Origin of the sequence: Serratia sp. CY82433, assembly GCF_052166535.1 — a bacterium.
GTDB classification, from domain to species: Bacteria; Pseudomonadota; Gammaproteobacteria; order Enterobacterales; family Enterobacteriaceae; genus Serratia; species Serratia sarumanii.
The window spans coordinates 1-57,671 of record NZ_JBJNOR010000006.1; the positions used below are offsets into that span (position 1 = coordinate 1).

General features: G+C 61.3%; 47 protein-coding genes, 2 tRNA genes and 1 rRNA gene (1 of these 50 running past the window's edge). 26 read left to right on the forward strand and 24 right to left on the reverse strand.

The window, feature by feature from the left end; translation table 11 throughout:
- The 3 genes from rrf to ACJ8PI_RS20925 form a co-directional block, all read left to right on the forward strand.
- A 5S ribosomal RNA gene (gene rrf / locus ACJ8PI_RS20915) occupies positions 1-112 on the forward strand; the annotation flags it as partial.
- A gap of 94 nt (positions 113-206) precedes the next feature.
- Positions 207-283: transfer RNA gene (locus tag ACJ8PI_RS20920), tRNA-Asp, on the forward strand.
- Positions 284-334: 51 nt separating this feature from the next.
- A tRNA-Trp gene (locus ACJ8PI_RS20925) sits at positions 335-410 on the forward strand.
- 261 nt (positions 411-671) lie between these two features.
- Here the strand turns inward: ACJ8PI_RS20925 and hdfR are convergent.
- On the reverse strand, positions 672-1,499 hold the full coding sequence (gene hdfR, locus ACJ8PI_RS20930; protein WP_033636417.1) for an HTH-type transcriptional regulator HdfR: 828 nt from the start codon (positions 1,497-1,499) through the stop codon (positions 672-674).
- A 119-nt stretch (positions 1,500-1,618) separates the two neighbouring features.
- On the opposite strand from hdfR, the gene ACJ8PI_RS20935 reads away from it, so the two are divergent.
- Positions 1,619-1,957 carry a DUF413 domain-containing protein gene (locus ACJ8PI_RS20935; protein WP_004929946.1) on the forward strand — a complete coding sequence of 113 codons (339 nt, stop codon included), beginning with the start codon at positions 1,619-1,621 and terminating at the stop codon, positions 1,955-1,957.
- Between the two features lie 27 nt (positions 1,958-1,984).
- Here the strand turns inward: ACJ8PI_RS20935 and ACJ8PI_RS20940 are convergent, their stop codons facing one another.
- On the reverse strand, positions 1,985-3,508 hold the full coding sequence (locus tag ACJ8PI_RS20940; protein ID WP_164134905.1) for a YifB family Mg chelatase-like AAA ATPase: 1,524 nt from the start codon (positions 3,506-3,508) through the stop codon (positions 1,985-1,987).
- Between the two features lie 341 nt (positions 3,509-3,849).
- Here ACJ8PI_RS20940 and ACJ8PI_RS20945 point away from each other — a divergent pair, with 341 nt between their 5' ends.
- The 10 genes from ACJ8PI_RS20945 (at position 3,850) to ACJ8PI_RS20990 (ending at position 14,193) form a co-directional block, all read left to right on the forward strand.
- Positions 3,850-5,082 carry an MFS transporter gene (locus ACJ8PI_RS20945; RefSeq protein ID WP_049234772.1) on the forward strand — a complete coding sequence of 411 codons (1,233 nt, stop codon included), beginning with the start codon at positions 3,850-3,852 and terminating at the stop codon, positions 5,080-5,082.
- 133 nt (positions 5,083-5,215) lie between these two features.
- On the forward strand, positions 5,216-5,314 hold the full coding sequence (ilvL, locus tag ACJ8PI_RS20950) for an ilv operon leader peptide (protein WP_013814970.1): 99 nt from the start codon (positions 5,216-5,218) through the stop codon (positions 5,312-5,314).
- Positions 5,315-5,456: 142 nt separating this feature from the next.
- Entirely contained in the window at positions 5,457-7,103 is a 1,647-nt protein-coding gene (gene ilvG / locus ACJ8PI_RS20955; protein ID WP_164134906.1) for an acetolactate synthase 2 catalytic subunit, read from the forward strand.
- The gene (ilvM, locus tag ACJ8PI_RS20960) at positions 7,100-7,357 is read left to right on the forward strand and encodes an acetolactate synthase 2 small subunit (RefSeq protein ID WP_004929955.1); all 258 of its coding nucleotides are present in this window, start codon (positions 7,100-7,102) and stop codon (positions 7,355-7,357) included. The genes ilvG and ilvM overlap by 4 nt, the downstream gene beginning before the upstream one ends.
- A 23-nt stretch (positions 7,358-7,380) precedes the next feature.
- On the forward strand, positions 7,381-8,307 hold the full coding sequence (locus ACJ8PI_RS20965; protein ID WP_033636413.1) for a branched-chain amino acid transaminase: 927 nt from the start codon (positions 7,381-7,383) through the stop codon (positions 8,305-8,307).
- A gap of 76 nt (positions 8,308-8,383) precedes the next feature.
- Positions 8,384-10,234 (forward strand): dihydroxy-acid dehydratase, encoded by a 1,851-nt coding sequence (gene ilvD / locus ACJ8PI_RS20970; RefSeq protein WP_033649965.1) that lies wholly within the window; start codon positions 8,384-8,386, stop codon positions 10,232-10,234.
- Positions 10,235-10,239: 5 nt separating this feature from the next.
- Positions 10,240-11,784, forward strand: coding sequence for a threonine ammonia-lyase, biosynthetic (gene ilvA, locus ACJ8PI_RS20975; RefSeq protein WP_015379394.1), 1,545 nt, complete (start codon positions 10,240-10,242; stop codon positions 11,782-11,784).
- A gap of 112 nt (positions 11,785-11,896) precedes the next feature.
- The gene (locus ACJ8PI_RS20980; RefSeq protein WP_033654501.1) at positions 11,897-12,892 is read left to right on the forward strand and encodes a hypothetical protein; all 996 of its coding nucleotides are present in this window, start codon (positions 11,897-11,899) and stop codon (positions 12,890-12,892) included.
- Entirely contained in the window at positions 12,892-13,470 is a 579-nt protein-coding gene (locus tag ACJ8PI_RS20985) for a hypothetical protein (protein ID WP_049234775.1), read from the forward strand. The genes ACJ8PI_RS20980 and ACJ8PI_RS20985 overlap by 1 nt, the downstream gene beginning before the upstream one ends.
- 21 nt (positions 13,471-13,491) lie before the next feature.
- Positions 13,492-14,193: a DUF2461 domain-containing protein gene (locus tag ACJ8PI_RS20990; protein WP_060425248.1), complete on the forward strand. Its 702-nt coding sequence runs from the start codon at positions 13,492-13,494 to the stop codon at positions 14,191-14,193.
- A gap of 8 nt (positions 14,194-14,201) precedes the next feature.
- On the opposite strand, the gene ilvY is transcribed toward ACJ8PI_RS20990, so the two are convergent.
- A complete protein-coding gene (gene ilvY, locus ACJ8PI_RS20995; protein WP_033636409.1) occupies positions 14,202-15,092 on the reverse strand; it encodes an HTH-type transcriptional activator IlvY in 891 nt (296 codons plus the stop codon).
- Positions 15,093-15,260: 168 nt separating this feature from the next.
- Between ilvY and ilvC the strand changes: the two genes are divergently transcribed.
- Positions 15,261-16,736 (forward strand): ketol-acid reductoisomerase, encoded by a 1,476-nt coding sequence (gene ilvC / locus ACJ8PI_RS21000; RefSeq protein WP_004929973.1) that lies wholly within the window; start codon positions 15,261-15,263, stop codon positions 16,734-16,736.
- A gap of 53 nt (positions 16,737-16,789) precedes the next feature.
- Here the strand turns inward: ilvC and ACJ8PI_RS21005 are convergent, their stop codons facing one another.
- From ACJ8PI_RS21005 to ACJ8PI_RS21015, 3 genes are all read right to left on the reverse strand, one after another.
- Entirely contained in the window at positions 16,790-17,485 is a 696-nt protein-coding gene (locus ACJ8PI_RS21005; RefSeq protein WP_041037126.1) for a LuxR family transcriptional regulator, read from the reverse strand.
- Complete coding sequence (locus ACJ8PI_RS21010) at positions 17,482-17,661, reverse strand: hypothetical protein (protein ID WP_033649970.1); 180 nt, start codon at positions 17,659-17,661, stop codon at positions 17,482-17,484. Before ACJ8PI_RS21010 ends, ACJ8PI_RS21005 begins: the two co-directional genes overlap by 4 nt.
- 66 nt (positions 17,662-17,727) lie before the next feature.
- Positions 17,728-18,660, reverse strand: coding sequence for a sugar kinase (locus ACJ8PI_RS21015; RefSeq protein WP_319861577.1), 933 nt, complete (start codon positions 18,658-18,660; stop codon positions 17,728-17,730).
- 242 nt (positions 18,661-18,902) lie between these two features.
- On the opposite strand from ACJ8PI_RS21015, the gene pdeH reads away from it, so the two are divergent.
- Both pdeH and ACJ8PI_RS21025 read left to right on the forward strand, forming a co-directional pair.
- Positions 18,903-19,694, forward strand: a complete 792-nt coding sequence (gene pdeH, locus ACJ8PI_RS21020; RefSeq protein WP_319861576.1) for a cyclic-guanylate-specific phosphodiesterase — start codon at positions 18,903-18,905, stop codon at positions 19,692-19,694.
- 90 nt (positions 19,695-19,784) lie between these two features.
- Positions 19,785-21,824 carry an AsmA family protein gene (locus ACJ8PI_RS21025; RefSeq protein ID WP_164141690.1) on the forward strand — a complete coding sequence of 680 codons (2,040 nt, stop codon included), beginning with the start codon at positions 19,785-19,787 and terminating at the stop codon, positions 21,822-21,824.
- Here the strand turns inward: ACJ8PI_RS21025 and ACJ8PI_RS21030 are convergent, their stop codons facing one another.
- The 3 genes from ACJ8PI_RS21030 to yhjD all read right to left on the reverse strand — a co-directional run bounded on the left by ACJ8PI_RS21030 (position 21,825) and on the right by yhjD (position 25,363).
- Positions 21,825-22,592, reverse strand: a complete 768-nt coding sequence (locus tag ACJ8PI_RS21030; protein ID WP_399574305.1) for a CDP-diacylglycerol diphosphatase — start codon at positions 22,590-22,592, stop codon at positions 21,825-21,827.
- A 100-nt stretch (positions 22,593-22,692) separates the two neighbouring features.
- On the reverse strand, positions 22,693-24,015 hold the full coding sequence (locus ACJ8PI_RS21035) for an MFS transporter (protein ID WP_033636402.1): 1,323 nt from the start codon (positions 24,013-24,015) through the stop codon (positions 22,693-22,695).
- Positions 24,016-24,343: 328 nt separating this feature from the next.
- A complete protein-coding gene (yhjD, locus tag ACJ8PI_RS21040) occupies positions 24,344-25,363 on the reverse strand; it encodes an inner membrane protein YhjD (RefSeq protein WP_164134908.1) in 1,020 nt (339 codons plus the stop codon).
- Positions 25,364-25,704: 341 nt separating this feature from the next.
- Between yhjD and ACJ8PI_RS21045 the strand changes: the two genes are divergently transcribed.
- Positions 25,705-26,571, forward strand: coding sequence for a crotonase/enoyl-CoA hydratase family protein (locus ACJ8PI_RS21045; RefSeq protein WP_033636400.1), 867 nt, complete (start codon positions 25,705-25,707; stop codon positions 26,569-26,571).
- 16 nt (positions 26,572-26,587) lie between these two features.
- Here the strand turns inward: ACJ8PI_RS21045 and pdeR are convergent, their stop codons facing one another.
- Complete coding sequence (pdeR, locus tag ACJ8PI_RS21050; protein ID WP_039569730.1) at positions 26,588-28,582, reverse strand: cyclic di-GMP phosphodiesterase; 1,995 nt, start codon at positions 28,580-28,582, stop codon at positions 26,588-26,590.
- A gap of 535 nt (positions 28,583-29,117) precedes the next feature.
- Between pdeR and spy the strand changes: the two genes are divergently transcribed.
- Positions 29,118-29,606 (forward strand): ATP-independent periplasmic protein-refolding chaperone Spy, encoded by a 489-nt coding sequence (gene spy, locus ACJ8PI_RS21055; protein ID WP_103830365.1) that lies wholly within the window; start codon positions 29,118-29,120, stop codon positions 29,604-29,606.
- 94 nt (positions 29,607-29,700) lie between these two features.
- Here the strand turns inward: spy and ACJ8PI_RS21060 are convergent, their stop codons facing one another.
- Positions 29,701-30,918, reverse strand: a complete 1,218-nt coding sequence (locus tag ACJ8PI_RS21060) for a Tm-1-like ATP-binding domain-containing protein (protein WP_033654491.1) — start codon at positions 30,916-30,918, stop codon at positions 29,701-29,703.
- A 263-nt stretch (positions 30,919-31,181) separates the two neighbouring features.
- On the opposite strand from ACJ8PI_RS21060, the gene ACJ8PI_RS21065 reads away from it, so the two are divergent.
- From ACJ8PI_RS21065 to ACJ8PI_RS21080, 4 genes are all read left to right on the forward strand, one after another.
- Positions 31,182-31,820: a TetR/AcrR family transcriptional regulator gene (locus ACJ8PI_RS21065; RefSeq protein WP_033636396.1), complete on the forward strand. Its 639-nt coding sequence runs from the start codon at positions 31,182-31,184 to the stop codon at positions 31,818-31,820.
- A 478-nt stretch (positions 31,821-32,298) separates the two neighbouring features.
- Positions 32,299-35,319 (forward strand): autotransporter serine protease, encoded by a 3,021-nt coding sequence (locus ACJ8PI_RS21070; protein WP_197772238.1) that lies wholly within the window; start codon positions 32,299-32,301, stop codon positions 35,317-35,319.
- Between the two features lie 202 nt (positions 35,320-35,521).
- Positions 35,522-38,548: an autotransporter outer membrane beta-barrel domain-containing protein gene (locus ACJ8PI_RS21075; RefSeq protein ID WP_399574311.1), complete on the forward strand. Its 3,027-nt coding sequence runs from the start codon at positions 35,522-35,524 to the stop codon at positions 38,546-38,548.
- A 455-nt stretch (positions 38,549-39,003) separates the two neighbouring features.
- Positions 39,004-39,855: a helix-turn-helix domain-containing protein gene (locus ACJ8PI_RS21080; RefSeq protein WP_033636393.1), complete on the forward strand. Its 852-nt coding sequence runs from the start codon at positions 39,004-39,006 to the stop codon at positions 39,853-39,855.
- Here ACJ8PI_RS21080 and ACJ8PI_RS21085 read toward each other — a convergent pair.
- The 4 genes from ACJ8PI_RS21085 to ACJ8PI_RS21100 form a co-directional block, all read right to left on the reverse strand.
- Positions 39,845-41,629 carry an ATP-binding response regulator gene (locus ACJ8PI_RS21085; RefSeq protein WP_033636392.1) on the reverse strand — a complete coding sequence of 595 codons (1,785 nt, stop codon included), beginning with the start codon at positions 41,627-41,629 and terminating at the stop codon, positions 39,845-39,847. The two genes, ACJ8PI_RS21080 and ACJ8PI_RS21085, sit on opposite strands and share 11 nt — an antisense overlap.
- On the reverse strand, positions 41,626-42,120 hold the full coding sequence (locus ACJ8PI_RS21090; protein ID WP_442528161.1) for a molybdopterin-dependent oxidoreductase: 495 nt from the start codon (positions 42,118-42,120) through the stop codon (positions 41,626-41,628). Before ACJ8PI_RS21090 ends, ACJ8PI_RS21085 begins: the two co-directional genes overlap by 4 nt.
- 156 nt (positions 42,121-42,276) lie before the next feature.
- Positions 42,277-43,629, reverse strand: a complete 1,353-nt coding sequence (gene gorA / locus ACJ8PI_RS21095) for a glutathione-disulfide reductase (RefSeq protein WP_047570106.1) — start codon at positions 43,627-43,629, stop codon at positions 42,277-42,279.
- A 130-nt stretch (positions 43,630-43,759) separates the two neighbouring features.
- Positions 43,760-44,602, reverse strand: a complete 843-nt coding sequence (locus tag ACJ8PI_RS21100; RefSeq protein ID WP_004931012.1) for a 23S rRNA (adenine(2030)-N(6))-methyltransferase RlmJ — start codon at positions 44,600-44,602, stop codon at positions 43,760-43,762.
- 214 nt (positions 44,603-44,816) lie between these two features.
- Between ACJ8PI_RS21100 and ACJ8PI_RS21105 the strand changes: the two genes are divergently transcribed.
- The 3 genes from ACJ8PI_RS21105 (at position 44,817) to rsmJ (ending at position 48,193) form a co-directional block, all read left to right on the forward strand.
- On the forward strand, positions 44,817-45,278 hold the full coding sequence (locus tag ACJ8PI_RS21105; protein WP_033654482.1) for an HIT family protein: 462 nt from the start codon (positions 44,817-44,819) through the stop codon (positions 45,276-45,278).
- Between the two features lie 117 nt (positions 45,279-45,395).
- Positions 45,396-47,438: an oligopeptidase A gene (gene prlC, locus ACJ8PI_RS21110; protein ID WP_047570108.1), complete on the forward strand. Its 2,043-nt coding sequence runs from the start codon at positions 45,396-45,398 to the stop codon at positions 47,436-47,438.
- An 8-nt stretch (positions 47,439-47,446) separates the two neighbouring features.
- The gene (gene rsmJ / locus ACJ8PI_RS21115) at positions 47,447-48,193 is read left to right on the forward strand and encodes a 16S rRNA (guanine(1516)-N(2))-methyltransferase RsmJ (protein WP_033654480.1); all 747 of its coding nucleotides are present in this window, start codon (positions 47,447-47,449) and stop codon (positions 48,191-48,193) included.
- Positions 48,194-48,223: 30 nt separating this feature from the next.
- Here rsmJ and ACJ8PI_RS21120 read toward each other — a convergent pair whose 3' ends face one another.
- The 9 genes from ACJ8PI_RS21120 to ACJ8PI_RS21160 form a co-directional block, all read right to left on the reverse strand.
- Positions 48,224-48,823, reverse strand: coding sequence for a KpsF/GutQ family sugar-phosphate isomerase (locus tag ACJ8PI_RS21120; protein ID WP_033654479.1), 600 nt, complete (start codon positions 48,821-48,823; stop codon positions 48,224-48,226).
- Positions 48,823-50,460 carry an FGGY-family carbohydrate kinase gene (locus tag ACJ8PI_RS21125; protein WP_164134878.1) on the reverse strand — a complete coding sequence of 546 codons (1,638 nt, stop codon included), beginning with the start codon at positions 50,458-50,460 and terminating at the stop codon, positions 48,823-48,825. Before ACJ8PI_RS21125 ends, ACJ8PI_RS21120 begins: the two co-directional genes overlap by 1 nt.
- Positions 50,461-50,469: 9 nt before the next feature.
- The gene (locus ACJ8PI_RS21130; protein WP_060443818.1) at positions 50,470-51,423 is read right to left on the reverse strand and encodes an ABC transporter permease; all 954 of its coding nucleotides are present in this window, start codon (positions 51,421-51,423) and stop codon (positions 50,470-50,472) included.
- 1 nt (position 51,424) lies between these two features.
- Positions 51,425-52,414 (reverse strand): ABC transporter permease, encoded by a 990-nt coding sequence (locus ACJ8PI_RS21135; RefSeq protein WP_015379367.1) that lies wholly within the window; start codon positions 52,412-52,414, stop codon positions 51,425-51,427.
- Positions 52,407-53,906 (reverse strand): sugar ABC transporter ATP-binding protein, encoded by a 1,500-nt coding sequence (locus ACJ8PI_RS21140; protein ID WP_121535930.1) that lies wholly within the window; start codon positions 53,904-53,906, stop codon positions 52,407-52,409. The genes ACJ8PI_RS21135 and ACJ8PI_RS21140 overlap by 8 nt, the downstream gene beginning before the upstream one ends.
- A 104-nt stretch (positions 53,907-54,010) precedes the next feature.
- Complete coding sequence (locus ACJ8PI_RS21145; protein ID WP_033649381.1) at positions 54,011-54,997, reverse strand: autoinducer 2 ABC transporter substrate-binding protein; 987 nt, start codon at positions 54,995-54,997, stop codon at positions 54,011-54,013.
- Positions 54,998-55,326: 329 nt separating this feature from the next.
- The gene (gene gdhA, locus ACJ8PI_RS21150; protein WP_033649380.1) at positions 55,327-56,670 is read right to left on the reverse strand and encodes an NADP-specific glutamate dehydrogenase; all 1,344 of its coding nucleotides are present in this window, start codon (positions 56,668-56,670) and stop codon (positions 55,327-55,329) included.
- Between the two features lie 200 nt (positions 56,671-56,870).
- Positions 56,871-57,308 carry a universal stress protein UspA gene (gene uspA, locus ACJ8PI_RS21155; RefSeq protein ID WP_004930988.1) on the reverse strand — a complete coding sequence of 146 codons (438 nt, stop codon included), beginning with the start codon at positions 57,306-57,308 and terminating at the stop codon, positions 56,871-56,873.
- 266 nt (positions 57,309-57,574) lie between these two features.
- Positions 57,575-57,671, reverse strand: the 3' portion of a protein-coding gene (locus ACJ8PI_RS21160; RefSeq protein ID WP_060428716.1) for a LysR family transcriptional regulator. 812 nt of this gene lie beyond the right edge of the window; the window shows 97 of its 909 coding nt (coding positions 813-909); its start codon lies beyond the right edge, outside the window; it ends in the stop codon at positions 57,575-57,577.

Sequence of the window (57,671 nt, forward strand, 5' to 3'; positions counted from 1 at the left end):
GCGGCAATAGCGCGGTGGTCCCACCTGACCCCATGCCGAACTCAGAAGTGAAACGCCGTAGCGCCGATGGTAGTGTGGGGTCTCCCCATGCGAGAGTAGGACACTGCCAGGCATCAAATAAACGTTATCAGCGTGACGACTGGTAATGCGCAAATCGCAGAGCGCGATATTGCCAGCATCGAAAGATGCAACGTAAAAGAATCGGTGGAGCGGTAGTTCAGTTGGTTAGAATACCTGCCTGTCACGCAGGGGGTCGCGGGTTCGAGCCCCGTCCGTTCCGCCACTTATTTAATTATGCCTGCTTTATTAGCAGGCATAATGTTAAGCGAGATTTAGGGGCGTAGCTCAGTTGGTAGAGCACCGGTCTCCAAAACCGGGTGTCGCGAGTTCGAGTCTCTCCGCCCCTGCCATATTAAGAACCCTTTGCGAAAGCAAAGGGTTTTTTTTTGCCTATCATTTTTCTTCCTTACCGCTTTGGAATAGAACGCTTTTGACGCTATATGCCGATGTTTGCCCGATCCTGGTTGCTTCATGTTCCTCCGAACTCTATCCTGCCGGCCTCCTGATTCTTATCTCGTTTTGCATTATCTTCTCTCAGAAGGCGATGAGCGCGTTTTGGCGTGATAGACAGGCATGACCACGATGACGGCGTTTAAGGCCGCCATAACGCTTTAGGCTGCGGTATTTAAAGGTATTTTAAGTAATTGCCGAATCAAAGGCTGTTGATCGCTGTTTTGCAACCAGACGGCATACAGTGGGCGGATAATCGGCGGGATCTCGGTGGCGGCCACCAACTGTGGATACTCTTTTTCCCACTGGCTGGGCAGGAAAGCACATCCACCCGTGGTTTCCAACAGCTGACGCGTCAGGTGAGCGGAGGTGGTAGTAAGCACCGGCACGTTATCACCTTCCAGCATGCGGCTTTCCTGTTGGTGGAAGTCGGCTCCCCATTCCAGCTTGATGTAGGGCATGGGGGCCTGTTTGTCACGATGCGCGGATGAGAACAGGCGTAATGAGAAATTGCTCAGTTGCTGGCTGGCCAATTCATCCATCTTAGGCGGTTCAGTGGTGATCAGTAAATCGAGCTGCCTTTCATGCAGTTGTTTTACCAAAGAGTGCCTTAATGCCACCCTGGCTTCTAGCTGCAGCGCTTCGCGTTGTTGATAGAGCGCCTGTAGCCAAGGGGTCAGATAGGCTTCCCACAGCGAAGCGGTAGCGCCGATCGACAACTCGGTGTGTTGCAGCGAACGCACGACCTCCTTTTTCGCCAACTGCCAGGTGTTCATCAGGCTCTCGGCATAGGGCAGAAGCCGCTCGCCGGCAGGCGTCAGGCGGATATTATTGCGATGACGGGTAAATAAATTGGCGCCCAGCTGGTTTTCTAACTGACGGATGCGGAAACTGACCGCGGACTGCGTTAAGTACAAAGATTCTGCGGCTCTGCCAAAGTGACGCGTTCTACTGACCTCCAAAAAGGTTTTCAGTAATTCGGTATCCACACCTATCTCCAAAAAAATTTGTCGTTAAGATTTAAATGTTTTGTTTTACACGCTGTCAAGCCTATCTAATACTCCGCGCCATAAACAGCACGGCCATAAGAGAATTAGGAGCGTGTCAGATGGCGGATAGCTTCACCACGACCAATCGTTTTTTTGATAATAAACATTACCCTCGCGGGTTCTCCCGTCACGGCGATTTCACCATTAAAGAGGCGCAATTGCTAGAGCGCTTCGGCTACGCGTTTAACGAGCTGGACTCGGGCAAACGCCAGCCGGCCACTGAAGAAGAACAACTGTTCGTCGCAGTGTGCCGCGGTGAGCGCGAAGCGGCTACCGAGCAGGAAAAAGTATGGGCTAAATATCTGGCGCGCACACGTCGCCCGAAGAAATTCCATACTCTGTCCGGCGGTAAACCGCAGGCTGACGCAGTAGAAGATTACAGCGACAGCGAAGACTAAAGACGATGGGGCCTGCGGGCCCCATTTTCATTCCAGACTACGGTGCAGTTGTAACAGCAGGCGGTCCATGCTGCGATAGCCAAGCGCTTCGCTGAGGTGGCGCCTGTCGAGCTCAGCATCTCCCGCCAAATCCGCCAGCGTGCGCGCCACTTTCAAGATGCGCTGCCAGGCGCGAACCGATAACCCCAGCGCGTTTAGTGTCGCTTCCAAAAACTCGGCGTCTGCCGCCTGCAGAACGCAATCCCGTTCCACTTCGCGGTTGCTCAGCAGCGCGTTGACTTTACCGGCGCGTTCAAGTTGCCGGGCGCGTGCCAGCAGCACTCTTTTCCGCACTTGTTCGCTGCTTTCTCCGTGTGTTTTCCGATGACTGAGTGTTCCCGGCGGCAACAGCGGCACTTCGATAGACAGATCGAAACGGTCGAGAAAAGGCCCTGACAGCCGGGCCAGATAGCGCAACACCTGCTGCGGTGAGGCGCGATTGTGCAACCCCTGATAGTGCCCCGTCGGGCTGGGGTTCATTGCCGCGATCAGCTGCACTCTGGCGGGGAAACAGACCTTGGCGTTGGCGCGTGAAATCACGATCTCGCCGGATTCCAACGGCTCACGCAGCGCATCCAGTACCTTACGCTCGAATTCCGGCAGTTCATCCAGAAACAGCACGCCGTTATGCGCCATCGAGATCTCGCCCGGTCGCGGCAGTGAGCCGCCGCCGACCAATGCCGCCATCGAGGCGCTGTGGTGCGGTGCGCGAAACGGCCTCTGGCGCCATGGTAGGGCAGCGGGAATGTGATGCTGCAAGCTGGCGACCGCCAGACTTTCCAGCGCCTCAGGCTCCGTGAGCGGTGGCAGTAGGCCCGTGAGGCGGCTGGCCAGCATGGTTTTACCGGTGCCCGGCGGCCCAATCAGCAATAGGTTATGCCCGCCGGCGGCGGCGATCTCCAGTGCCCGCTTGGCCTGCTCCTGGCCGATGATATCGCGCAGATCGGCGCTGTCGCAGGCGGTGTCCGCAGCGGGAGGCGTGGCCGCCACCGGCAGTTCGCCCTGGCCGAGCAGAAAGGCGCAGACTTCCAACAGGTGCCGGGCGGTATGGGAGTGCGACTGCGCGATCAGGCCGACTTCGGCGGCGTTGTCCGTTGAGAGAATCAGTTGCCGCCCGGCATCAGTCGCCGCCAGCGCCGCCGGGATCGCGCCCCTGACCGCGCGCAGTGAGCCGGACAGCGCGAGCTCGCCAAGAAACTCGTAGCGCGCCAACGGTGCGAGGGGCAATTGCTCGGAGGCGGCGAGGATCGCCAGCGCTATCGGCAGATCGTAACGCCCGCCTTCTTTCGGCAGATCGGCGGGCGCCAAATTGACGGTGATGCGCCGGGCGGGAAAGGTGAAACCGTTATTGATCAGGGCGCTGCGCACCCGATCGCGCGCCTCTTTTACCGTGGTTTCCGGCAGGCCGACCAGCGTCAGGCCGGGCAGGCCATTGCTGATATGCACCTCCACCGTCACGGAAGGGGCCTGAACGCCGATGATGGCGCGGCTATAGATTACCGCCAGTGACATATCGCTCTCCTTGCTAAGGGCGACATGATGCGTGATTCATCCGGGCATTGCGCGGCGTTATTGGTGGTTTTTCGATGTATTTAGCAGAGTAATCGCTGATTTTCATCGAAATAAATGAGGTTGTGCGAGCCGCCTCGCAACCTGCGGCAATACCCATTAACAATTCGCTGAAGGCTGCAACATATTAGCGGCCCATACGCATTGCAACCATAGGGTTAACGGGTGTATTTAACAATTGATTAAAAGAAAAATCACTTATTTAACAAACCCCGACCGCCGCCGCATTCTGCCCGGCAGCCGCTAAACCTCCTGACTTCGTACTCTACGGTAGGGATAACACTATGTTTGGTTGGACCCCGCTGCAACGCAACGCGGCAATCGCCAGCTTTTCAAGCTGGACGCTCGACGCTTTCGATTTTTTCGTGCTGGTATTCTTACTCAGTGACATCGCGCAATCCTTTCACGTCGGTCTGGAACAGGTGACGTTGGCGATTCTGCTCACGCTGGCGGTGCGCCCGATTGGCGCGCTGATCTTCGGGCGTGCGGCGGAAAAATATGGCCGCAAGCCGATCCTGATGCTGAATATCGTCTTCTTCTCGGTGTTTGAGCTGCTCTCCGCCGCCGCGCCCTCGCTGACGGTCTTCTTGCTGTTGCGGGTGTTGTACGGCGTTGCGATGGGCGGCATCTGGGGCGTTGCGTCGTCGTTGGCGATGGAAACCATACCGGACCGCTCGCGCGGCCTGATGTCGGGCATTTTCCAGGCCGGCTATCCGTTCGGTTATCTGCTGGCGGCGGTGGTGTACGGCCTGTTGTTCGAAACGGTCGGCTGGCGCGGCATGTTTGTCATCGGCGCGGCGCCGATCCTGCTGCTGCCGTTTATTTATTATTGCGTGCAGGAGTCGCCGGTGTGGCTGGCGGCGCGTGAACGCAAGGAAAGCTCTGCCTTGCTGCCGGTGTTGAAGAGCCACTGGAAGCTGTGCTGCTATCTGGTGCTGCTGATGGCGGCGTTCAATTTCTTCTCCCACGGCACGCAGGATCTGTATCCGGTGTTTCTGAAAGTTCAGCATGGTTTCGATCCAAAAACCGTTAGTATCATCGCCATTAGCTACAATATCGCGTCAATTATCGGCGGCGTTTTCTTCGGTTCGTTGTCGGAAAAGATCGGCCGCAAAAAAGCGATCATCATCGCCGCGTTGCTGGCGCTGCCGGTGATCCCGCTGTGGGCATTTTCCAGCGGTTCGCTGATGTTGGGGATCGGCGCTTTCCTGATGCAGTTCATGGTGCAGGGCGCCTGGGGCGTGGTGCCGACCTACCTGACTGAGCTGGTGCCGGCCAACACCCGCGCGGTGCTGCCGGGGTTCGTGTACCAGTTGGGTAACCTGATCGCTTCGGTCAACGCCACGCTGCAAGCCACCATCGCCGAGCATCATGGGCATAATTACGGCCTGGCGATGGCGATCGTCGCCGGTACGGTGGCGGTGGCGATCGCCCTGTTGGTGTTCTTCGGTAAGGATACGCGCGGTAAGGCGATAACAGACGCGGTGAAAAATCCGGGCGTGCGCGCCAACGTGTGAAATCCGGGCGATTCGCGTGAGGTATGACCAGATTGCGCCGAATAATAACGCAAAAAAAGTGTTGTCATGCCGCGCGCGACTATGGTACCTCTGTAAGCATTAGTTCTGAATGAGCACAGTGAACAAACCCATTATGAAAGCCTTTGCCCAAGTGATTAGCCTAGTCGTGATTAGCGTGGTGGTGATTATTATCCCACCGTGCGGGGCTGCACTTGGACGAAGAAAGGCTTAGCAAACAAGCCGGAATCGCAAGAGAACCCCCGCACCGTCAGGTCCGGGGGTTTTTTATTGGCAAGAGAAAAGTGGAGCAAGGGGCAGAGCATGAAAAACAGAACAAAATCCTGCGGTTGTCGAAGTAAGGCGGGGAAATAACTATGAATGGCGCTCAGTGGGTAGTTCAAGCGTTGCGTGCGCAGGGTGTGGATACCGTATTCGGCTATCCGGGCGGGGCAATCATGCCGGTGTACGATGCGTTGTACGACGGCGGTGTGGAACACCTGCTGTGCCGCCATGAACAGGGCGCCGCGATGGCCGCCATCGGCTACGCCCGCGCCACCGGCAAAGTCGGCGTTTGCATCGCCACTTCCGGCCCTGGCGCCACCAACCTGATCACCGGCCTGGCTGATGCGCTGCTCGATTCCGTTCCCGTTGTCGCCATCACCGGTCAGGTGGGTTCCGCGCTGATCGGCACCGATGCCTTTCAGGAGATCGATGTTCTTGGCCTGTCTCTGGCCTGCACCAAGCACAGCTTCCTGGTGGAATCGCTGGACGCCTTGCCGGGCATCATGGCGGAAGCCTTCGCCATCGCCGCAGGCGGCCGTCCTGGCCCGGTGCTGATCGATATCCCGAAAGACATCCAGCTGGCGCAGGGCGATTTGCACCCGCATCTGATGCCGGTCGACGAAGCGCCGGCATTCCCGGCGGCGGCGTTGGCGGAGGCGGCCGAGCTGCTGGCGCAGGCGCACAAACCGATGCTGTACGTCGGCGGCGGCGTGGGCATGGCGCAGGCGGTGCCGGCGCTGCGCGAGTTCATCGCCGTGACCCGCATGCCGAACGTCGCCACCCTGAAGGGGCTGGGCGCGCCGGATGCGCAAGATCCGCTGTACCTCGGCATGTTGGGCATGCACGGCACCAAGGCTGCCAACCTGGCGGTGCAGGAGTGCGATCTGCTGATTGCCGTCGGCGCGCGTTTCGATGACCGCGTGACCGGCAAACTGAACGCCTTCGCACCGCACGCCAAAGTGATCCACATGGATATCGACCCGGCGGAAATGAGCAAGCTGCGCCAGGCGCATGTGGCCCTGCAGGGCGATCTGAAAGCGTTGCTGCCGGCGTTGCAGCGCCCGCTGAACATCGCCCCCTGGCAGCAGCAGGTGACGGCGCTGAAAGCCGACCACGCCTGCCGCTACGATCACCCCGGCCAGCCGATCTACGCGCCGCTGTTCTTGCGCCAGCTGTCCGCCCGCAAGCCGGCCAACAGCGTAGTGACCACCGACGTGGGCCAGCACCAGATGTGGAGCGCGCAGCACATGACGTTCGAACGCCCGGAGAATTTCATCACCTCCAGCGGCCTCGGCACCATGGGGTTCGGCGTGCCGGCGGCAGTAGGGGCCCAGATCGCGCGCCCGCAAGATACGGTGATCTGCGTCTCGGGCGATGGCTCCTTCATGATGAACGTGCAGGAACTGGGCACCATCAAGCGCAAACAGCTGCCGCTGAAGATCGTACTGCTGGACAACCAGCGCCTCGGAATGGTGCGTCAATGGCAGCAGTTGTTCTTCGACGGCCGCTACAGTGAAACCAACCTGTCCGATAACCCCGACTTCCTGATGCTGGCCGCCGCCTTCGGCATTCCCGGCCAGCGCATCAGCCGCAAGGATCAGGTGGAGGGCGCGCTCGAGGCGCTGTTCAACACCGCAGGCCCTTATCTGCTGCAGGTCTCTATCGACGAACTCGAAAACGTCTGGCCGCTGGTGCCGCCGGGCGCCGGCAACGAAACCATGTTGGAGGAAATATCATGATGCAGCATCAACTCTCGATCCAGGCGCGTTTTCGCCCCGAAATGTTAGAGCGCGTATTGCGGGTCGTGCGTCATCGCGGCTTTCAGGTTTGTGCTATGAATATGGTTTCCCCGGCCAACGCCGACAGCATCAATATCGAATTGACCGTTGCCAGCCCGCGTCCGGTTGCCCTGTTGTCATCTCAATTAAGCAAACTGATGGACGTCTCCTGCGTCGAGATCCAGCAGCCAACATCACAACAAATACGCGCCTGAGGCGCTGAGAAGGATAAATAACAATGACAAAGAAAGCCGATTACATTTGGTTCAATGGTGAGATGGTTCCCTGGGCCGAGGCCAAAGTGCACGTGATGTCGCACGCGCTGCATTACGGCACGTCGGTATTTGAGGGGGTGCGCTGCTACGACTCGCACTTGGGGCCGGTAGTGTTCCGTCATCGCGAGCATATGCAGCGCCTGCACGATTCGGCGAAAATCTACCGCATGCCGGTTTCGCAAAGCGTTGACGAACTGATGGAAGCCTGCCGCGCCACGTTGCGCAAGAACAACCTGGTCAGCGCGTACATCCGCCCGCTGGTGTTCGTCGGCGATGTCGGCATGGGCGTCAACCCGCCGGCCGGTTACAAAACGGACGTGATTATCGCGGCGTTTCCTTGGGGCGCTTATCTGGGTGAAGAAGCGCTGGATCAAGGCATCGACGCGATGGTCTCCTCCTGGCACCGCGTCGCACCAAACACCATCCCCACCGCGGCCAAGGCCGGCGGCAACTATCTTTCCTCCCTGCTGGTGGGCAGCGAAGCGCGTCGCCACGGCTATCAGGAAGGCATTGCGCTCGACGTGCACGGCTACATTTCCGAAGGGGCGGGCGAGAACCTGTTTGAAGTGAAAGACGGCGTGATTTACACCCCGCCGTTCACCTCTTCGGCGCTGCCGGGCATCACCCGCGACGCGATCATCAAGCTGGCGAAAGACATGGGCTTCGAAGTGCGTGAGCAGGTGCTGTCGCGCGAATCGCTGTACCTGGCCGACGAAGTGTTCATGTCCGGCACCGCGGCGGAAATCACGCCGGTGCGCAGCGTGGACGGCATTCAGGTCGGCATCGGCAAATGCGGCCCGGTGACCAAACAGATCCAACAGGCGTTCTTCGGCCTGTTCAGCGGCAAGACAGAAGACAAATACGGCTGGCTGGATCCGGTCAATCCGTAACGACAAGACAGACAGATAAGAATATCCAGGCGGTTCGTTCGCCGCCTGTCATAAATACATTTGGAGTGAAAAGAGCATGCCTAAGTACCGTTCCGCCACCACCACCCACGGCCGCAACATGGCGGGTGCCCGCGCATTGTGGCGCGCGACCGGGATGACCGACGCCGATTTCGGCAAGCCGATCATCGCCGTGGTCAACTCCTTTACCCAGTTCGTGCCGGGTCACGTGCATCTGCGCGATCTGGGCAAACTGGTCGCCGAACAGATCGAAGCCTCCGGCGGCGTGGCCAAAGAGTTCAACACCATCGCGGTGGATGACGGCATCGCCATGGGCCACGGCGGCATGCTCTATTCCCTGCCGTCGCGCGAACTGATCGCCGACTCGGTCGAATATATGGTGAACGCCCACTGCGCCGACGCGATGGTGTGCATCTCCAACTGCGACAAGATCACCCCGGGCATGTTGATGGCGGCGTTGCGCCTGAACATTCCGGTGATCTTCGTCTCCGGCGGCCCGATGGAAGCCGGCAAGACCAAACTCTCCAATCAGATCATCAAGCTGGATCTGGTGGACGCGATGATCCAGGGCGCGAACCCGAACGTCAGCGACGCCGACAGCGAGCAGATCGAGCGTTCCGCCTGCCCGACCTGCGGTTCCTGCTCCGGCATGTTCACCGCCAACTCGATGAACTGCCTGACCGAAGCGCTGGGCCTGTCGCAGCCGGGCAACGGCTCGCTGTTGGCGACTCACGCCGATCGCAAAGCGCTGTTCCTCAACGCCGGCAAGCGCATCGTCGAGTTGACCAAACGCTATTACGAGCAGGACGACGAAAGCGCGCTGCCGCGCAATATCGCCAACAAGGCGGCGTTTGAAAACGCCATGACGCTGGATATCGCCATGGGCGGCTCGACCAACACCGTGCTGCACCTGCTGGCTTCGGCGCAGGAAGGCGAGGTGGATTTCACCATGGAAGACATCGACCGCCTGTCGCGCAAAGTGCCGCACCTGTGCAAGGTGGCGCCGAGCACGCAGAAATACCATATGGAAGACGTGCACCGCGCCGGCGGCGTAATCGGCATCCTCGGCGAGCTGGATCGCGCCGGTTTGCTGAACCGCGAGGTGAACAACGTGCTGGGGCTGACCCTGCCGCAGACGCTGGAAGCCTACGACGTGATGCTGACCCGCGACGAAAGCGTCAAGAAAATGTACTCCGCCGGGCCGGCCGGTATCCGCACCACGCAGGCATTCTCTCAGGACTGCCGCTGGGATTCGCTGGACACCGACCGCAAGGAGGGCTGCATCCGCACCCGTGAGCACGCCTACAGTCAGGACGGCGGGCTGGCGGTGCTGTACGGCAACCTGGCGGAAAATGGCTGCATCGTCAAAACCGCCGGCGTAGACAAGGAAATCCTCACCTTCCGCGGCCCGGCCAAAGTCTATGAAAGCCAGGATGATGCGGTAGAAGCTATCCTCGGCGGCAAAGTGGTGGCGGGCGACGTGGTCGTTATCCGTTACGAAGGGCCGAAAGGCGGGCCGGGCATGCAGGAAATGCTTTACCCAACCACGTATCTGAAATCGATGGGGCTGGGCAAGGCGTGTGCGCTGATCACCGACGGACGTTTCTCCGGCGGCACCTCCGGGCTGTCCATCGGCCACGCCTCGCCGGAGGCGGCCAACGGCGGCCTGATCGCCCTGGTGCAGGACGGCGACATGATCGCGATCGACATTCCGCATCGCGGCATCCAGCTGGATGTCAGCGAGCAGGAGCTGGCGGCGCGGCATGAGGCGGAACTGGCGCGCGGCGATGCGGCCTGGACGCCGAAAAACCGTGAACGTCAGGTGTCCTTCGCGCTGCGCGCTTACGCCTCGTTGGCCACCAGCGCCGACAAAGGCGCGGTGCGCGACAAGAGCAAACTGGGGGGATAAGCAGCATGGCGGTCTCTCAACCCCTACCCAGCGCCCCCTGCGGCGCGGAATATCTGCGAGCGGTACTGCGCTCGCCGGTCTACGAGGTGGCGCAGGTCACCCCGTTGCAGGCCATGAGCAAAATCTCTTCGCGCCTCGGCAACACCATTTTGGTGAAGCGCGAAGATCGCCAGCCGGTGCACAGCTTCAAGCTGCGCGGGGCCTATGCGATGATCGCCGGGCTGGACGAAGAGCAGAAGGCGCGCGGCGTCGTAACGGCTTCGGCCGGCAACCACGCGCAGGGCGTCGCCTTCTCCGGTAAACGGCTGGGGATCAAAACGCTGATCGTGATGCCGGTGTCCACCGCGGACATCAAGGTGGATGCGGTGCGCGGTTTCGGCGGCGAAGTGCTGCTGCACGGCGCCAATTTCGACGAGGCCAAGGCGAAGGCGATCGAGCTTTCCCAGCAGCAGGGCATGACCTTCGTGCCGCCGTTCGATCACCCGACGGTGATCGCCGGGCAGGGCACGCTGGCGATGGAGCTGCTGCAGCAAGACGCGCATCTGGATCGGGTCTTCGTGCCGGTCGGCGGCGGCGGCCTGGCTGCCGGGGTGGCGGTGCTGATCAAGCAGCTGATGCCGCAGATCAAAGTGATTGGCGTCGAAGCGGAAGACTCCGCCTGCCTGCGCGCGGCCCTGGATGCCGGCCATCCGGTGGATCTGGCGCGCGTCGGGTTGTTCGCCGAAGGCGTGGCGGTGAAGCGCATCGGAGACGAAACGTTCCGCCTATGCCGTGAGTATCTGGACGACGTGATCACCGTGGACAGCGACGCCATCTGCGCGGCGGTCAAAGATCTGTTCGAGGACGTGCGCGCCATTGCCGAACCTTCCGGCGCGCTGGCGCTGGCGGGGCTGAAAAAGTACGTGCAGCAGCACAACATTCAGGGCGAGCGTCTGGCGCACGTGCTGTCCGGCGCCAACCTCAACTTCCACGGGCTGCGCTACGTTTCCGAACGTTGCGAACTGGGCGAACAGCGCGAAGCGCTATTGGCGGTAACCATTCCGGAACAGCAGGGCAGCTTCCTCAAGTTTTGCCAACTGCTGGGCGGCCGCTCGGTGACCGAATTCAACTACCGCTACGCCGATGCCGACAACGCCTGCATTTTCGTCGGCGTGCGTCTGACGCGCGGCCACGCCGAACGGCGGGAGATCATCGACGAACTCAACGCCGACGGTTATCAGGTGGTGGATCTGTCGGACGACGAGATGGCCAAGCTGCATGTGCGCTACATGGTGGGCGGGCGTCCGTCGAAGCCGCTGCGCGAACGGCTGTACAGCTTTGAGTTTCCGGAGTCGCCGGGCGCGCTGCTGAAGTTCCTGCAGACGCTGGGCACGCACTGGAACATTTCGCTGTTCCACTATCGCAGCCACGGCACCGACTTCGGCCGGGTGCTGGCGGCCTTCGAGCTGGCGCAAAGCGAGCCGGAATTCGAGCGTCACCTGCAGGCGCTGGGCTACGATTGCCACGACGAAACCGACAACCCAGCGTTCCGCTTCTTTTTGCAGGGGTGAGTCGGATTGATAAGCAACCGTGACGCGTTAGTCAGTTTATGGGTTGCATGGTTGTGATTTTGTCGTGCATTTTTATACTGCCAAGACTTCTGACGTATAGGGATGCACGACAATGAAAACCGCTTTTTCTACGCCGTTCGGTTCCCCCGAAGACGATTTGACCAACGCCGAGTTTGCCCGCCTGTTGGGCAATACCGGCGTACAAGAATTCTATCGCGATATTAATCTGCAAGCCTTGCAGGACTCGCTGGACTGCAGCCTCGCCTTTCATGGCGTGGGCATTATTTTTTCCGACGGGCAGAACTCATTTTTAGTCCGCCCGACGCAGCACACCGGTTACTCAAACGCTTCGCAGGTTACCCACGTGGTCATCAGCAAAACGGTGGCTCATACTTCACGCGTTGCCGCGACCAATACGCTGTCGGAAGCGTTGAGCAAACCCAGCGTCAGCAAAGAGTTGGCCTCGGCCGCGCTGTCGTGCGGAACGCTGCTGGTATCGGTATTTTTACTGGCGTCGGGCAGCGTCGCCGTGCCGTTTACCGGCGGCACCAGCTCGGCGGTGGCTTATCTGGGTTATGCCGGCATGGCTGCCAGCGCGTTGCAGTGCGGCAATGGGCTGTACCGCGTCAACAAGCTTTATGACGGGAAAGGCGATGAACTGGCTCAGCTCGACTCAGAACAGTGGTATATCGCTACCAGTACCGTGCTCGATGTGATCTCGCTGGCCAGTGCCGGGGCTGCCCTGAAGGAAGCGACGATGACCTACCGCGCCATGCGCCGCATTTCGGCGCGCAAGGCGACGGAATGGCTGAAAAGCATGCCCCGTAGCGAAAGGAAGCGGCTGACCGAAAACATCATTCGGGCGGAAAATCCGGGAATTTCCAATAACGTCTTGAAAGAGATGGTGAAGAACGGCTTATACCCGAAGCGCTACCCGACGGAAGCGATCCAAAACGGGCTGCGCCAGCAATTGCATTCGGCGCTCAATAACTCATTGACGTTCGTGGGCAGCGGCATCAGCGGCACCCTGTCTGCGCCGGTGAATGTGAAAACCACCGGGCAGTATTTTGTGGGCATTATGCAGAAATTGCCGCAGATGGTGAGGTAATGGCGGACTGGATGATTAAACGCCTGATCGCGCAGGGCCGGGAGATGGAACGCCAAATCGCGGCGCGCGATGGCGCGCTTTTCGCCGGTGTGGATGCGCAGCTCGAGCAGCATTTCCTGACGCCGGGCCAGCGGCTGTCGCCGCCGGGCGTCGGCAATGTCATGTTGCTGATGGTTTGCCTGACGCTGGGGCTGGCGGGCGTGATGGGCCTGGCCACGGACGTGGCGGCCGCCTGGAGCGGCAAGACTTCCGCCGCCGTTCTCATGGGCAGCGGCGCGATCGTGGCGGTGTGGATGACGTTGATCCTGTTCCAACTGGTGCAGGGTAAAAACAGCGGGGTGGTATTGCTGCAATATTACCTTGGCATGCTCGGCCTGTTTTGCCTTGGCGCCGCGGCGGCGTGGGCGGCGGGGATGACCGGCATCGCCACTGTCGCCATGCTGCTGGGGGGCGTGGTTGGCGGGGCGCTATTCAGCAACCGGGCGGCGTTCTATCTCTATGTCGCTTATTTTCGCACGCGTCGGCGCGTATTTATCAAACGCCGTTGGCAGAGAGAAGATCTGCGCAACACCCGATAAACCGTCAGAACGGAAAAACTTATGACGCAACCCTTCTCCGGCTTTAGCCAGCAGGGTCTGAATTTCCTGCAGCAGGTGCGGATCGAGAACGATAAGGCGTGGTTCGACGGCAACCGCGACATCTACGATCGCGAGCTGCTGGCGCCGTTTCGCGCGCTGGTGGAGCAGTTGGCTCCCGGCATGCTGGCGATCGATCCGCTGTTCGAGACTCGCCCGGCGATCGGCAAAACGCTGTCGCGCATTCATCGCGATACGCGTTTTTCACATGACAAATCGCGCTACCGCAGCCGCATGTGGCTGACGTTCAAGCGCCCGAGCAAAGACTGGAAAGACGCGCCGGTCTACTTTTTCGAACTGGGGCCGGACATGCTGCGCTATGGGCTCGGCTACTACAGCGCCAACAAGCCGACCATGGATCTGTTCCGTCATACGCTGAGGCAGCGGCCGCAGCCTTTCCTTGAGGTGGCCGCCTGCTGCCGGCCGCCGTTCGAGCTGGTGGGCGAGAGCTACAAGCGCCCGCTGGTGAAGGAACAGGCGGCGGAGATCGCCACCTGGTACAACCGCAAGTCGTTTGCGGTGATGGTGACCGACAGCGAAGTGGAAAAGCTGTTCAGTGCCGATCTGGTGCCGCTGCTGGCCGGGGCATTTTTGCAGCTTGAGCCGCTCTACCACTGGCTGATGCAGGTAGAGACGATGAAGCAGATCGATCCGGCGGATCTGTAAACCCCGCGTCAGCGGGGATGCAGCAAGCGCCAAAAGGCGTCGATCAGCGGATCGCTGAGGCGCTTTTTCTGGACGCAGACTCCCAGCTCGAACGGTTCGACCATCGAGATGTTATCCAACTGCGAGATGCGGTTGCGTACCGGCTCCGGGCTGTTGTCCACCACCACGCTCGGGATCAGCGCGATGCCGCAGCCCAGAGCGACCATCGACACGATGGCTTCGTGGCCGCCGACGGTGGCGTAAATCAGCGGATTGCTGATGCGGTGGCGGCGGAACCACAGCTCGATGCGTTTTCGCGAAGGGCCGTGCTCCGGCAGGATGAACGGGATCTCGGCCCAGTCGGGCCTGTCGGCGAATGCCTGGCTGCGCACCGCACAGGGCAGCGCCGGCGCGATCAGCACCAGCGGGATTTCGCCGATTTTGGTGAACGCCACGCTGGCGGGCAGCGTTTCCGGCCGGCCGGCGATGCCGAGATCGGCCTCGTTGGATTGCACTTTGTCGACCGCGTCGGCGGCGTCGCCGGTGGTCAGCTTAATCTCCACCAGCGGGTGCTGCGCGCGGAAGCGATCGAGGATCGGCGGCAGGTGGCTGTACGCCGCGGTCACCGAGCAGAACAGCCGCAGTTCGCCGCTGAGCGAAGGGCCGTGCTGGCCGAGTGAGTGCTTCAGCTGCTGATATTGCAGCAGCGTTTGCTGGGCGAATTCTTTCAGCTGTTCGCCGGCGTCGGTCAGCTGCACGGTGCGGTTATCGCGCAGGAACAGCGGCTGCCCGAGGATCTCTTCCAGCCGCTGGATCTGGCGGGAGAGCGTCGACGGGCTGACGTGCATCGCCTTGGCGGTGCGCCCGAAGTGATGGCTTTCGGCCAGATGCAGGAACAGCTTTAAATCACGTAAATCCATATCGATACGCTCGCAGTGAGAGTGTTGCATAAATTGCAATACCACGTTCTTAATATATCAATTTAAGCAACGCATTTCCTGTTATACATTGAGTTTAACGAATCTCCGCACAGACAGGGCGGGGAATGAAAATAACAATGCAAGACAACATCAAACCGGAGTACCACCATGGCTAACTATTTCAACACATTGAACCTGCGTCAGCAGTTGGCGCAATTGGGTAAATGCCGCTTTATGGCGCGCGACGAATTTGCTGACGAAGCCGGCTACCTGAAAGGTAAAAAAGTGGTGATTGTCGGCTGTGGCGCCCAGGGGCTGAACCAGGGGCTGAATATGCGCGACTCCGGCCTGGACGTCGCCTATGCCCTGCGCAAAGAAGCGATCGACGAGAAGCGCGCTTCCTGGCGCAAGGCGACCGAAAACGGCTTTAAGGTCGGTACCTACGAAGACCTGATCCCGCAGGCGGATCTGGTGGTCAACCTGACGCCAGACAAGCAGCACTCTTCCGTGGTGCGCGCAGTGCAGCCGCTGATGAAAGACGGCGCGGCGCTGGGTTATTCCCACGGCTTCAACATCGTTGAAGTGGGTGAGCAGGTGCGCAAAGACATCACCGTGGTGATGGTCGCGCCGAAGTGCCCGGGCACCGAAGTGCGTGAAGAGTACAAGCGCGGCTTCGGCGTGCCGACCCTGATTGCGGTTCACCCGGAAAACGATCCGAAAGGCGAAGGCATGGCGATCGCCAAGGCCTGGGCGGCGGCGACCGGTGGCCACCGCGCCGGCGTGCTGGAGTCCTCCTTCGTCGCCGAAGTGAAATCCGACCTGATGGGCGAGCAGACCATTCTGTGCGGCATGCTGCAGGCGGGTTCGCTGCTGTGCTTCGACAAGCTGGTTGCAGAGGGCGCCGATCCGGCTTACGCCGAGAAACTGATTCAGTTCGGCTGGGAAACCATCACTGAAGCGCTGAAGCAGGGCGGCATCACCCTGATGATGGATCGCCTGTCCAACCCGGCCAAGCTGCGCGCCTATGCGCTGTCCGAACAGCTGAAAACCATCATGGCGCCGCTGTTCCAGAAGCACATGGACGACATCATCTCCGGCGCTTTCTCCAGCGGCATGATGGCCGACTGGGCGGAAGACGACGTGAAATTGCTGACCTGGCGCGAAGAGACCGGCAAAACCGCGTTCGAGAATGCGCCGCAGTTTGAAGGCAAAATCAGCGAGCAAGAGTACTTCGATCACGGCGTGCTGATGGTGGCGATGGTGAAAGCGGGCGTTGAGCTGGCGTTCGAAACCATGGTCGATGCCGGCATCATCGAAGAGTCGGCTTACTACGAATCGCTGCACGAGCTGCCGCTGATCGCCAACACCATTGCGCGTAAGCGTCTGTATGAAATGAACGTGGTTATCTCCGATACCGCAGAGTACGGCAACTACCTGTTCGCCAACGCGGCGGTGCCGTTGCTGAAGGACTTCATGACCACCCTGCAGGCGGGCGATTTGGGTAAAGCCGTGGCGGGTACGGCGGTGGACAACGCGCAGCTGCGTGACGTGAACGAAGCGGTACGCAGCCACCCTATCGAAACCGTCGGCCGCAAACTGCGTGGCTACATGACCGACATGAAGCGCATCGCCGTTGCGGGCTGATTTCCCGCAAGGCAAAGCACACAGAGCCGGCAGCGATGCCGGCTTTTTTATGCCTACGGTGGCGTGATCAATTGCCGTTCGAGGCAGCGCCGGATCGCGTGTTTGGCGTTGGCGACCCCCAGCTTACGCACCGCATTGCCGATGTGAAACTTCACCGTGCCGGTTTTTATCCCCAGGATCAGCGCGATCTCATGGTAGGTTTTGCCCTGGCTGGCCCAGTAGAGGATTTCCCCTTCGCGCGGCGAGAGCCGGTCTGTCCGGCTTGCCTCGGCGCTGGCCAAGGCCAGAGCGTGCTGGTGGGTATCGACCAATACCATCTGCAGGCTGGACCTCTCGTCTTCCATCAGCTGCCGCAGTTCGGCGTCATCGGCTGCCGTGGCGCTGATCGACAAGATCGCCAGGTTGTTGTCGTGATCGTGCAAAACAAAGCTGCAGCCGTGCACGATGTCGTACTCCCGCGCCTGGCTGAAGATCTTCCGGTAATGCCGATCCTCGGTGGTGACGGGGGTGTCGTGCCACATAAAGGGCGCGCAGCGACTATGGGCGGCGCGCACGACGGGATCGATGCGCTGATAGCGATTGGCGCTGTAGATGTCCAGCCATTCTTGCGGGTAGCTCGAGACCAGCAGATGGCGATCGGGAAGGTGTTTGTTGAAGGTCAAATAAGCGTATTTGAATTGCCTGAAGGCGTGCAGTCGGCCGTCAAGATGCAGTCTTGCGGCGACGGCGTTGGCGAATGTGACGGTCATTGGTAACCTCCCTGTCGTTCGCGGCTCAGCCCGACCTGCACCAAAGTCCAGCTAGTCAGTGCGGCGGATTGAAATTTATACTCGGCTAATAAATTCAAAAAGGCAGCAATGCCAAGACCCGAGCTTAGCAGCTCTGGGCGGAAATAAGCCAACGCCAGGGAAATTCTTTCAATCATCCTCTCATCAATGCTTCTGGGATCTATTGTGCGGGCGGCGAGGCTACCTCGCCGCCGCCTTATTGGCTATGCGGGCATCGCCGCTGCGGGAATGATGGCGCCGCGGTGTTGGATCACCGTTGCGGCGAGCAGGTGGCCGCGCTGCGCCGCCTGTTGGGCGCTGCCGCCGTTCAGGCGTTCCGCCAGATAACCGGCGCTGAAAGAGTCGCCCGCCGCGGTGGTATCCACCACGCGCTCCGGCGGCAGCGCGATCGCCGGCACCTCAAGCCGCTCTCCCTCCACGCTGAGCACCAGACAGGCATCCGCGCCGCGTTTGATAACGATCTCACCGACGCCGAGCGCCTGCGTGCGCGCCACCACCTGTTCAACCGGCTGCGCTCCCCACAGCGACTCTTCGTCATCCAGCGTCAGGAAGGCGATGTCGGTGCAGGCCAGCACCTCACGGTAGGCCTGCTGCGTTTCCTCACGGCTGTGCCACAGGCGCGGGCGATAGTTATTGTCGAAGATAACCTGGCCGCCGTTGGCGCGGCAGCGGCGCAACAGCGCCAGCAGCTTCGTGCGGTCGGCAGGCGCGAGGATCGCCAGGCTAATGCCGCTGAGGTACAGGTAATCGAACTGCGCCAGCCGGGCGCACAGTGCGTCGGCCTGGGGGCCCGCCAGCCAATACCGGGCGGCGGCGTCGTTGCGCCAGTAGTAGAAGGTGCGTTCGCCGGCGGCGTCGGTTTCGATCACGTACAGGCCCGGCAGTTTGTTTTCCAACCGCTGAATCAGTCCGGTCTCGATCTTCTCTTGCCGCCAGGCCTGCAGCATCTCGTCGCTGAAGCTGTCGGTGCCGAGCGCGGTGACGTAATGCACCTGCAGCGTCTGTTCCGGCATTTGGCGGGCGAGGTAGACGGCAGTGTTGAGGGTATCGCCGCCAAAGCCGCGCGTCAGCTGTGCGCCCTGCTGCGACAGTTCGATCATGCATTCGCCGATCACGGCGAGATTTCGGATAGTCATCGTCAATAAGCCCTGGCTAAAGAAGAAGCAACAACCGCCAGTCTCCACGCAAGGCGGTGAGGGAGTCAATAAATTAAAACGGTGTTTTGATTTTTTTTATGATCGCGATCGGCCCATGCCAAAACAGGGTGAAGAAGAAACCGTGCGGCAATTCGTGCTTAAAGTTTTGCGCGGCGCGGCCGATAAGCTGGGTAAAGAAACAGCGGCAGCGCTCTCACTTCCCCGCCACGGCGATAGTACCGATGATAACCAACCTGATCTCGGGTCTGCTGGCGCCCTGTTTTGCCCTCTATGCCTGCGCCAAATCGCGGCGCTACTGGCGGCAATGCCGGCGCTTGTATACCTTCCAGCCGATTTATCGCACCAGCGGCGCGCTGCTGGCGGTGGAACTGCTGACGGCGGTATATCACCCGAATGAACCGGACAAACGGCAATCCCCGGAACAGTATTTTTCCTCGCTCGGCGTCGCCCAGCGTTTGCGGGTGATCCAGGAACAGCTGGCGCTGTTGCAGCGCTGGCAGGCATTGTTCATTCGCCACGCGTTGATGGTGTCGGTCAATATCGACGGCATGGCGCTGCAAGCGTTGCAGCGCCATAGCGAGCTGCAGCGGCAGATCGCCGAGATGCCCTATCTGCGCTTCGAACTGGTGGAGCACGCCGAAACGGCGTCAAACCGCCCGTTGCACCAGATGGTCGGCGGCGAACGGCTGTGGCTGGACGATTTCGGCAGCGGGCTGGCCAACTTCTCCGCCGTCGGCGCCTGGCGCTATCAATACATCAAGGTAGCGCGCGAATTGTTCACCTTGCTTAAACAGTCTGAAGAGGGCGTGCAGCTGCTCGGCACCCTGATCAAGATGATGAACCAGCACAGCGACGGGGTGATCGTCGAAGGCGTGGAAACCGAGCAGGAGTGGCGGCTGGTGCAGCGTTCCGGCGCGTTGGCCGCGCAGGGTTACTATCTTTCCCGCCCGGCATGCTTTGAAAATTTACACAGCGTACCGACGCTGTTCGCCGCGCCCGGCGCGCCGGCGTGAACTCCGGCCTATCCTCAGCTAATCTTAAACGGGGCTGCTCATTCCTTTTCCTTTCATTCGGCAGCCCGGTTTATGTGCTGAGGGAGCCCTATGACAAGAACAGGAAAGGTTTTCAGCTGGCTGGGCGGCATTGTGCTGCTGGCGGTCGCCGCGCTGGCGATCTTCATCGCTACCTTCGACTGGAATCGACTCAAGCCCACCATCAACGACAAAGTGTCGGCAGAACTGCGGCGGCCGTTCGCCATCCGCGGCGATCTGGGCGTCGACTGGTCGCGTAACCGGGATGAGGGCGGCTGGCGCGCCTGGGTGCCCTGGCCGCATATTCACGCCGAAGACGTGTGGCTGGGTAACCCGAAAAACATGCCCGGCGACAGCATGGTGACGCTGCAGCGCGTCGACGCCAGCATCGCACCGCTGGCGTTGCTGAAGAAAGAACTGCTGATCCCGCGCATTTGGCTCAAGCAGCCGAATGCGTCGTTGCAACGCCTGGCCAACGGCGACAACAACTGGACGTTTGACCTGGCCGCTGGCCAGGATCCGCAGCAACCGCCTTCCGACTGGTCGTTCACCGTTCACGACATCGTGTTCGACAAGGGGCAGATCGCCTTTAAAGACGCCACGCTGAAGGCGGACTTCCGCGCCGTCATCGATCCGCTCGGCAAACCGCTGCCGTTCAGTGAAGTGACCGGCAAACAGAGCAGCGGCAAGGCCGCCACTCCTGACTACGTCTTCGGTTGGCAGGTCAAGGGCAAATACAACGGCGAGCCGCTGAGCGGCAGCGGCAAGATTGGCGGCATGCTGTCGCTGCAGAGCGCCGATCTGCCGTTCCCGCTGCAGGCCGACGTGCGCTCCGGCAGTACCCGGGTGGCGGTGGCGGGCACCTTGACCGATCCGCTGAACCTCGGCGGGCTGGACGTGCAGCTGAAATTTTCCGGCGAAAGCCTGGGTAATCTCTATGGCCTGACCGGCGTGCTGCTGCCGAACACGCCGCCGTATGCGACCGATGGCCATCTGATTGCCCGCCTGCATCAGCCGGGCGGCGCCGTGTTCGAATATCAGAAATTCGACGGCAAAATCGGTGACAGCGACATTCACGGCGATTTGAAATACGTTGCCGGTAAGCCGCGGCCGACGCTGAGCGGCGCGGTGAGCTCCCGGCAGCTGAGGTTGGCGGATCTGGCGCCGCTGATCGGCGCGGACTCCAACGCCGCCAAAGCCGGGCGCGGCGAGAAGAGCCGCCAGCCGGCGGATAAGGTGCTGCCGGTCGAACAGTTCGATACGCAAAGCTGGCGCAAGATGGATGCGGACGTGAAGTTTGCCGCCGCGCGTATCGAACGCGGCAGCGATTTGCCGCTGAGCGATTTGGCCACGCATCTGAAGCTGAACAATGGCGAACTGCGCCTGGATCCGCTGCGCTTCGGCATGGCGGGCGGCAGCCTGAACGCCGTGGTGCGCCTCGACGGCGGCAAAAAGCCGATGCGCGGCCAGGTGGATATGCACGCGCGCAAACTCCAGCTCAAACAGCTGTTGCCGAACGTGGCGGCGATGAAGCGCAGCCTCGGGCAGATGAACGGCGACGCCAGGCTGACGGGCAGCGGCAATTCGGTAGCCGAGCTGCTGGCGACCAGCAACGGCGACCTGCGCCTGTTGATCAATAACGGGGTGATCAGCCGCAGCCTGATGGAAATCCTCGGTCTGAACGTTGGCAACTATCTGGTGGCGCAGCTGTTCGGTGACGATGTGGTGGGCATCAACTGCGCGGCGGCGGATGTCGGCATCCGTAACGGCGTCGCCGCGCCACGGCTGTTCGTGTTCGACACCGAGAACGCGGTGATCAACATCACCGGCAACACCAACCTCGCCACCGAACGGCTGGATTTGTCCATCGATCCGGAAAGCAAGGGGATGCGCGTGCTGACCCTGCGCTCGCCGCTGTACGTGAAAGGCACCTTTAAGCACCCCGACGCCGGCGTCAAAGCCGGGCCGCTGATCGCGCGCGGCGCGGCGGCGGTGGCGTTGGGCGCGGTGCTGACGCCGGCGGCGGCGCTGCTGGCGCTGGTTTCACCCAGTGAAGGCGGCGAGGAGAACCAGTGCGGGCAGATCCTGCGGGAGATGAAAGGCAAAAAATAGTCAGGCGTGCGGCGGCGGCGTGAGCAGCCGGCAGTCGTGATCCTGGATCTCTTCCGCCGAGGCCAGGGTAAACGGCAGCAGGCTGCGCTCGGTCGCCAGCAGCAGGAAATCGCCGTCCGGCAGCGCGGTCATCGCCAGGCCGAAGCTGCCCATGCGCCCTTCGGCGCGCGGCAGGCCGGAAGCCAACAGGCGGAAGGCGCCCTGTTGTTCCAGTTCGGCGGGGGTCACCCGCCGCCCCAGATAGTCATGCCCCAACAGGCCGCCGGGCAGCGGTTGCCATTGATCGATAAAATCGGGGCCGATCCGCGCCAGCCGCTGTTTTACCGCCGGCAGCAGGCAGGAGATATGAATGTGCAGCTGGTTTTGCGTGCGGCCATATTCCGAGTTGATCGCCAGTGAAATATCGCCATCGTCGATCGGTTTGCCATAGCGTTCCGCCATCACGTGGCGCGCGCGCCAGGCCTGGGCGAAGAAATTCGGCGTAGTGGCGTCCAGCACCGCCGGGCTTTCTATCCCGGTGATTTTGGCGCTGGGCATCAGCAGGTATTGCAGCGGCCCGTTGCGATCTTTAAACACCACGAAGCCGGCCGGCACATCTACCTGCGCGCAGGGCGCCGGGTTGTCATGCGCTTGCTGATTGGGCAGACATTGCTGGCTGACGATGCGCCACAGCGCATCGGGATGATCAGGCTTCAACCCGTAATAGAGCGCGATGGCGAGAGCCGCCAGCAGCGCAACGCAGACAAATACTCCACGACGCAGAGACATCGGCCGATCCTGTTACCGAGAGAAACATCCAGCATAGCCCGGTTTTATGACAGTAAACGAACAACGCGTGCGGCCCCCGCAGTGAGGGGGCCGCAGGGGATCACAGCGACCGGTGGCGGGTTTCTTTCATCAACAGCAGGGCCAGCAGCGTCAACCCGGCCATCGCCGCCAGGTACATGCCGACGTAGAACAGCCCGTAGTGGGCCGCCAGCCAGGTGGCGATATAAGGCGCCACGGACGCGCCAAGGATCGACGCGACGTTGTAGGAGAACGATGCGCCGGTATAGCGCACTTCGGTAGGGAACAGCTCCGGCAGCAGCGCGCCCATCGGGCCAAAGGTCAGCCCCATGATGCTCAGGCCGCACAGCAGGAAGCCCATCACCAGCGCCTGATTGCCGGAACCCAGCAGGGGCGGGAACAGGAACGCGAAGCCGATCATCAGCAGGGTAATGGCGATCATGGTCTTGCGGCGGCCGAACGCATCCGCCAGCAGGCCGGCGATCGGCACCATCACGCCGAAGCCGATCACCGCCACCATCAGCATCCACAGGAAGCTGTTGCGGGAGTAGCCGAGGCCCAGCGGCTGCGGCGCGGTGCCGTAGGTCATCGAATACACCGTCATCAGATAAAACAGCGTGTAGGTCGCCAGCATGATGAAGGTGCCGAGGATGGTGGCTTTCAGATGCTTGCTCAGCAGCGTGCCGAGCGGCACTTTCACCTGTTTGCCGGCCTTGGCCACTTTGGCGAACACCGGCGTTTCATGCAGCGATACCCGAACGTACAGGCCGATCAGCACCAGCGCCGCGGAGAGGATGAACGGCACGCGCCAGCCCCATTCCATAAACTGCTGGTCGCTCAGCAGCCAGGAGAGCAGCAGGAAGGTGCCGTTGGCGAAGAAGAAGCCGATCGGCGCGCCCAACTGCGGGAAGGAGCCGTACAGCGCGCGCTTTTTGGCCGGCGCGTTCTCCGTCGCCAGCAGGGCGGCGCCGCCCCATTCGCCGCCCAGCCCCAGGCCCTGCCCAAAGCGCGCCAGCGCCAGCAGGATAGGGGCGAAGATTCCGATGGTTTCATAGCTTGGCAGCAGGCCGATCAGCACAGTGGAAATCCCCATGGTCAGCAGCGAGGCGACCAGCGTGACCTTGCGCCCTACCCGATCGCCGAAGTGGCCGAACAGCGCAGAGCCGATAGGGCGCGCGACAAAGGCGACGGCGAAGGTGGCCAGCGACTGCAGCGTCGCGGTGGTCGGGTCGCCCTGCGGGAAGAAGATGTGCGGGAACACGATCACCGCGGCGGTGGCGTAGATGTAGAAGTCGAAGAACTCGATGGCGGTGCCGACCAGCGAGGCGACGATGACTTTCCCGCGGGAGTTCACCGGTGTGGACGCCTCGTCGGCGTCGAGTGGGGGTGCGATGGTGGCTTGCATAATATTTCTTATCGTTAGAGGGGGTAAAAATCCATCTTAGTGACAGCATGCGGCCTTTTCAACGCGGGAGCTTTGGGCAACGCCGCTCCTAACCGGTTAAAAAGACTAATGTTTTACCGGGCTTCTTTTCTGCAGCGTTAAACGTTGAGAAATGGAGTTCGCGCAGAGGGAATGGCTGTAAAAACGGCAAAGAAAAGTGACTGGGCAGTTTGTTATGCTGGTTTTTCGGATGGCGCACCGCGCGATTCAGATGTATTGACTGGTTTTTTGGCTGTTAACCAGATGAACCTGCCGGTGTGTGCGATAACACCGGCACGATTGCATGGCTTCAGCGCGCTGGCGGCTCGCGTTCCGGCAACGCTTTGTCGCCTTTGTAGTCGGCGGTGGCGATCCAGGCGGCGCAAAACAGCGTCAAACGAGCGAAGAAGTAGAAGAACGCCATCAGCCCGATCACCGATCCGAAGGCCGCGCCGGAAGGCGACTTCGCCACCTGCGGCAGCGTCATGGTCATCACGAACTTGATCACTTCAAAGCCGATGGCGGCGAGCAAGGTGCCGCGCAGCAGCGCTTTTTTCTTCGGTTTGTGGCGCGGCAGCATCCAGAAAATCCACAGGAACAGCAGATAGTTGGCGAAGACCGAGATCGACAGCGCGATCGTCGTCAGCGCCGGCCGCAGCCATTCGATGCCGTCCAGCCCCAGCGCGTTGACGATCGCCGCCTGCGCCGACCCGGCGACCGAGGTCAGCGACAGCGTGATAATCAGCGCGACCACCAGGCCGGTCAGCGAGATGAAGTCGCGGGTGTATTTGAAGTAGATTTTCTCCTGATCCTGCGGATTGCGCTCCCAGACATCGCGCGACTGCGCGCGGATCGCCTCGCGCAGATTGCCCATCCAGCTGATGCCGGAATAGAGCGCCAGCGCCAGGCCGGTCAACCCCACGGTGGTGCGCTGCTGAATGGCGGTATTGACGGTGTTCTTCAGCGTGCTGGCCAGCGTCGGATCGCTGATGCTGCCGACGATCCGGTTGATCAAGCGGGCCAGCAGATCCGGATTGGAGGCCAGCACGAAGCCGGCGGCGGCAAACGACACCATCAGGATCGGGATCAGCGAGAGGAATGAAAAATAGGTGATGGCGGCGCCGAACTGGCTACCCAGCCGATCGTTAAAGCGTTCGGCCGCGCGCAGCAGGTGCGCCACGCTCGGCCAGGCTTTGATGCGTTCAATCAGACGTGAAAAACCACCGATGCGGCGGTCGAGGGTCTCATGGCCGGTCTTGATGGCGATAAGCGGCTTCGGCGGCGTGTCTTGTGCGGGCTGGCGGCGTTCCTGGTCTGGTCCTGTAGGCATTACTTCACGATTTCCTTAACGTTAAACGGCATGTTTCAGCATTGATTATAGCCAAAGCCCCGCGGCGTTTTGAGCGCCGGGGCGGTAAACGGTCATTTTCCGAGCTTAGCGCGTTAACGCCCGGCATGAAATGCCGGGGAGGGGCAGATAGGTAAAATTCCTATGAAAACCCCGTGGCGCCTCGGTTTTTTTCACTTTCCTACCTCCAATTTTTATCTGTTTCGTCGGCGAGAAAGCGTTTACTCATGATGTGGCGTTGCGCTTTGCCGCTCGCCGCTCCGCTGCAGCCGTAGGGGCTGGAACGGTCTCATCCGTCATCAACAGAAAAACTGGAAGGTCTTATGAAATTGCTTAATCACCCCACCTGCCGCCCGTTTACCGAAGCGGGCAATCTGTCGCAGCTGTCCGCCTACTATGAAGAGGGGCGGCACATCATGTGGATGCTGCTGCGCGCCGCGCCGCGCCCCTGCTTCAACCAGGCGCTGATCGAAGACATCATGACGCTGGCGCAGGCGGCGAAGGAATCTTCGCTGCGGTTCGATTTCTGGGTCACCGGCTCGCTGGTGCCGAACATGTTCAACGTCGGCGGCGATCTGCAGTTCTTCGCCGACGCGATCAAAAACCGCAAGCGCGAGGCGATGATGGCCTACGCGCGCGCCTGCATCGACTGCGTGCATGCGGCGGCTCGCGGTTTCGACACCGGCGCGGTCAGCATTGCGATGGTCGAAGGCAGCGCGCTGGGGGGCGGCTTTGAAGCGGCGTTGGCGCACCATTTCGTGCTGGCGCAGAACAATGCGCGCATGGGGTTTCCGGAGATCGCGTTCAATCTGTTTCCCGGTATGGGCGGTTACTCGCTGGTGGCGCGCAAGGCGGGCATGCGCTTGGCCGAGGAGCTGATTTGGGGCGGCGAGTCGCATACCGCAGAGTGGTTCGAGAGCCGCGGGCTGGTGGATCAGCTGTTCCAGCCCGGCGACGCCTACATGGCGACGCGCACCTTTATCGATACCATTCGGCCGAAGCTCAACGGCATGCGCGCCATGCTGCGGGCGCGTCAGCGCGTGTTGCAGCTGACGCGCTCCGAGCTGATGGACATTACCGAAGATTGGGTGCACTCGGCCTTTACCATTGAGGAAAAAGACCGCGCCTACATCGAGCGGCTGGTGATGTTGCAGGATCGCCATACCCTGAACCTGCGTCGTGCCGGCTAACCTTAACGCGCCCGCCTCATGCGGAGGGTGAGCGCGGGCGATAGGACTGCAGCCAATGCTCCAGCTGTTCCGGGAGCATTGGCCGCGCAAACAGAAAGCCCTGTTTTTCGTCCACGCCGACCTCGTCGAGGAAGTGGTTTTCGCTCTCGGTCTCCACCCCTTCGGCGATCACCCGGAACGCCAACGCCTCCGCCGCCGCAACGATCGCGCGCACCAACGATTGCGATACCGGGTTGAAATTCACCCCGCGCACGAAGCTTTTATCCAGCTTGATGGCGTCCAGAGGAATGCGCGCCAGCTGCGCCAGCGACGAATAGCCGGTGCCGAAGTCGTCGAGATGCACCTGCGCGCCCAGTTCGCGCAGCCGGGTGATCAACGCGCGTGCGCGGTTCTCGTCTTCAATCAGGCTGCTTTCGGTCAACTCGAAGTCCAGCAGACAGGGGGCCATGCGGTGACGGCGCAGCACCCCGAGCAGGTCGTTGACGATGCTGTCATCGGCCAGCTGACGGGCAGAGAGGTTGACCGCCACCCGTAGATTCAAGCCCTGTTCTTGCCACTGCGCCGCCTGCCCGGCGGCGGTCTGCAGCACCCATTGGCCGAGCGGGCCGATCAGGCCGGACTCCTCGGCATAGGAAATGAACTGCAGCGGCGGGATCAGGCCGCGCTCCGGCGAATCCCAGCGCACCAGCGCTTCCACGCTGTGCACTTCACCGCTGCGCGCGTCGATTTTCGGCTGGTAATACAGCACCAGCTGATTTTGCTCCAGCCCTTTGCGCAGGTTGGTGTCCAGCCACATGTATTCGGCGACGCGTTTATTCATCTCCGGCGAGAAGACGGTATAGGTACGTTTGCCGTGCTCCTTGGCGACGTACATGGCGGTATCGGCGCTGCGGATCAGGCTGTCGAGATCGTTGCCGTGCTCCGGGCACAGCGCGATGCCGATCGAACAGCCGGTATACACCTCAATCAGGCCGATGCGGAAAGGGGTTTTCAGCCTGTCGATGATGCGCTGCGCCAGCGTTTGCAGGCGCTCGCGATCGGTTTGCGGTGCCAGCACCAGGAATTCGTCGCCGCCGAGGCGGGCGAGCACCTGGTCCGGGCCCAGGCAGCCGAGGATCGCCAGCGCGACCTCGACCAGCAGCCGATCGCCGAACATATGGCCGTAGGCGTCGTTGACCTTTTTGAAGTTGTCGAGATCGAGGTACACCAGGCCGAAACTCTCTTCGCCGCGCGTGGCGATGGCGTGATTGATCTTGTCCTGGATGGCGTTACGGTTCGGCAGGCCGGTGATGAGATCGGTGTTGGCCAGCACCCGCAGTCGCTCCTGCGCCCGGCGTTCTTCGGTGATGTCGGTACCGGAGCAGATCAGAAAGACTTCGTTTTTGCCGCTGCCGCTGTGCACGAACTTATTGCGGAACAGGAACAGCCGTTCGCCCTTGACCGTCTTTACCCAGCGTTCCACCTCATAGGACGAACCGTTGCGGAAGAAGCCGGCGATGTTGCGCCGCGAAGCGGCGGCTTCTTCCGGGCTCATAAACAGCTGGAAAACGTTTTTGCCGATCACCTCGTGTTCGTGCAGCCCGGTATACTCCTCGCTCAGCCGGTTGAAACGCTGAATGCGGCCGTGTTGATCGACGATCACGATCACCGAGTTGGCTTCGGACACCACCTGCTCGGCGAAGGAGAGGCCGTGCACCAGGTCGCGCGCCACAGATTGGGTGTCGCTGAAGGCGGAAGCGGTGCCCGCCCATTCGAGGTTGTTGACGCGGCGCCCGACCAGATGCAGATGCAGCGGTGCACCGGCTAGCGTAATGGTCAGCTCCAGGCTGGCGGTGACGCCGGTCAGGCGACGGATTTTCGCCGCTTCCATGGCGCTGAGCGCCACCGCGACGTGGGCTTTGCCTTTAACGGCGGACAGCTCCAGGGCATTGCTGTCAAACGCCAGCCGCCAGTGGGGGCTTTGGGTGCCGAAGTGGGCGTTAAGAAGCTCAGGGCCTTGGTCTGCGGGCATGATGATTCCTCAAAAGAGCACGGGCGGCCGGTCAGCACAGCTCCGGGCAGCCTGTTGGCCCGAAAGCGATCGCCGTACGCATCTGTGCATCATATAACAGGTTTTCACAGGCGGGGCGGGTGATGGAAACTATTATATAAGCAATGATTAGTTTTGCGGTGTAAACGTCGCCCGGCGGCCGGTTGTCTTAAAGTGTAGGAGAACATCGGATCCTGTGATGCTGGTACTGACTTCCCCCGTTATCGGAAAACGGTTGATGCAAGGTTGCCGTGCAGGCGAGTAAATTATAACGGTAAGGGGAAAGCGGAAAAATAACTCCACCGGGGGGATTGTTGCCGGGAAATTAAAATTTCCATCAAATAAACGCCATCTTCATAGTTTTCTCATAATTGGTGAATAAATCCGAGACGGGTTTTAAAAAGTTTACACACCCTCGCATTACTTGAAATTTATCAGCCTATTATTATCTCCGACGACGAATGAGCCTGTTAACGTACAGCGCTCCTGATGAAGAAAAACTTTTAAGGAAATGATTATGCGTAAATTGACGGCTTTATTTATTGCTTCCACGCTGGCCCTGGGTTCTGCTTCCGCGGCGTTCGCTGCAGACACCACTGCCCCGGCGGCGGAGGCGGCGCCGATGAAAATGATGCATCACAAGGGTGAAGGCAAAGGCGGCCCGTTCGCCGGGCTGAACCTGACCGAGCAGCAGCGCCAGCAGATGCGCGATATCATGAAAGAGTCGCACCAGAAGCGCGGGCCGGGCATGAAAGAGGAGCGTCAGGCGCTGCACAATCTGGTCGCTTCCGACAGCTTTGACGAAGCGAAGGCGAAGGCGCAAATTGACGCGATCGGCAAAGCGCAATCCGAACGCATGCTGGAGCGCGCCAAAGCGGAAAATAAAATGTATAACCTGCTGACCCCTGAGCAGAAAAAACAATACAATGAGAATTATCAGAAACGTGAGCAAAAGATGATGGACCACATGAATAAAATGAAGGCGCAGATGTCCTCCGATCAGTAATATCCGCTCGCGGTGAATAATAAAGGGCCAGACTATTTGTCTGGCCCTTTTTCTATTTGGCGTTATCACTGGCAGGCTATGAAGTGAGTGATAATCATTCTCCGCTGACCATGTGCCGGAACTGCTCGGCAACGGCCTGAGCAAAGCGCGGGTCGTTAATATGATAAGGCGTTTTTATCAACCGGCGTTTGTCGGTGGCGCGCACCGTTTCTTCCAGCGCTTGCGTAAAGGCGGCCAGCGCCGCCGGATCCCAGAACGGTTGCCCGGGCGCGTCCAGAGCCGATACGCCGCCCGCCGGGATAACGAAACGCACTTCGCCCGCGCAGGCGTTGATTTTTTCGCCCATCCAACGCCCCATTAACGCATTCTCCCGCGCGCTGGTGCGCACCAGCGTCACTTGCGGGTTGTGAGGGTGGCGCAGACGGTTGGCATAGCGAGCCGGCACCGTGTTCGGCGCGCCGAAGTTGATCATGTCGATCGCGCCGCAGGAGAGCACGCACGGGATGCCGGTACGCGCGATGGCACCGAAACGATCGGTATTGCAGGGCAGCACGCCGCCAAACAGGTGATCGGCCACTTCGGTGGTGGTCAAATCGATGGCGCCGTGCAGTTGGCGGCTATCGATCAGTTTTTCCAACGCTCTGCCGCCGCTGCCGGTCGCATGAAACGTCAGACAATCCCATTGCGATCCCAACTCGGCAATCAATGCCTGAACGCAGGGCGTGGTGACGCCAAACATTGTCAGGCCGATCGCCGGCTTGTCGTCGTGAGAGTCGACGGCGGCGAAGCGGACTGCGCCGGCTATCTGGCGCGCCGCGTTGCCCAGCACCCGTCGCGAGATGCGATTCAGGCCGGCGAGATCGGTGACCGAATACAGCATGCTGATATCGCTGGCGCCGACATAGGCGGAAACGTCACCCGCCGCCATGCTCGAGACCATCACTTTCGGCAGACCGATCGGCAGTTGCTGCATGGCCGGCGTGATGATGGCTGTGCCGCCGGAGCCGCCCAGGCCAAGCAGGGCGGCGATATCGCGGCGCGTCAGGATAAAGCGTTCGAAAGCGGTCGCCATGGCGGCGATCGCCTGGCCGCGGCTGGCGCAGAAGACCGCGCCGGCGCCCGCCGGATGGTGGCGAGCGACCTCTTCTGGGCCGATATCGGCCGGGGAGTCAAACGGCAAGCTACGGGTGGAGAGATCGACGGTTCGCGTGGGTAAATCCAGGCTGGCAATCAGCCGCCGCACATACTCCAACTCTTGTCCTTTCGTATCTGCTGTGGTAGCAATATAGACAAAATTTGAAGTATCTTTCATGGGTTTTCCGAGGTGCTTATAATTTTTATTTTAAAAATTAATGTATTATATTTTTTTAGGTGCCCTGGTGTTGGCATTTAAATTAAATTGATTAATGTATTTATATAATGAGACGGCAGTATCATTTTTGCAAGGGCAGCTCAGTGCAAAATGGGACTTCTGTCTCATTTTTGAGCTTTTTGCGCGGCCGAGCCTTTGTCGTCAACCTGTCGGCAGTGGCGTATCTCCAGCCGCGCAAGCATGTACAGATGTATGAGGTTTAAGTGCCGATAAATGCTTTTCCCACCCCGTTCGATCCTTCACTGACGTCCACCCGGGCAAAAACCTACCGTTTGTTGCTGGCCAGCGCGATGGCGCTGTATGACGAAGGCGCGTTTCCTTCGATCACCGAACTGGCGGCGTATGCGCAGGTATCGCGTGCGACCGCCTACCGCTACTTTCCGACTCAAAGTGCGCTGATTAGCGCCGTGGTGGCGGAAAGCCTGGGGCCTATTCTGGAATGGCGCCCGCAAGACGATGATGCCCTGAAGCGCATCCAGCAGTTGCTGACCTTCGCCTATCCTCAGATGGAACGGCACGAGGGGGCGTTGCGCGCGGCGTTGCAGCTCTCTTTGCAGCAGTGGGCGCACGCGACGCCGGGCGAAAAATTCGTGCGCGGCAACCGCAAGCGTCTGTTGGCGCTGGCGGTAGAACCGCTGCAGGGCAAACTGCCGCCGGACTCTCTGCAGAGAGTGATTCATGCTTTCTCGCTGATTTACGGCTCGGAGGTGTTCCTGGTGCTGAAAGATATCTGGGGGCTGGAGCTTGAGAGCATTCAGGACGTCACGCAATGGATGGCCAAAGCCATCCTTCGTCAGGCGGAAGAGGACGCGACGAACCGCAAAAAAACATCAGCAGGATAATCCAATTTTTGCCGATGGCTGACTGAAAAACCAGCATAATTCACTGAGTGAATATTGGCAAAATTTATAATTAAAAGTGATAAAAGACGCCTGTTAAGCACTTTTCAGGCGGCCACACCCTTCATTTGCCCATGAATTATATTTTTATTTATCAGTTAATTAATATTTATTCCCTCACGTGCTATCGCCGCTCCGATACCGCCAAGCGTCATTGTCATTTCTTATCGTCGCTGGCCTGATTCACCCCTGAAACTTTCTCTCCTCCCGCCGAACTGCCGAGTGACACATTAAGCGCACTTGAGATTGTTGTGCTTTATTTATTTGGTATTACCAAACTGTTACACAAAAAATCTTATAAAACATTTGCAAACAACAACGGACGGTATCTGGGATGGAGAAGAAACTTAGAGGAGTCAAATCCGCTCGGGCGGCCTTCGGCTGGCCTGAAATCGGAGTTCATCGCGCACAATGGAGCGCGATGCTGATCTGCCTGACGGCGATCGGCGGGGCGCAGGCTGCCAGCTATATAGAGAACGGCAAAGCGGGCGATCCGGCCAGCTGGCGCAGCAGTGAGTTCAACGCGGAATGGGGGCTGGGGGCGATCCACGCCGACCAGGCCTACGCCGCTGGTTATACCGGAAAAGGCATCAAACTTGGCATTTTCGATCAGCCGGTCTACGCCAAGCATCCCGAATTTGCCGGTGAGAATAAGGTGATCAATTTGGTCACCGAAGGCATCCGCGAATACACCGATCCCTATATCCCGGTGAAAAAAGGCGACACTTTCCGCTATGACGGTACGCCGAGCGTGGACTCCGATGGCACGCTCGGTTCGCACGGCACCCACGTGGGCGGCATCGCCGCCGGCAGCCGCGACGGCGGCGCCATGCACGGCGTGGCGTTCAACGCGCAGATCATCAGCGCCGAAAACGGCGATCCCGGCCCGGAGGACGGCATCATCCTCGGCAACGACGGCGCGGTGTACCAGGCCGGCTGGGATGCGCTGGTGGCCAGCGGCGCGCGCATCATCAACAACAGCTGGGGCATCGGCATTACCGAAAAGTTTGAGGAGGGGGGTTATGACCCGGCTTATCCACACTTCACGGTGAACGATGCGCAAAAGCAGTTCGATCAGATCAAACAGATCCTCGGCACCAAGCCCGGCGGCGCCTATCAGGGCGCGATCGACGCGGCGCGCAGCGGCGTGGTCACCATCTTCGCCGCCGGTAACGACGGCAATCTGAATAACCCCGATGCCATGGCCGGCCTGGCCTATTTCGTGCCGGAGATTGCACCGAACTGGCTGTCGGTCGCCAGCTTGCAGGATCCCTCTAATAGCGGCGACTACAGCATCAGCACCTTCTCTTCCCGCTGCGGCTACACCGCCAGCTTCTGCGTTTCGGCGCCGGGCACCCGGGTATACAGCTCGGTGATTGAAGGCACCAGCGTGGAGAATCTGACGACCGGCTACGCCAAATACAGCGGCACCTCGATGGCGGCGCCGCACGTGGCCGGCAGCGTCGCGGTGCTGATGGAGCGTTTCCCGTATCTGAATGGCGCGCAGGTGGCGGAAGTGCTGAAAACCACCGCCACCGACATGGGCGCGCCGGGCATCGACGCGCTCTACGGCTGGGGGATGATCAACCTGGGCAAAGCCATCAACGGCCCTGGCATGTTGGCGACCGTCGAGGATATTCCCGAAGAATTCCGCATCCCGGATCCGACGGGCGTGGCTTACGGCCCGACCCAGTTCGTGGTGGATCTGCCGGGCGTCGGCGCGGTGCTGGACAAGGGCAAACCGACCGAGCGCGTCTGCAGCGATGTGCTGTGCGGCTTGGACTTCTGGAGTAACGACATCTCCGGCCACGGCGGCCTGACCAAGCAGGGCATCGGCACGCTGGTGCTGACCGGTAACAATACTTATTCCGGCCCGACGCTGGTCAACCAGGGGCGGTTGGCTGTCAACGGCTCGGTCACCTCGGCCGTCAGCGTGCAGAGCGGCGGCATCGTCGGCGGCAGCGGCACGCTCGGTTCGCTGACCGCCCGTGATGGCGGCACCGTGGCGCCGGGCAACTCGATCGGTACCCTGAACGTGGCCGGCAACGTCAGCTTCGAGCCGGGTTCGCGCTACGCGGTGGAAGTGGGGCCGAACGGCCAGAGCGATCGGATCCAGAGCAGCGGATCGGCGACGATCGGCGGCGGTGAGGTGGCGGTGACGCTGGAGAACAGCCCCAACCTGCTGACGCAAAGCGAGGTGCGCAGCCTGCTGGGCCAGCAGTACACCATCCTGAGCGCGCAGCAGGGGGTGAGCGGGCAGTTTGACACGGTGGCGCCGAACTACCTGTTCCTCGGCACCGGGCTGAGCTACCAGCCGACCGGGGTGACGCTGAGCGTCGGGCGCAACGGCACCAGCTTCGCCAGCGTGGCGCAGACCTCGAACGAGCGGGCGGTGGCGGCGGCGGCGGATGCGCTGGCGGCGGGCAACCCGGTGTACGAGAGCCTGCTCGGCAGCGGCACGGCGGGCGAAGCGCGGCAGGCGTTCCGTCAGCTGTCGGGGCAAATCCATGCGGACATCGCCTCGGCGCTGGTGAACGACAGCCGCTACCTGCGTGAGGCGCTGAACGGGCGCCTGCGTCAGGCGGAAGGGCTGGCGAGCTCGTCGGCCATCAAGGCGGACGAGGGCGGTGCCTGGGCGCAGCTGCTGGGGGCGTGGGACCACGCGTCGGGCGACGCCAACGCCACGGGTTATCAGGCCTCGACCTACGGGGTGCTGGTGGGGCTGGACTCGGCGGCGGACGACTGGCGGCTGGGGGTGGCGACCGGCTACACCCGCACCTCGCTGCACGGCGGGTACGGGTCGAAGGCGGACAGCGACAACTACCACCTGGCGGCGTACGGCGACAAGCAGTTCGGGGCGCTGGCGCTGCGCGGCGGGGCGGGCTACACCTGGCACCGCATCGACACCAAGCGGTCGGTGAACTACGGGATGCAGTCGGACCGCGACACGGCGAAGTACAGCGCGCGCACCGAGCAGCTGTTCGCGGAAGCGGGCTACAGCGTGCAGGGTGAGTGGCTGAACCTGGAGCCGTTCGTGAATCTGGCGTACGTGAACTTCGAGAACAACGGCATCGCAGAAAGCGGCGGCGCGGCGGCATTGCGCGGCGACAAGCAGCACACGGACGCGACGGTGTCGACGCTGGGCCTGCGTGCGGACACCGAATGGCAGGTGAGTGCGGGCACGACGGTGGCGCTGCGCAGTGAGCTGGGGTGGCAACACCAGTACGGCGGGCTGGAGCGCGGCACCGGGCTGCGGTTCAACGGCGGCAACGCGCCGTTCGTGGTGGACAGCGTGCCGGTCTCGCGCGACGGCATGGTGCTGAAGGCGGGGGCGGAAGTGGCGGTGAACGAAAACGCCACGCTGTCGCTGGGCTACGGCGGGCTGCTGTCGCAGAACCATCAGGACAACAGCGTCAACGCCGGTTTCACCTGGCGCTTCTAAGCACAAACACCATCGATTCAATCCTTGTACCGGAACCGTCTGCGGACGGTTCCTTTTTCACATCCTGCTAATGAAAGCCCGGCGCACCTGGGGCGTCGGCCAATAACAAGCAAAAGGTAAGGAAATGACAACAACAATGGGTTTTGATAGCAAAGGAAATGCTCGCCGCTCGCCGTGGCGGCTGAACGCGCTAGTCTGCTGCATGGCGCTGGCGGGGTATGCACAGGCGGCGCCGCACGAGGTGAATGGCCAAGCCGGCGATCCGGCCAGCTGGCGCAACGCCGAATTCAACGCCAACTGGGGGCTGGGGGCGATCCACGCCGATGAGGCCTACGCCGCCGGCTATACCGGCAAAGGGCAGAAGGTGGGCATTTTCGATACCCCGGTCAACCGCCATCCCGAGTTCGCCGGCGACGGCAAACTGATCAACGTGGTCACCGAAGGCTATCGCGCCTACACCGATCCGCACCGGCCGGGCATTAACGCCGGCGACCGCTTTTATTTCGACGGCACCTTCCACTTCTACAGCGGCTCACAGGGCATGCTGAGCAATCATGGGGTGCACGTTGCGGGCATCAGCGCTGCCAACCGCGACGGCGTCGGCATGCACGGCGTGGCTTTCGATTCGCAGGTGATCAGCGTCGATAACGACAACGACGGCCCGGCCTATGGTGAATTCCTCGGCCTGGACGGCGCCGTCACCAATGCCGGCTGGCAGGCGATGATCAACAACGGCGTGCGGGTGATCAACAACAGCTGGGGCGTCAGTATTCCCGACTTTCTGTCCGACGGCGGCCGCGATCCTAACGCGCTGCACTTTGAGCTGAAGGATGCGCAGGAACAATTCGATCAGGTCAAACCGCTGCTCGGCAGCCTGGCCGGCGCAGGCTATCAGGGCGCCATCGACGCCGCGCGCAAAAATATTCTGGTGCTGTTCGCCGCCGGTAACGACGGCAACTACAACCAGCCGGATGTGATCAGCGGGCTGGCCTACTTCGTGCCGGACATCGCGCCAAACTGGCTGTCGGTCGCCAGCGTGGCGCAGGATGCGGCATCGACCAACAGCGTGCCTTACACCATCAGCAGCTTCTCTTCCCGCTGCGGCTATACCGCCAGCTTCTGCGTCTCGTCGCCGGGCAGCAAAATCTACAGCACCGTGGCCAACGGTTCCGATCCGGCCAACCTGGTGTCGGACTACGGCAATAAAAACGGCACCTCGATGGCGACGCCGCACGTCACCGGCGCGGTGGCGGTGTTGCTGCAGCGTTTCCCGTACATGAGTTCGGCGCAGATCGCCGACGTGCTGAAAACTACCGCCACCGACATGGGCGCGCCGGGCATCGACGCGCTCTACGGCTGGGGGATGATCAACCTGGGCAAAGCCATTAACGGCCCGGGCATGTTCTATACCGTCGAGGATATTCCGGCGGAGTTCCGCATCCCGGATCCGACGGGCGTGGCCTACGGCCCGACCCAGTTTGTCGCCAATATTCCGGGCCTGGGCGCCGAGGTGGATGCCGGCACGCTGCACGCCAGAAAGTGTGACGACATCAGCTGCGAACTGGAAGTCTACTCCAACAACATCTCTGGCCACGGCGGCCTGACCAAAGAAGGGATGGGCACGCTGGTCATGACCGGCGCCAACACCTATGCCGGCCCGACGCTGGTCAATCAGGGGCGGCTGGCAGTCAACGGCTCGGTCACCTCGGCCGTCAGCGTGCAGAGCGGCGGCATCGTCGGCGGCAGCGGTACGGTCGGTTCGCTGACCGCCCGTGATGGCGGCACCGTGGCGCCGGGCAACTCGATCGGTACCCTTAACGTGGCCGGTAACGTCAGCTTCGAGCCGGGTTCGCGCTACGCGGTGGAAGTGGGGCCGAACGGCCAGAGCGATCGGATCCAGAGCAGCGGATCGGCGACGATCGGCGGCGGCGAGGTGGCAGTGACGCTGGAGAACAGCCCCAACCTGCTGACGCAAAGCGAGGTGCGCAGCCTGCTGGGCCAGCAGTACAACATTTTGAGCGCGCAGCAGGGGGTGAGCGGGCAGTTTGACGCGGTGGCGCCGAACTACCTGTTCCTCGGTACCGGGCTGAGCTACCAGCCGACCGGGGTGACGCTGAGCGTCGGGCGCAACGGCACCAGCTTCGCCAGCGTGGCGCAGACCTCGAACGAGCGGGCGGTGGCGGTGGCGGCGGATGCGCTGGCGGCGGGCAACCCGGTGTACGAGAGCCTGCTCGGCAGCGGCACGGCGGGCGAAGCGCGGCAGGCGTTCCGCCAGCTGTCGGGGCAAATCCATGCGGACATCGCGTCGGCGCTGGTGAACGACAGCCGCTACCTGCGCGAGGCGCTGAACGGGCGCCTGCGTCAGGCGGAAGGGCTGGCGAGCTCGTCGGCCATCAAGGCGGATGAGGGCGGTGCCTGGGCGCAGCTGCTGGGGGCGTGGGACCACGCGTCGGGCGACGCCAACGCCACGGGTTATCAGGCCTCGACCTACGGGGTGCTGGTGGGGCTGGACTCGGCGGCGGCGGACGACTGGCGGCTGGGGGTGGCGACCGGCTACACCCGCACCTCGCTGCACGGCGGGTACGGGTCGAAGGCGGACAGCGACAACTACCACCTGGCGGCGTATGGCGACAAGCAGTTCGGGGCGCTGGCGCTGCGCGGCGGGGCGGGCTACACCTGGCACCGCATCGACACCAAGCGGTCGGTGAACTACGGGATGCAGTCGGATCGCGACACGGCGAAGTACAGCGCGCGCACCGAGCAGCTGTTCGCGGAAGCGGGCTACAGCGTGCAGGGTGAGTGGCTGAATCTGGAGCCGTTCGTGAACCTGGCGTACGTGAACTTCGAGAACAACGGCATCGCGGAAAGCGGCGGCGCGGCGGCATTGCGCGGCGACAAGCAGCACACGGACGCGACGGTGTCGACGCTGGGCCTGCGTGCGGACACCGAATGGCAGGTGAGCCCGGGCACGATGGTGGCGCTGCGCAGCGAGCTGGGATGGCAACATCAGTACGGCAGTCTGGAGCGTGGCACCGGGCTGCGGTTCAACGGCGGCAACGCGCCGTTCGTGGTGGACAGCGTGCCGGTCTCGCGCGACGGCATGGTGCTGAAGGCGGGGGCGGAAGTGGCGGTGAACGAGAACGCCACGCTGTCGCTGGGCTACGGCGGGCTGCTGTCGCAGAACCACCAGGACAACAGCGTCAACGCCGGTTTCACCTGGCGCTTCTGACGTTCAGCGATCATCGCAATGACCACGGAGCCGGCATGCCGGCTCCGTTTTTATTTGCGGCTGCGGGGTGAGTCCGTATGATGGCGCGGCGCCAGGGCAATAAAAAACCGGGATCCTGACGGATCCCGGCTTAAAAGTGGGTAAAACAGATTAGCGCTAAAGGCTCAAGCCCCGTTTGATTTGCGCAGTCCGAGCGATGTGCTCATCGTCTCAGTAGCGGCAACGGAACAAATTTTCCCTGGTGTTACTATGGTTATTATTAAAAAACGTGCTGGTGTTATTTTTTATAGTGTATTGCTGTATGTCTCTTTTGATACCATGTTTGACGATGCAACATGGTATGTCAAGCAACGTTTTTAACGCATAATTGCATGAGATGCCAGTTTTAGATGTGGCTTTTTCAGCGGAAATAATCAAAACGACTGATAAATCAGTAAAAAAAATCGAAGGAACAAATGGATAACAATCACCAAAAATTCGATTCACAGTCGATTGCCAATCGGGTCAGGGAGCTGTTTTTACATTACGGGATTGGAAAACGTCAGCATGCCCGCGAGCTCAGCCGCATCTTGGATCTGAGTTTTTCACATGCGCACCGCAAACTGAAAGGGCAAAGCCCCTGGACGCTGGAACAGATCAACAGCGTCGCGGCCGCGTTGGGAGAAACGCCGGCGGCGATCGCCGATTTGAGCGCCGAACACGAGACCACCGAGCCAAACATGGCGCGCGATGCCATCTTTTTCGTGGCGGGGGTGGCGATGCCTTGCGTCGGGCACATTGGCGATGAGCTTCCTGCCGGGCGGCCGGCGGAATTTGTGGCGCTGCGCGTGGAAGGGCAGTGGCGTATCTATCGCGCCGACGAGGCACCGGCAGGCCCGCGTTACGGCGTCGATCTGATCGAAATCCGGCCCGGCTTCGGCGACGACGAGCGGCTGAGCATCGCGGTATTGGACGATTCGCATCAGGCGGCCGATGAGCTGGCCAAGTATCTCGGCGGCTGCGGCTTCAACGCGGTGGCGTTTTACGACGTCGACAGTTTTTGCCAGGCATTGCAGCAAAGCCTGTTTGACGGCTACGTGGTGGACTGGCTGATCGGTGAGGAAACGGCGGATCGCTGTATCGCCACCATCCGCGCCTCCGACAACCCGGACGCGCCGGTACTGGTGCTGACCGGCGAACTGGGCACCGACCGACGCGAGTCGGAAATCGCTCAGGCGATGCGCGAGTACGACGTGCTCGGCCCTTATGAAAAGCCGGTGCGGCTCCATGTGATCGAAGCCGCACTGCAACGCTGTTTTAATCTTTAGCGGGGAACACCTCGGCCAGCGCGTTTGACAGCGCATCCAGCCGAACCGGCTTCATCAGGTAGTTATCGAACAGGGCGCGCTGATCCGCCGTCAGCTGCTCCGGCGTGTAGGCGCTGATGCCGATGATCGGCACATGGCGGTTGGGGCCGCGGCGGTTGCGCAGCTGCCTGGCCAGGGCGGCGCCGTCGATGCCCGGCATCTGCAGATCCAGCAACAGCGCGTCGTAAGGGCGTCTGAGCAGCTTCTGCAGCGCGCGCTCCGGCGAGTCGCACAGTTCGTGCTGGTAGCCCAGCTTGTCCAATAGCGCCGCAAAGGCGTCACCCACCGACTTGTTGTCATCCACCACCAGCACCTGCTGTGGCTTCTGCTGCAGAGAGGCATTGGCGGCGGCGGGCGCGTCGGCGCGTTCGTCTTCACTGATCTGCACCGGAATGCTGACGATAAAGGTGCTGCCCTTCTTGATTTCGCTGTACACCGTGATGGTGCCGTCGAGCAATGTCACCAAGCCGTGCACGATCGCCAGCCCCATCCCGACGCCGGCATACTGCTTGGTATGCGACTGATCCAACTGGGTAAAGGGCTTGAAGATCTGATCGAGCTGGTCTTTTTCGATACCGATGCCGGTGTCGGTCACTTCGATAATCAACGAACTGCCGCCCGGCTGGCGGCGCAGGCAGCTGTGCAGCGTAATGCTGCCGCTTTCGGTGTACTTGTAGGCGTTGGTCAGCAGGTTGACGATAATCTGCCGGATGCGCAGCGGATCGGAGTGCACCAGCAGGTGGCTGCATTCCACTTCACAGCTCAGTTTGACCTGCTCTTTGCGGGTCAGGGTGGCGATTTCGTTGGCGGTCTCCGCGATCAGCTTCTGCGCGTCGAACGGCACGATGCGCAATTCCATCATACCGCTGTCGAGGTGCGCGTAGTCGGTCAGATCTTTCATCTGGCTTTCGATTTGCTGCGCGGCGGTCTCCAGCCGCTGGAAGGTGTCCGCATGCTCCGCCGACACCCGGGTATTCACCAGCACGTCGATGGCCGACATCACGCTCTGCAATGAGGTGCGCAGCTCGTGGCCGATGGCGCCGAGGAAGGCGTTTTTGGTGCGCGTCGCTTTCTCTGCCTCGATGGCCTTGGCCTGCTGGCGAATGGTCAGCCGCTGCTGACGGAACACGATCAGGGTGATGGCGATCAGCGCGATCACCGAGAACATGACGATCACCAGCCCATAGAAAATAATGTGCCGTTTCTCGATGTAATCCTCATAGGCGGCGGTGCGCTGCTTCACCTCGGCGTGGTCGGTCAGGTTGGCCATTTCGATGGCGTAAGGCTTGATGGCTCTCATGGCCGCGGAAACCTGGCCGAAGTCGATTTTCCGACTGCTCAGCAGCTTATCGATGCGATCCATCTGCAGGCGCATCTGTTTGACCACTTCCGGGTAGCCCGGCTCGGCGTACAGCGGCTGGGTCGATTCGGAGACGGTTTCCAGCACGTAAAAACGCGAATAGAGGATTTCGAACCGCAGCCGCAGGTTGTCGTTGTCCACCTGCGCGGCGTGGCTTTGCTGCTCGACCAGCGTGTCGAACTCCGCCAGCTTGATGGAGAACTTGGCGATTGACCAGGAGTAGTTCTCCTGCGTGCCGGCGATGGCATACAGCCCTTTCTTCGACAGGGTGGCGCTGTAGTAATAGAGCGTGACGGTCGAAGCCACTAAAAACAGCGCGGCGAAAATGGCCGGGATCGCCAGCCTGCTGCCGTTCTTAAAGGTCGTCAGCTTCATTTGATCACGATCCTGTCCACTTGCCAGATAAAGCGCGAGTTGTACAACGGCGAGTTCAGTTCAGGCCCGGCGGCGTCGCGCGGGTAAACCAGGAACAGCGGGCCGAAGTTTCTGAGCTTCAGCATCTCCCCGTCCATCTTGTAGGCCAGGATCATGTTGTACTTTTTGACGTCGGACAGCGGCACGTCGATGTAATAGTCGTTCAGCGCATAGAAGGTCAGCGTTTCGGCCTTGGCGCCGACGCGCTCCAGGATATCGGCCACCGAAATCCCTTCGAATTTTCTCTGCGGCGTCCAGGAAGTGGAGGTGGTGATGCTGCGCACCGGCATCGCCAACAGCTGCTTATCGGTGAACAGATAGCTTTTGTTGACCGGGTCGGTCACGTTGTCGATCTTGCCCGCCACTTCGAGGGTAAAGCTGAGCGCGCTGCTCTGGGCGATAATCAGGGCCACGCAGGCCATCGCGAGGGTTTTGCATAGTTTGAACAGCATCGGTGTTCTCCAGAGGCGCGGGGAGGTTGTATCAGTCCCGCTAATTTATCAGGCAGAATAATGGCAGAAAAAGCAGACGGGCGCGAAGGGAATAGTAAACCGCACAAAAAGAACAGGCCGGTGTTTACCGGCCTGAGAATGGGCTAACCGCAGCGGTTAGCGCATGGTAACGAACTCTTCCGCCGCGGTCGGGTGAATCGCCACGGTGTTGTCGAAGTCCTTCTTGGTGGCGCCCATCTTCACCGCCACGGCGAAGCCCTGCAGGATTTCATCCATGCCGAAGCCGATGCCGTGCAGGCCGACGATTTTCTCTTCTTTACCCGCACACACCAGCTTCATGCGGCACGGCTGGCGGTGCTGCGTCACGGCGCTGTACATGGCGGTGAAGGAGGATTTGTACACCTTCACGTTGTCTGCGCCGAACTTCTCGATGGCTTCCGGCTCGGTCAGGCCGATAGTGCCGATCGGCGGGTGGCTGAACACCACGGTGGCGATGTTGCTGTAATCCAGGTGCTCATCCGGCTTGTTGTTGAACAGGCGCTCGGACAGGCGGCGGCCGGCGGCCACGGCGACCGGGGTCAGCTCTACCGCGCCGGTGTTGTCGCCCACCGCGTAGATGCCTTTGACGTTGGTGTTCTGGAACTTATCGACGTCAATGTAGCCTTGCTCGTTGGTCTTCACCCCGGTAACGCCGAGGTTCAGGTTGTCGGTCGCCGGTTCGCGGCCGATGGCCCAGATCAGGCAGTCGACGGTGAATGCCTTGCCGTTTTCCAGCTGCAGCGTCAGGCTGCCGTCGGCGTTCTTGACGATCGCTTTCGGCACCGATTCGGTATGCAGGCTCGGCCCTTCGGTGTTCATCACTTCCACCAGGGTTTCGACGATCATCGGATCGAAGCTGCGCAGCGGCGCGTGCTTGCGCACGAACAGGTGCGTTTCCGCGCCCAGCGCGTTCAGCACGCCGGCGATCTCCACGGCGATATAGCCGGCGCCGACTACGGCGACGCGCTTCGGCATGGCGTCCAGCTCAAAGAAGCCGTCGGAGTCGATGCCGTATTCCGCACCCGGAATAGCCGGGTGGCTCGGGCGGCCGCCGGTGGCGATCAGGATGTGGTCGGCGGTGATGAGCTCGCCGTTCACTTCCACGGTGTGCGCATCCACGAAGCGCGCGAAGCCTTTGATCACGTCGACCTTGTTCTTGCCCAGCACGTTGTCGTAGGAGTTGTGGATGCGGTCGATATAGGCGGTGCGGTTGGCGACCAGCTTCTTCCAGTCGAAGGCGTTGACGGTGGTGTCGAAGCCGTAGTCCGGGCCGTACTGATGGATGGCCTCGGCGATCTGCGCCGCGTGCCACATGACTTTTTTCGGTACACAACCCACGTTTACACAGGTGCCGCCCAGCTCTTTGGCTTCAATCAGCGCACACTTTTGGCCGTACATGGCTGCCCGGTTGATCGATGCGATACCGCCGCTGCCGCCGCCAATTGCTAGATAATCGTAATGTTTCGTCATCTGGGATTTCCATGAGTTGTGAATTTGAAGAGGGTAAGAGTTTAACGCCTGACCGGGGTTTGTCGCAAAGATTGCGTCGATGGCTGCGATAGGTGGACGCAGGGCGCGGCGAACCGCGCCCTGCCGGGGATTATTCCGGTACCACCCAGTTCACCAGATGGTGGCCGATGCCCGACGGCACCAGCACCTTGTGCAGCCACGGCAGCACGTTTTTCATCTGCTGTTCCAGTTTCCACGGCGGGTTGATGACGATCATGCCGGAGGCGGTCATGCCGCGCTGATCGCTGTCGGGTTTCACCGCCAGTTCGATCTGCAGAATGCGGCGAATGCCGGTGGCTTCCAGATCGCGCAGCATGCGTTTGATCTGCTGGCGCATCACCACCGGATACCACAGCGCGTAGGTGCCGGTGGCGAAACGCTTGTAGCCTTCCTGAATGCCTTTGACCACGTCCTGGTAATCGGTCTTCATTTCATACGGCGGGTCCATCAGGATCAGGCCGCGGCGCGACAGGGGCGGCAGCTGGGATTTCAGCTGCTGATAGCCGTCGGCGCGCTGCACTTTGGCGCGCTCGTCTTTCTGGAACTCGCTGCGCAGCAGCGGGTAGTCGCTCGGGTGCAGCTCGGTCAGGTGAATTTTGTCCTGCGGGCGCAGCAGCTGGCGGGCGATCAGCGGCGAACCGGGGTAGTAGCGCAGCGTGCCGGAACGGTTGAAGTTGTGCACCACGCTCATGTAGGCCGCCAGCTCTTCCGGCAGATCGTCGCGCTGCCACAGCAGGCCGATGCCTTCCAGGTATTCGCCGGTGCGCTCGGCGTGTTCGCCGCTGAGCTGATAACGGCCCGCGCCCGAGTGGGTATCCAGATACAGGAACGGCTTCTCTTTTTCCTTCAGCGACTCGATGATCAGGCTCTGAACGGTGTGCTTGAGCACGTCGGCGTGGTTGCCGGCGTGGAAACTGTGGCGATAACTTAACATGACGGGTGGCGGTTCCTTGTGCTCCGCAGGCGGAGCATTCAATGCAATAAGGCTTATAATCTGCACAGTATAAACTGTCTGGCCGGGAAAAACCGGACTCCGTTGCCGCAGACGTTCACAGAAAGGGACAGGACGATGAGTAAACGGGCGTTCTGGCGGCCGGTGTTCGAAGCGTTCGAATGGGTTGAAACGCTGTGAATCACAAGGAGAAAGGATGAGCTGCATTTTTTGCGACATCGTGGCGGGCAAGGCGCCGTGCCATAAAATCTGGGAAGACGACGACCATCTGGCGTTCCTGTCCATCTTTCCCAACACCGACGGTTTCAGCGTGGTGATCCCCAAGGCGCACCACCCGAGCTATGCCTTTGACCTGCCGGACGAGGTGTTGAGCGCGCTGATGCTGGCGACCAAGCGGGTGGCGAAGCAGCTGGATCGCGCGTTCGACGACGTCGGCCGCTGCGGTATGGTGTTCGAGGGTTACGGCGTCGACCATGTGCACGCCAAACTGATCCCGCTGCACGGCACCGCGTCGCTGGAGCAGTGGCGGCCGATCGAATCGACCTCGCCGAAGTTTTTCGCGCGTTACGAGGGCTATATCTCCTCCCACGACGCCGCGCGCGCCGACGACGAGCAGCTGGCGGCGCTGGCCGCCCGCATCCGCCAAAGCGCCGTTTAAGGCACCAACGATCAACGCCGGGCATTGATTTTCCTGTTGTCTGGCTCCATGTTAGAGATTCATACGCATTTTAAGGCTCGCCCCACGGCGGGCCCCAACGCTAATCAGGACTGCCCTATGACAAATCCGTTGCTGACCCCGTTTTCCCTGCCGCCGTTCTCGGCGATCCGCCCTGAAGATATTGTGCCTGCGGTGCAATCCGCGCTGGCGGACTGCCGCGCCGCGGTAGAGCGCGTGGTCGCGCAGCCGGGGCCGTTCACCTGGGACAATCTGTGTCAGCCGCTGGCGGAGTCGGACGATCGCCTGTCGCGCATCTGGTCGCCGATCGGGCACCTGAACTCGGTGAAAAACAGCCCGGAGTTGCGCGCCGCCTATGAGCAGGCGCTGCCGCTGCTGTCCGAGTACGGCACCTGGGTCGGCCAGCACGAAGGGCTGTACCAGGCCTACCGCAGCCTGAAAGAGGGCGCGGCGTTCGAGGCGCTGAGCGTGCCGCAGCGCAAGGCGGTGGACAACGCGCTGCGCGATTTCGAACTGTCGGGCATCGGCCTGTCGGCGGATAAACAGCAGCGCTACGGCGAGATCGTCGCGCGCCTGTCCGAACTGGGTTCCACCTACAGCAACAACGTGCTCGACGCCACCATGGGCTGGAGCAAACTGATTACCGACGAAGCCGAGCTGAGCGGCCTGCCGGAGAGCGCCCTGGCGCAGGCACAGGCGATGGCGCAGGCCAAAGAGCAGGACGGTTGGCTGCTGACGCTGGACATGCCGAGCTACCTGCCGGTGTTGACCTACGCCGACAACCGCGCGCTGCGCGAAGAGATGTACCGCGCCTTCGCCACCCGCGCCTCCGATCAGGGGCCGAACGCCGGCAAATGGGACAACAGCGAAGTGATGGCGGAAACGCTGGCGCTGCGCCACGAGCTGGCTCAGCTGCTGGGCTTCGACACCTACGCCGACAAGTCGCTGGCGACCAAAATGGCGGAGAGCCCGGAGCAGGTGATCGGCTTCCTGAGCGATCTGGCCAAGCGCGCCCGCCCGCAGGCCGAGCAAGAGCTGGCGCAGCTGCGCGCCTTCGCCAAACAGCACTATGGCGTGGACGAGCTCGACGCCTGGGACATCACCTATTACGGCGAAAAACAGAAGCAGCACCTGTTCTCCATCAGCGACGAGCAACTGCGCCCGTACTTCCCGGAACAGCGGGTGGTGGAAGGGCTGTTCGAAGTGGTGAAACGCATCTACGGCATCACCGCCAAAGAGCGTAAAGACGTGGAGACCTGGCATCCGGACGTGCGCTTCTTCGATCTGTTCGCCGCCGACGGCGAGCTGCGCGGCAGCTTCTATCTCGATCTGTACGCCCGCGAAAACAAACGCGGCGGCGCCTGGATGGACGACTGCGTCGGCAGCCTGCGCAAGGCCGACGGCACGCTGCAAAAGCCGGTCGCTTACCTGACCTGCAATTTCAACCGCCCGCTGGGCGACCAGCCGGCGCTGTTCACCCATAACGAAGTGACCACGCTGTTCCACGAGTTCGGCCACGGTCTGCACCACATGCTGACGCAGATCGATACCGCCGGCGTCTCCGGCATCAACGGGGTGCCGTGGGATGCAGTCGAACTGCCGAGCCAGTTTATGGAAAATTGGTGCTGGGAGCCGGAAGCGCTGGCGTTTATCTCCGGCCACTACCAGAGCGGCGAGCCACTGCCGAAGGCCATGCTCGACAAGCTGCTGGCGGCCAAGAATTACCAGGCGGCGCTGTTCATCCTGCGCCAGCTGGAGTTCGGCCTGTTCGATTTCCGCATGCACTTCGAATACAGCCCGGAAAAAGGGGCGCAGATCCTGCCGACGCTGGCGGAAGTGAAGAAAATGGTGGCGGTGGTGCCTTCGCCAAGCTGGGGCCGCTTCCCGCACGCCTTCAGCCACATCTTTGCCGGCGGCTATGCGGCGGGTTACTACAGCTACCTGTGGGCGGAAGTGCTGTCGGCCGACGCCTACTCGCGCTTCGAAGAAGAAGGGATTTTCAACGCCGAAACCGGCAAATCCTTCCTCGACAACATCCTGTCGCGCGGCGGTTCAGAAGAGCCGATGGCGCTGTTCAAACGCTTCCGTGGCCGCGAGCCGCAGCTGGATGCTATGCTGCGCCATTACGGCATTAAAGGATAACCCGACACGTGAGCGTGTGTTTATTGTGTGAAGCAGGCGCCGATCCCGGCGCCTTGTCTGTTTTGGCGCAGCGCTGGCGGCTGACGTCCGACGACGACGCGCCGATGGCGCTGGTACTGACCCCGCAGCGGCTGGAGCTGCGCAAGCGCGACGAGCCGAAGCTCGGCGGAATCTATGTCGATTTCGTCACCGGCACCATGGCGCACCGGCGCCGCTTCGGCGGCGGCCGCGGCGAGGCGGTGGCCAAAGCGGTCGGCATCAAGGGCAGCTATCTGCCGGACGTGGTGGACGCTACCGCCGGGCTGGGGCGCGACGCCTTCGTGCTGGCGGCGCTGGGCTGCCGGGTGCGGATGCTGGAGCGCAATCCGGTGGTGGCGGCGTTGCTGGACGACGGCCTGCAGCGCGGCTATCAGGATGCGGAAATCGGCCCGTGGCTGCGCGAGCGCCTGACGCTGCTGCACGCCTCCAGCCTGACGGCGCTGGCGGATCTCAGCCCGCGCCCCGAGGTGGTGTATCTCGATCCGATGTTCCCGCACAAGCAAAAAAGCGCGCTGGTGAAGAAAGAGATGCGGGTGTTTCAATCGCTGGTGGGCAGCGACGATGACGCCGACGGCCTGCTGGAGCCGGCGCGCCGCCTGGCGACCAAGCGCGTGGTGGTGAAGCGCCCGGACTACGCGCCGCCGCTGGCCGACGTGCCGGCGCACGCCGCCACGCTGACCAAAAGCCACCGTTTCGATATCTACATGCCGCTGTAATGTCTGCCTAGGGCCCGCCGTGTCGGGCCCTCAGTTTTCCTCCCGCAAGCTTTTCCCCACGCCGCCGCCCGGATGCACTGCCAGCAAGGCGTCCTTGTCGTAACCGCTGCGCGCCATCAGGCAGGCGCAGGCGGCGTCGAAGATCGCCAGCACCAGCACAATTGAGGTGGTGGCCAGCATGTTCAGCGGATCTATCTCCTTTTGCACCCCGGTGGCGATCGTCAACTGCGCCGCCTGTGCGATGGCGGAATGCGGGTTTTCCGTCACCGCGATCAGCGTCACTCCCTTGGCCTGCAGCGTCGGCAGCAGGCGGGTCAGCTCGTCGGAATTGCCGCCGCGTGAGATCAGGATCAGCAGATCGTCGGCGCGCAGAAAGCCCAGATCGCCGTGCGCCGCGCCGGTGGCGTCGAGGTAGACAGCCGGCCGTTCCACGCAGGCCAGCATGTGGGCTATCTTGCGCGCCGCAATCCCCGAGGTGCCGACGCCGGTGACGGCAATTTTACCGCGGCAGTCGGCCAGCAGCGTCAGCAGCCGCTGCCAGGTGCGCGCGTCGAGGCGCTCGCCCAGCTGCGCCAGCTCCTGACTGTAGGTTTGCCAACCCTGCACCGCCTGCCGCCATTCCTGCTGCATCACGCCTCCTCCTGCATCAACCGGCGGTATTTCATGTGGTCGTTGTACAGCTCGTGGAATACCTGGTATTTGCGGTCGTAGTAGCTTTTTATCTGGTTGGTCTGCGGCGTGACCGTCTTGCCGATGCGGCTCATGGCGCTCATCGCCTCCGGCAGGGTGTCGAACACGCCCGCCGCCACGGTGCCCATCATCGCGCCGCCGAGCAGCATCGCTTCGCTCTCCTCCGGCAGCAGCATGGCGCAGCCGGTGGCGTTGGCGTGCTCCTGCACGAAGATCGGATTCTTGGTGCCGCCGCCGCTGGCCATAATGGTGTCGATGCTGTAGCCGCTGTGGTTCATGGTTTCGATGATGTGGCGGGTGCCGAGCGCGATGGCCTGAATGGTGGCCAGGTAGTGCAGCGCCATGTCCTCCGGCGTGCGCGACAGCTTCAGCCCGGTCAGGATGCCGGTCAGCGTCGGGTTGGCGCGCGGCGAGCGGTTGCCGTGGAAGTACGGCAGCATGTGAATGTCCTGCGTCAGGAAGGCGATATTCTCCGGCTCGCCGGCCATGCGGCGCAGAATGGCGTTCAACACCTCATAGATGGTCTGCCCCTGAGTTTTCGCCTGCGCCAGCAGCTCCGGGTAGCACGGGTGCGACTGGATGACGTGGTCGATCAGCGCGCCGGTGGCGGACTGGCCGCCTTCGTTCAGCCAGTATTCCGGCAGGATCGCCGAGTAATACGGCCCCCAGACGCCGCCGATAAAGCGCGCGGTGCGCGACATCGCCATGTGGCCGGTGGAGGTGCCACCGATCAGCGCGACGCGGCGGTTGAAGTCGGCCACCTCGCCGGAGACGCCGGTGGCACCCAGCGTGCCGAGGGTGCCGGCGTGGGCATCGATGATCGACACGCTCACCGCCGTGCCGGCGATCAGCCCCATCTCGCCGGCGGCGCGCTGGGTCAGGCCGTGGCCCAGCGGCTCGCCCATCATTTTGACGTCGCTGCCGATCTTGGCCGCGTCATGTTCCAGCACGTCTTCCAGCCCGATCTGCTGGAAGTAGCTCTTGTCCCAGCGCTGTTCGTGGCCGAGATAGGTCCACTTGCATACCGTCGAACACAGCGAGCGGGTGGCATCCTGGGTGGCGCGCCAGGTGAGGAAGTCCGGCAGATCGAACAGGTAGCCAGCGTTGGCCCAGGTGGTGGGCATGTGCTGTTTCAGCCACAGCAGTTTCGGCGTCTGCATCTCCGGCGAGATAATGCCGCCGACGAAGTCCAGCACCCGGTGTTTGGTGGCGTTGATGCGCTCGGCCTGGGCGATCGCCCGGTGATCCATCCACACGATGATGTTCTGTTCGGTGCGGCCGGAGGGGCTGACGGTCAGCGGCTTGCCCTCTTTATCCAGCACCACCAGCGAACAGGTGGCGTCGAAGCCCAACCCCTTGACCTGGATCGGGTTGATGTCGGCCTGGTTGACCGCGTCGCGCACCGCATTGCACACCGCCTGCCAGATGTTATCCGACGACTGCTCGACGAAATCCGCCTTCGGCCGGTACAGATCGATGGCCCGGCTGGCCTGGCCGACCATGCGGCCATTGAGATCGAATACGCCCGCGCGCGCGCTTCCGGTGCCCACGTCTACGCCAATAAAATAGCTCGCCATTATTTTCTCCTAAGCTTTTCGATTCTGTAACGCGATAAACAGGATCAGCACGCCGCCCCACAGGGCCATGGTCAGGTAGCTGCTGACCCCCAGCAAATTGAGGCCGCTTTCCAACATTTGCAGCACGATCAGCGCCAGCACCAGCCCCAGAATACGGCCGAAACCGCCGTCCGGGTTAATGCCGCCCAGCACCGAGGCCAGAATGGTCACCAGCAGATAAGATTCGCCGTAGCCGGCCTTGGCCGAGTTGAACTTGGCCATCATCAGCAGGGCGGCGCCCCAGCCGAGCAGCGCCGACAGGATATACACCGCTACCTGCACCCGCGCGGTGTTCACGCCGCTGAAGCGGGTGGCCTGCTCGTTGGAGCCGATCAGGTACAGGCTGCGGCCCAGCGTGGTGTGCTCCAGCAGCAGCCACAGACCCACCGCCACCAGCAGGAACAGGATCAGCGCCACCGGCACGCCGAGCACGGCGCCGTTGCCGAGAAATTGAATCGCCGCCGGGAAGCCGGAGATCACCGCGCCGTTGGACAGCAGGATGTTCAGGCCGGTGATCAGGGTCATGGTGCCGAGCGAGGCGAGGATGGGCGAGACGCCGATCCAGGCCACCAGCGCGCCGTTGAGCGCGCCGATCGCCACCGCCACCAGCAGGCCGGCCACCAGCGCCAGTGCCAGGAACAGCGGCTGGTCAGGGTGGCTGACGATGATTGCCGCCATCACCAGCGAACAGGCGTTGGCGCCGGCGATAATCGACAGGTTGATGCCGCCGGTCAGCATGGTGATGCCCATGCCGAGTGCCAGCAGGCCGAGGATCGGCAGCTGCGAGGCGATCGACTGGAAGTTGCCGAGGCTGAAGAAGCGCGATCCGAGCAGCCCGGCGAACAGCAGCGCCACCGCGATGATGATCGCGCCCTGCAGGCGAATGATCCGATCGTTTGGGATCAACCGAGTTAACTGCGTCATGTCAGATCTCCTTGAGCAGCTTGCGTTTTTCGTTCCAGGCAGTGGTGCTGATGCTGATCAAAATGATCGCGCCGCTGAATACCTGGTGCCAATAGGCCGAGACGCTGAGCAGCGTCAGCCCGTTTTGCAGGAAGGCCAGCAGCACCACGCCGAGCAGGGTACCGGTCAACGAGCCGCGGCCGCCGCTCATGCTGGTGCCGCCCAACACCACCGCCGCCAATACCGTCAGCTCGAAGCCGAGCAGCGAGTTGGGGGCCACCGACTGGGTGATCTGCGCCTGCACCACCGCCGCGACGCCGGCCAGAATGCCCATGTAGCCGTAGACGCAAAAATGCAGCCGCAGCAGGTTCAACCCCAGGCGCGACGCCGCGTCGCGGTTGCCGCCCATAGCGTAGATCTGGCGCCCCAGCCGGGTGCGGTTCATCAGCACGCCGGTGACGACGATGGTCGCCAGCAGGCACAGCAGCGGCAGCGTCAGGCCGTAGTCGTAACCGTCGGCGCCCTGGAACGAGAACCAGTTGATGCCGTTCATGAACCAGTCCGGAAAGCCGTACAGCCAGGTGCCGTTGGTGGCGTACACCAGCAGGCCGTAGAACAGGTTGAGGGTGGCGATGGTGATGATGATCGCCGGCACTTTCAGCCAGTACACCAGGAAACCGTTCACCAGCCCGAGCAGCAGGCCAACGCCAATCGCCAGGGCGAACGCCAGCGGGAAGCTGCCGCCGTGCTGGATCACCCAGCTGGCCATCACGTACTGAGCGATGGCGGTGACCGCCGGGAACGAAATGTCGATGCCGCCGGCGATCAGCACCACGAACAGCCCGCAGGCCAGGATGCCGAGAATGGCGTAGCTGGTGGCGACGTCGGTCAGGTTGCCGAGCGTCAGAAACTCGTCGGTGCCGGCGCTCAGGCCGATCGCCAGCAGCAGCACCAACAGGCCGAGATAAAACTCGTGCCGCCCGGCCAGGCGGGCCAATAATGACTTATCCATTCACCACCTCGGCGATCTGTTGCTCGGTACTCTGGTGCGGCGCGAATTCGGCGATCAGTTCGCCCTTGCGCATCACCATCACCCGATGGCTGTTGTAATAGGCTTCCGGGATCTCGTCGCAGATCATCAGCACCGCCATGCCCAGCTGCGCCAGATCGCGGGCGATCTGGTAGATCCCCTCTTTGTTGGCGATGTCCACGCCGACGGTGGGCGAGTCGAGGATCAGGATCTTCGGCTGGGTCGCCACCCACTTGGCGATGGCGATGCGCTGGGCGTTGCCGCCGGACAGGGTTTTCACCGGCAGCGCGCTGTCGGACACCTTGATGTTCAGATCGCGGATAAGCCGGTTGACCAGCTCGGTCGCTTTGGCGTGATCCAGCAGCCCGAGCGAGGTATGCAGCCGATCGAAGACGGTGACGATGGTGTTGTCGTAGATCGATTGCTCCATGATCAACCCCTGCGTCAGACGATCCTCCGACACATAGCCGATGCCGTGGCGCACCGCTTCGCGGTTGTTGTGCAGCTGCACCGCCTGGCCCTCGATGTGGATCTCGCCGCTGTCCGGCCGCGTCATGCCGAACAGGCTGAGGCACAGTTCGGTGCGGCCGGCGCCGAGCAGGCCGACGATCGAGACGATCTCGCCGCCGCGCAGCGCCAGATTGATGTTGCGGTATTTCTCGCCGCGGCTGAGGTTGCGTACCTCGAGCAGCGGCGCCTGTTCGGCCGGCGGCAGCGGCGGCAGCGGGCTGTAGTGGAAGCGTTGGCCGGTCATCAGGAACGCCAGTTCATGGCTGTCCAGTTCGCTGGCCGGCCAGGTGCCCACCAGCTTGCCGTCGCGCATCACGCTGATGCGATCGGCGACTTCCATCACTTCATCCAATCTGTGGCTGACGAATACCACGCAGATGCCGGCCGCCTTCAGCTCGTTGACCACCCGCAGCAGGCCGTCGACCTCCTGGCGGGTCAGCGAGGCGGTCGGTTCGTCCATGATAACCAACCGCGCCTCGGCGGCGATGGCGCGGCAAATCGCCACCAGTTGCCGATCGGCGATCGACAGTTTTTCCACCTTTTTATCGGGATCGATGCGTATGCCGACCCGCGCCATGGCGTCGAGCGCCGTCTGGCGCATCACCCGCTTGCGCACCCAGAAATGGCCGCCGGGCAGGTAACGGTGGATGGCGATGTTCTCCGCCACCGTCAGATTGGGGAACAGCGACAGGTCCTGGTAGATCACCTGTATGCCGTAATAACCGGACAGCTGCGGCGTCAGGGCGTGGAAGAGTTTGCCTTCAAGCGAAATGTTGGCGCCTTTTTCCGGCTGATAGACGCCGGAGATGATTTTAATGATGGTGCTTTTGCCGCAGCCGTTTTGCCCGGCCAGGCAGTGCACTTCGCCAATATTGAGCGTCAGGTTGATCTGGTCTAATGCCAGCACGCCTGGGAATCGCTTGCTGATATTCTCCAGGGTGATAAATGCGGGGGAGGCTGTCATAACGTTAACCTGTGCTTGCGTAGCGGCCGAAGCCCTGGGCGCAGCAAGCTGCGCCCCTACGAGGGTTTAACTACTTTCCCGGTGTGGCGAAATTACGCGAAAAATCAGAATCCAAGCGATTGGGCGTTGTCTTTGGTGACTTCCAAAATCTTATTAAACCGAATCACTTTGTGTTCCATGTCGACGTCGGCCTTGCCGAGGCCCTCGATCGCCAGATCCTTGTTCACTTCCTTGCCCTGCAGCAGCTGGTCGGCCACCGTCACCAGCGCATAGCCGGCGTCTTTCGGATCCCACAGCAGCGCTTTTTTGATGTCGCCGCGCATCAGGTAAGGGGCGGCCTGCGCCGGCATGGCGATGCCCACCACCGCGATTTTGTCCTTGGCGCGTTTCTTGGCCACCGCCTGGCCGGCGCCGATCGGGCCGAGCGAGCCGAAGCCGATGATGCCCTTCATCTGCGGATAGGTTTTCATCAGATCCAGCGTGGTGGCGTAGGATTTGTCGATGCTTTCCGCCACCGGCAGGCGCGAGGTGACTTCAAACATGTCCGGGTATTTTTCTTTCTGGTATTTGATGGCGGAATCGGCCCAGGCGTTGTGCAACGGCACGGTCAGCGAGCCGACGTAGATCGCGTAGCCGCCTTTGCCGCCCATGTCTTTCGCCAGCTCATCGACGTTGGCCTGCGCGTATTTCTCGCTGTCGATGGTCTCGATGTCCCACTGGCCGATCTGCTGGTCCGGGGATTCATGGGTCAGCACCACGATGCCTTTGTCGCGCGCTTTTTTCAGCACCGGCTCCAGCACCTTGGCGTCGTTCGGCACCACGATGATGGCGTTGACGTTCTTGGCGATCAGATCCTCAATCACCTTGACCTGCGCGGCCGGATCCGGGGTAGAAGGGCCGGTCTGGTAGGCGTTGACGTCGAGTTTTTTCGCCGCTTCGTTGACGCCCACTTCCATGCGGTTGAACCACGGAATGCCGGTTACTTTGGCGACCACGGCAATCTCATATTTATCAGCGGCGAACACAGGTGTTGTCGATAACATGCACGCAGAAACCACACATGCATTTAATAATGCGAGGTTAAATTTCATTAGCTGTACCTTTTTTTATCTGTAGGGGTGGCGGTTTTTCCACCGCTGCAGATTACAAAGGAATGGAAGAGGGGGCGTAGCTGAAGTTAACGAAATGTGATCTGCGCACAGTTAAGTAAAATAATGGCGTATTTAGTGTTAAATAAATGTTTAATTATTTGATGGTGGTAAATTTACTACCGATTAAGAGGTGATAAACAACTTCTTGTTAACTTTTATTAAACCAATTGGCATCATTTGGATGGTGAGAAAGCATAAAAAAATGCCGGCGCAGAGGCCGGCATTGAAGCATTTAATCGATGTGTGAACAAGATCACCTTTACGGCGGATTACAGCACGCCCTGCGCCAGCATGGCGTCGGCGACCTTGACGAAACCGGCGATATTCGCGCCGTGCACGTAGTGGGTTTGCTTGCCTTCGCCGCCGTATTCCACGCAGGCGTGGTGAATATCGGCCATGATATGTTGTAAACGTACATCCACTTTCTCTGCCCGCCAGCCGATGCGCGCGGCGTTTTGCGCCATCTCCAGCCCCGAGGTGGCCACGCCGCCGGCGTTAGCCGCCTTGCCCGGCGCGAACAGCACGCCGGCGTCGAGGAAGGCGTCGGTGGCCTGGATGGTGGTCGGCATGTTGGCGCCTTCCGCTACCGCCTTCACCCCGTTGCGGATCAGCGTCTGCGCCGCCTCGAGATCCAGTTCGTTCTGGGTGGCGCACGGCAGGGCGATATCCACCGGCACGTTCCACGGCTGCTGGCCGGCCAGATAGGTCAGGCCGCGTTCGCGGGCATAGTCCGCCACCCGGCCGTAGCGTTGGTTTTTGATCTCCGCCAGGTGCGCCAGCTTCTCGGTGGTGAAGCCGTCCTCGTCCACCAGGGTGCCGCCGGAATCCGACACGGTGATCACGCGCGCGTCCAGCTCCAGCGCTTTCTCGATGGTGTACTGCGCCACGTTGCCGGAGCCGGACACCGCCACCCGCATGCCTTCAAAGCCCAGGCCGTGGCGCTGCAGCATGGCGTCGGTGAAGTACACCAGGCCGTAGCCGGTCGCCTCGGGGCGGATCAGGCTGCCGCCGAAGGAGAGACCCTTGCCGGTAAACACGCAGGCGGTGTTGTTGGACAGTTTCTTCATCATGCCGGCCATAAAGCCGACTTCACGGCCGCCGACGCCGATGTCGCCGGCCGGCACGTCGGTGTCCGGCCCCAGGTGGCGATACAGCTCGGTCATCAGCGCCTGGCAGAAGCGCATGATCTCGCCCTGGCTTTTGCCCTTGGGATCGAAATCGGAGCCGCCTTTGCCGCCGCCCATCGGCAGGGTGGTCAACGCGTTCTTGAAGGTCTGCTCAAAACCGAGGAATTTCAGGATCGACAGGTTTACCGACGGATGGAAGCGCATGCCGCCCTTGTAGGGGCCGATGGCCGAGTTGAACTGCACGCGGAAGGCGCGGTTGACCTGCACCTGGCCGCGATCGTCCACCCAGCTGACGCGGAACTGAATGACGCGCTCGGGCTCCACCAGGCGCTCCAGCAGGGCCTGTTCGCGATAGCGCGGGTTGCGTTCGATAAACGGCCACAGCGAGGTGAAGACTTCGCGCACCGCCTGCAGATATTCCGGCTGGTGGGGGTTATGGCGCTGTAACGAGGACAGGAAAGACTCTACCGATACGGCATATTCCATGGATAACTCCTTTTAGCATTAAGTTTTCCCCCGCTATTTCTTATAGATATGGGTATAGGCGATGCCCGGGGGAGGATGTTGTGTCTTTAGCGACTATATCATCGGAGGGCGGTTGATTATCAAGCGATTAATCGGCGTGGCGGCATGAAAAACGCCCGCAGGGCGCGGGCGTTGGGCAGTTAAGTTAGCGAGTGCTTACTTTATTCGTCTTCTTCATCGCGCAGCGGCACGATCAGCATATCGATGTGCACGGTATTGATCAGCTGGCGAGCGGAAGACATCAGCTTGCTCCAGAAATCCTGGTGGTGGCCGCACAGTACCAGATCCATGTCATATTTCTTGATGGCATCGACCAATACCTGCGCCAGATCGCCGCTGCCGCTCAGGGTCTCGGTGATCGGGTAGCCGGCGTTTTGCGACAGCTCGGTCAGCGCCTGATGGGTTTCCTCGGAGATGCGTTTTTGCATGTCGCCGAGATTGACGTCGATCAGGCCGGTATAGAGGTCGGAATAGTTGACATCGACGTGGATCAGAGAAACTTTAGCGTTGTACGGCCGCGCCATCGAGACGGCTTTTTCTACCAGGATCTTGCTTTCCGGGGATAGGTCCACCGCGATCAGTATGTGTTTGTAAGCCATAAGAATACTCCTTCCATAAACATGCCGATTAAAAGGGTTAGCAGGCGTTCCGTTTACCCGCCTTGCGCTTTTGGTTCCATAGTATCATTCGGATAACGCAATGATATGTTGGGGCGATCACACTGCGCCGCATCGAAAATCTCTCCGCCCGATACCTTTCGTTGTACACCCGCGCGGCGTAAAAGCCTATTGATTATGCGGATGCTGCCGGTCTGACCGCTTGAATTATAAGCGTTATTAAACAAAGTATAGCGCTAAATGCGCAATCAGCGCTCCAGATGCGGCTGCAGCAGGCTTTCAAACCATTCGTGAAACACCGCCAGGCGGCGTGAGCGCTGGCGACGATGGGGATAGATCAGGGCG

Coding starts and splice junctions, on each gene's coding strand:
- ACJ8PI_RS20935 (WP_004929946.1), top strand. CDS start 1,619: ATGGCGGATAGCTTCACCACGACCAATCGTTTTTTTGATAATAAACAT.
- ACJ8PI_RS20940 (WP_164134905.1), bottom strand. CDS start 3,508: ATGTCACTGGCGGTAATCTATAGCCGCGCCATCATCGGCGTTCAGGCC.
- ACJ8PI_RS20945 (WP_049234772.1), top strand. CDS start 3,850: ATGTTTGGTTGGACCCCGCTGCAACGCAACGCGGCAATCGCCAGCTTT.
- ilvL (WP_013814970.1), top strand. CDS start 5,216: ATGAAAGCCTTTGCCCAAGTGATTAGCCTAGTCGTGATTAGCGTGGTG.
- ilvG (WP_164134906.1), top strand. CDS start 5,457: ATGAATGGCGCTCAGTGGGTAGTTCAAGCGTTGCGTGCGCAGGGTGTG.
- ilvM (WP_004929955.1), top strand. CDS start 7,100: ATGATGCAGCATCAACTCTCGATCCAGGCGCGTTTTCGCCCCGAAATG.
- ACJ8PI_RS20965 (WP_033636413.1), top strand. CDS start 7,381: ATGACAAAGAAAGCCGATTACATTTGGTTCAATGGTGAGATGGTTCCC.
- ilvD (WP_033649965.1), top strand. CDS start 8,384: ATGCCTAAGTACCGTTCCGCCACCACCACCCACGGCCGCAACATGGCG.
- ilvA (WP_015379394.1), top strand. CDS start 10,240: ATGGCGGTCTCTCAACCCCTACCCAGCGCCCCCTGCGGCGCGGAATAT.
- ACJ8PI_RS20980 (WP_033654501.1), top strand. CDS start 11,897: ATGAAAACCGCTTTTTCTACGCCGTTCGGTTCCCCCGAAGACGATTTG.
- ACJ8PI_RS20985 (WP_049234775.1), top strand. CDS start 12,892: ATGGCGGACTGGATGATTAAACGCCTGATCGCGCAGGGCCGGGAGATG.
- ACJ8PI_RS20990 (WP_060425248.1), top strand. CDS start 13,492: ATGACGCAACCCTTCTCCGGCTTTAGCCAGCAGGGTCTGAATTTCCTG.
- ilvY (WP_033636409.1), bottom strand. CDS start 15,092: ATGGATTTACGTGATTTAAAGCTGTTCCTGCATCTGGCCGAAAGCCAT.
- ilvC (WP_004929973.1), top strand. CDS start 15,261: ATGGCTAACTATTTCAACACATTGAACCTGCGTCAGCAGTTGGCGCAA.
- ACJ8PI_RS21005 (WP_041037126.1), bottom strand. CDS start 17,485: ATGACCGTCACATTCGCCAACGCCGTCGCCGCAAGACTGCATCTTGAC.
- ACJ8PI_RS21010 (WP_033649970.1), bottom strand. CDS start 17,661: ATGATTGAAAGAATTTCCCTGGCGTTGGCTTATTTCCGCCCAGAGCTG.
- ACJ8PI_RS21015 (WP_319861577.1), bottom strand. CDS start 18,660: ATGACTATCCGAAATCTCGCCGTGATCGGCGAATGCATGATCGAACTG.
- pdeH (WP_319861576.1), top strand. CDS start 18,903: ATGATAACCAACCTGATCTCGGGTCTGCTGGCGCCCTGTTTTGCCCTC.
- ACJ8PI_RS21025 (WP_164141690.1), top strand. CDS start 19,785: ATGACAAGAACAGGAAAGGTTTTCAGCTGGCTGGGCGGCATTGTGCTG.
- ACJ8PI_RS21030 (WP_399574305.1), bottom strand. CDS start 22,592: ATGTCTCTGCGTCGTGGAGTATTTGTCTGCGTTGCGCTGCTGGCGGCT.
- ACJ8PI_RS21035 (WP_033636402.1), bottom strand. CDS start 24,015: ATGCAAGCCACCATCGCACCCCCACTCGACGCCGACGAGGCGTCCACA.
- yhjD (WP_164134908.1), bottom strand. CDS start 25,363: ATGCCTACAGGACCAGACCAGGAACGCCGCCAGCCCGCACAAGACACG.
- ACJ8PI_RS21045 (WP_033636400.1), top strand. CDS start 25,705: ATGAAATTGCTTAATCACCCCACCTGCCGCCCGTTTACCGAAGCGGGC.
- pdeR (WP_039569730.1), bottom strand. CDS start 28,582: ATGCCCGCAGACCAAGGCCCTGAGCTTCTTAACGCCCACTTCGGCACC.
- spy (WP_103830365.1), top strand. CDS start 29,118: ATGCGTAAATTGACGGCTTTATTTATTGCTTCCACGCTGGCCCTGGGT.
- ACJ8PI_RS21060 (WP_033654491.1), bottom strand. CDS start 30,918: ATGAAAGATACTTCAAATTTTGTCTATATTGCTACCACAGCAGATACG.
- ACJ8PI_RS21070 (WP_197772238.1), top strand. CDS start 32,299: ATGCTGATCTGCCTGACGGCGATCGGCGGGGCGCAGGCTGCCAGCTAT.
- ACJ8PI_RS21075 (WP_399574311.1), top strand. CDS start 35,522: ATGGCGCTGGCGGGGTATGCACAGGCGGCGCCGCACGAGGTGAATGGC.
- ACJ8PI_RS21080 (WP_033636393.1), top strand. CDS start 39,004: ATGGATAACAATCACCAAAAATTCGATTCACAGTCGATTGCCAATCGG.
- ACJ8PI_RS21085 (WP_033636392.1), bottom strand. CDS start 41,629: ATGAAGCTGACGACCTTTAAGAACGGCAGCAGGCTGGCGATCCCGGCC.
- ACJ8PI_RS21090 (WP_442528161.1), bottom strand. CDS start 42,120: ATGCTGTTCAAACTATGCAAAACCCTCGCGATGGCCTGCGTGGCCCTG.
- gorA (WP_047570106.1), bottom strand. CDS start 43,629: ATGACGAAACATTACGATTATCTAGCAATTGGCGGCGGCAGCGGCGGT.
- ACJ8PI_RS21100 (WP_004931012.1), bottom strand. CDS start 44,602: ATGTTAAGTTATCGCCACAGTTTCCACGCCGGCAACCACGCCGACGTG.
- ACJ8PI_RS21105 (WP_033654482.1), top strand. CDS start 44,817: ATGAGCTGCATTTTTTGCGACATCGTGGCGGGCAAGGCGCCGTGCCAT.
- prlC (WP_047570108.1), top strand. CDS start 45,396: ATGACAAATCCGTTGCTGACCCCGTTTTCCCTGCCGCCGTTCTCGGCG.
- ACJ8PI_RS21120 (WP_033654479.1), bottom strand. CDS start 48,823: ATGCAGCAGGAATGGCGGCAGGCGGTGCAGGGTTGGCAAACCTACAGT.
- ACJ8PI_RS21125 (WP_164134878.1), bottom strand. CDS start 50,460: ATGGCGAGCTATTTTATTGGCGTAGACGTGGGCACCGGAAGCGCGCGC.
- ACJ8PI_RS21130 (WP_060443818.1), bottom strand. CDS start 51,423: ATGACGCAGTTAACTCGGTTGATCCCAAACGATCGGATCATTCGCCTG.
- ACJ8PI_RS21135 (WP_015379367.1), bottom strand. CDS start 52,414: ATGGATAAGTCATTATTGGCCCGCCTGGCCGGGCGGCACGAGTTTTAT.
- ACJ8PI_RS21140 (WP_121535930.1), bottom strand. CDS start 53,906: ATGACAGCCTCCCCCGCATTTATCACCCTGGAGAATATCAGCAAGCGA.
- ACJ8PI_RS21145 (WP_033649381.1), bottom strand. CDS start 54,997: ATGAAATTTAACCTCGCATTATTAAATGCATGTGTGGTTTCTGCGTGC.
- gdhA (WP_033649380.1), bottom strand. CDS start 56,670: ATGGAATATGCCGTATCGGTAGAGTCTTTCCTGTCCTCGTTACAGCGC.
- uspA (WP_004930988.1), bottom strand. CDS start 57,308: ATGGCTTACAAACACATACTGATCGCGGTGGACCTATCCCCGGAAAGC.